Below are 45,990 nucleotides of genomic sequence, written 5' to 3'. Positions count from 1 at the left end.
TGGGTGTGCGAGCCCCACCCCCCCCCACCACACACCACCCCACACCACCACCCCCCCCTCCCCCCACACCCCCCCCCCCCCCCCCCCCGGTTTTCTGTGTGCTATACCCCGATGACGGTGGGCACGATCATCGGGCGGCGACGGTAGACGTCGGCCACCCAGCGCCCGACCACGCGGCGCACGCTCTGCGCGATGCGGTGCGTGTCGGTGACGCCCTCGCCTGCCAGCCGCAACAGTTCGGCCTCGACCAGTTCCGCGGCGTCGGTGAGGGCGGTCGGGTCGTCGGAGAAGCCGCGGCCGCTCACCTCGGGAGTGCTGACCGCCTTGCCGGTGGACGAGTCGACCGCGACGGTGATCGAGATGAACCCGCCCTCGCCGAGCACCAGCCGGTCCGACAGGGTCGATTCGCCGACATCGCCGACCGAAAGGCCGTCGACGTAGACGTGCCCGACCGGGACCCGTCCGACGATCGAGGCGATCCCGTCGACCAGGTCGACCACGACACCGTCCTCGGCGAGCACGACCCGGTCCTCCGGCACGCCGGTGGCGATGGCCAGTGCGGCGTTGGCACGCAGATGCCGCCATTCCCCGTGCACCGGCATGGCGTTGGTCGGCCGGACCGCGTTGTACAGGTACAGCAGTTCGCCCGCGGAGGCGTGCCCGGAGACGTGCACCTTCGCGTTCTGCTGGGTGATCACCGTGGCTCCGAGCCGGGCCAGGCCGTTGACCACGGCGAAGACCGAGTTCTCGTTGCCCGGGATGAGCGAGGAGGCCAGCACGACCAGGTCGTCCTGGCGGATGTTGATCTGGCGGTGTTCGCCGCGCGCCATCCGCGACAGCGCCGAGAGCGGTTCACCCTGCGAGCCGGTCGAGATCAGCACCAGCCGGTCCCCGGGCAGGGTCGCGGCGACGTCGAGATCGACCACGACGGAGTCCGGGACCGTCAGGTACCCGAGATCCTGGGCGATCTCCATATTGCGGACCATCGAGCGCCCGACGAAGCACACCCGCCGCCCGTACTTCTGCGCGACATCGACGACCTGCTGGATGCGGTGCACGTGGCTGGCGAACGACGCGACGATCACGCGGTTGCGCGCCTTGCCGATCACTGTGTCCAGAACGCCGCCGATCTCGCGTTCCGGCGTGACGAAACCGGGCACCTCGGCGTTGGTGGAGTCGACGAGGAACAGGTCGACGCCCTCGTCACCGAGGCGAGAGAACCCGGCCAGGTCGGTGAGCCGACCGTCGAGGGGCAGCTGATCGAGCTTGATATCGCCGGTGTGCAGCACGACGCCGGCCGGGGTGCGAATGGCCACCGCGATGGCATCCGGGATCGAGTGGTTGACCGCGAAGTACTCGCACTCGAACGGACCGTGTGTGGTGCGCTCGCCCTCGGCGACCTCGGTGAGCTTCGGACGCTGACGGTGCTCTTTGCACTTCGCGGCGACCAGCGCGAGGGTGAACTTCGAGCCGATGACCGGGATGTCGGGGCGCAGCCGCAGCAGGAAGGGCACCGCGCCGATGTGGTCCTCGTGGCCGTGAGTGAGCACCACGGCCACGACATCGTCGATCCGGTCCTCGATAGGCCGGAAGTCGGGCAGGATCAGGTCGACGCCGGGCTGCTGGTCCTCGGGGAACAGCACACCGCAGTCGACGATCAGCAGCTTGCCGCCGTACTCGAAAACGGTCATGTTGCGGCCGATTTCACCGATGCCGCCGAGCGCGAAGACGCGCAAACCGTTCTTGGGCAACTTCGGCGGTGCGCCGAGGCGATCGGCGATGGGACGATCGACCGGGCGGGCCGGGGCCTGTTCGGCGCGACCGCGGCCGGACTGCTGGCGGGCGCGTCCCGGCTTCTTCGCGGGCGCTTGCTGCTCGTTGGCGGCGGACTTCTTGGCCGCGGCCTTCTTGGCGGGCGCCTTGTCCGGTGCGGCCTGCTTGGCACGCCGTGCACCGGATTGTGTTGCGCTCGCGGTCTGCACGGTGCTCGCGGCCTGCCCGGCCGACTCGACCTGCGCCGCAGCGGCGGCCTCGACCATGCTGTCGAGCTCCACCGGGCTGTCCTGTCGTGCCGGCTGGGCGGCGCGCTCGGGCGCGGCCGGGGCGGGGGCTGGGGCTGGGGCTGGGGCTGGGGCTGGGGCGCCCGCGGCACGAGAGGCGGTACGGCGGGGACGTCGTGCTAGTGGTTCGCTCATCCGAGCACCCCGGCAATCTGCAGGTCAGCGGACAGCTCGTCGAGCTGTTCGGCGGTGGGCATCAACTGTGGCAACCGTGGCTCCCCTACGTTTACTCCGAGCAATCGCAGCCCGGCTTTGCTCATGGCGACACCGCCGAGCCGGGACATCGCCGCGTTCAACGGCAACAGACTGACGTTGATCTCCCTGGCACGCACCACGTCGCCCGCGGCCCACGCGTCGCTCAGCGCGCGCAGCCGTTCGGGCACGAGATGCCCGATGACACTGATGAATCCGACGGCGCCGACCGACAGCCAGGGCAGGTTCAGCGAGTCGTCGCCGGAGTAGAAGGCCAGATCGGTCGTGGCGATCAGGTCCGCGCCCGCGTTCAGGTCGCCCTTGGCGTCCTTCACCGCGACGATGCGCGGGTGCTCGGCGAGCTTACGGATAGTGTCGGTGGCGATGGGGACCACTGAGCGCGGCGGAATGTCGTACAGCGTGACGGGCAGGTCGGTGGCGTCGGCGACAGCGGTGAAGTGAGCGAGCAGGCCGGCCTGGCTGGGACGCGAGTAGTACGGGGTCACCACCAGGAGGCCATGGGCGCCTGCCCGCTGCGCGTTACGCGCGAGTTCGATGGAATGCGCGGTGTCATAGGTGCCCGCACCGGCGATCACGGTGGCACGGTCGCCGACGGCATCGACGACGGCGCGCAGCAGATCGGCCTTCTCGGATTCGGTGGTGGTCGGCGATTCACCGGTGGTGCCGGAGATCGCGATCAGATCGACGCCGCGCTCGACCAGACGGCCCGCCAGCGCAACGCCGGCATCGACATCGAGCTTGCCCTCGGCACTGAAGGGGGTCACCATCGCGACACCTACTGTGCCGGACGCGCGCAGCTCCGTTGGCGTCGATTCACCGTTCGTCATGGTCAGAAAGGCTACCCGCTCCAGGGAACGCCCTCGACACCCTGACCGCCGATCGGCCTGCCCGTACGAGTGATTCACCTCCTACCGCGCAGCGATGGCGTCAGACTGCGCCTTGTGTGACATCAAGGATGGCGTCACACTGATGTCATGGACCTCAACAAGTACACCACTCAGCTGCGTGACGACCTGATCGCCGCCGCCGCGCTCGGCGACGAAAAGACCCAGGCCACCGCCGCCGCACTGGCAGCGGCGGCGGAAAGCGCGACCCGGCTGGCGCTGCTCGCGGCGCTGTCGGACCTGGCCGCCGAGGTCAGCACCGCGCTCGGCGACCGCACCGTGCACGTCTCCGTGGACGGCACCGACGCCAGCGTGGATGTGCGCAAGAACTCCGCGACCACCGCCGACAACGACCATCCGAGCTTCGAAGAAATGACCGGCGACATCAGCCGCGTGACACTGCGTCTGGTCGAGCAACTGAAATCGCGCGCCGAAGAGGCCGCCGCACAGAGCAATATGTCCCTCAACTCGTGGCTGTCCGGCGTCGTCTCGGGCGCGCTGCGCGACCAGATGCGCGGTTACGGGCCCAAGCGCGACGTCTGATCACAACAGCGGGGCGAGGTCCCCGCGGTCACCGATCACCACTTTGTCCAGCTCCAGCCAGTCCGCCATCTCACGCAGCGCCTCGGTGAGCGCGGCCACCGTCTCCGGGGTGCGATAACCGGGCTCGGCGAACGCACCGGGAACGAGTAGCCGCCCGGTCGCGCGCTCGGCGCGCAGGTCGACCCGGCCGACGAGTTCACCGTCGAGCAGGAACGGGAAGACGTAATAGCCGTGCACCCGCTTGGGTTCCGGTGTGTAGATCTCGATCCGATAGTGGAAGTCGAAGAGCCGTTCGGTGCGCGCCCGGAAGAAGATCAGCGGATCGAACGGGCACAGCAGGGCCGCGCCCTCGATCCTGCGCGGTGTCGCGGCGCCGACGCGCAGGTAGGCGGGTTTGTCCCAGCCCGCGACCTCGACCTGTTCCAGTTCCCCCGCGTCCACCAGCTCGGCGATCGCCGGTGTGGTCTGGGTGCGATGGGTCCGGTAGTAGTCGCGCAGGTCGGCCTCGGTCGCGACGCCGAGCGCGGTCGCCGCGCGCAGTGTCAGCTCGCGGATCGCTTCGTCCTCGGATACGTCGCGCGCCAAGACTTCCGGCGGAATCACCCGCTCCACGAGGTCGTAATGCCGGGCGAAGCCGACCCGCTTGTCCACCGATAGCGAGCCTTTGGCGAAGAGCTGCTCGCAGATCATTTTCGTATCGCTGAGATTCCACCAGGAACCCTTGGGGCGCGGCTTGTCCAGCTCCAGATGACGCTCCACCTCACCCGCGGTGGCCGCACCGACCTCGGTGATCACGTCCAGGATGTCCCTGCCGAGCGTGGGGTTGCGTTCGACGGCCAGGCGCATGCCCTCCCAGCGACCGTGGTCGTATTTCGCCATCCGCCACCGCATCAACGGCCAGTCCTCGACCGGGATCAAGGCCGCCTCGTGCGCCCAGTACTCGACGAGTTTGCGCGGCCGTCGCACCCCGTTACTCCAGGCGGCCTCGTCCAGCAGCGAGCGGTCGTAGCCGCCGATCCGGCTGAACACCGGCGCATAGTGCGCGCGCACCACCGCCGACACCGAATCCAGTTGCAGCAGTTGCGTTCTGCCCAGCACATCGAGCACCGTCCGGCGGGTCGGCGCGGCCGGTTTGCGCCTGCCGAACCCCTGCGCGGCCAACGCTGTCCGTCGCGCCGCCGCCGCACTCATCTTCCGCATGACCGGCACTTTGCCACGACGGTCCGACAAGCGCCGCCGTGCCCGCCTCGGTCAGGTCGACACCGACACCTCTCCCGCGGCGTCGATCTCGGTGCGCCGATCGCACTCGGGCGCGTTCGCGAGCACCGTGGCCAGGATCCGGCGGCCCATCGGCAGCACCCGCACGGTCACCGAGCCCGCGTTGGCCGCGTCCAATTCCTTTGTCGCCGACTCGATGACCTGCTGGCGAACCCATCGCGGCACACCGGCGAAGCCACCGTCGTCGAGCAACACCACCTCGACACCGCGAGAGCGGGCGCCGCGGGCGGCGCTGCTCAACTCGTCGGTCACCAACTGTGGCGCGCGCAGCCCGTCGCGCAGTTCGGCCTCCAACAGCTTGCATTGTTCGCGCTCGGCCGCGCTGAGCTCGGCCCCGTCCGCGATGCGTTCGAGGATCGGCCGCGCGACCTTGTCGAGCCTGGCCAGCTGTCGATCCCGCTCGCCGTTCTCCGCGGCCATGGTCGCCTCCGCCGCCGCACGCATGGTCGCTTCTTCCCGTAACAGCCGCAACGATCGCTGCATCGGGCGCATGATCGCCGCGCAGATCGAGATCCCGGCCACCGTCGCGACCGGCACCACCGATCCGACCAGCACACCCACCCGCACGCCGGTCATCGCACCCACCACGGCGATCACCGTCGCGATCCCGCCGACGCCCAGCCAGGCCGCGCCCAACCGGCCGCGTAGCACCAGCACCGCCAGGACATAGGACGACGCGAAGGGCGCCCACACCGGTTTGGTCAGACCATGGTCGACATCGATGATCGTCAGCACGGTCGCCACCGGCCCGGCGGCCGCCACGAACACGGTGGCCGACCACGGCAGCGGATCGACCGGAATCACCAGCACCAGCACACCGGCCACGACCATGATCAGCAGCGCGCACAGCCCGGGTAGCAGCGCGGTATCGGACAGATTCCGCAACATGTACAGCACAATGGTGAGTTCGAAAACGAGCAGGAACAGCCACGCCCAGCGATCGCGCAGGCCGAGCAGATCGCGCAGCCCGAATTCGGTGTGGGGGTCAGCCATCGCCACCCCAGACCAGCGTCACCGTAGTTCCTTCTCCCGGTTGGGATTCCACGAATCCGGCCCCACCGGCCAGCTGCCGCATCCGGCCGAGGATGCTGACCGAAATACCGAGACGATCGGCGGGCACCCGGTCCAGATCGAATCCGGCGCCGTCGTCACGGAACACCACGCGGATACCGCCCGCGCTCACCGTCACGGTGACCGTCCGATGCACGGACCGGCCCGGCACCGGCGCGTGGCGCAGGCTGTTGCGCACAGCCTCGGCGAGCGCGGCGGCAATGGTGCCCGCGGCGTCCACCGGCAGCCGCAAATCGTCGAGCCCGGCCCAGCGTCGCGCGGTGAATCGGACTCCCGGATTCACCTCGTGCACCGCAGAGCGCAGGAATCCGACCGCCGATTGCGCGTCGAGGTGGTCGGATTCGGTGTCGCCGCCTCGGCATTCGTCGAGTTGGTCGAGGGTGCGTTCCGCCTGACGGCGCAGTACCGGCGACTCGGTGCCGCCCCGGGAGGCATCGAGCAAGGTCGACAGGACCGCATCGTGGATCAGCGCGGCGAACCTCGCCTGCTCACGATCCCGCGCCGCGGCGCCCGCCACCGCCGCGGCGCGCTTGCTCGCCATCAGCGACTCCCGGTCCACGCGCGCCGCCGACGCGAGCGCGTAGGTGGAGCACCACAGGAACATCGCACACAGTCCTGCGGCCCGTGCGAAATCGCCGATCAGCGACAACGTGGTTCCGCCTGCCACAACGGCACGATTCGCCAGCGCCGCCTCCGCCGCCGCGACAACCAGGTAGATGACCGACAGCGGTGGCCGCCACGCCAAGGCGGCCGCGAGCACACCGAGCGCGAGCACCCGATACACCCACACCGAGGACGCGTCCGAGGTCGGCGCGGCGTAAGCGAGCGGGATAGTCGCCATTGCCGCAAGGAAACTCACCGCCGCGAGACCGGCGACTGTGCGGATGACCCGCCTGCTCCGCCCGAGCGAGACCGCGGCGAGCACCGGAAACCAGCCGAGCGCGAGGACCACGGTCAGCGCGGTCCAGCCACCCGAGACGAATCGACTCTGGTCGGCGATGTCGGGCAGTTCCACTACCGCGACGATCAGCCCGGCGAGACCGATGGTGAGGCCGAGTCTGCGCAGAATGCGATCGGCTGTCGGCTCGGCATGGTTTTCCTCGGAGACCGCCGCGACGCGACGGCGCCAGCGACCCGACCGGAAACCGTCGAGAGTCGCGGAGTCCGCGGTGGCAGGGGAGTCCAGCATGGTGGACGCGGTCATACCTGGGCCTCGCCGGCGCTCGGCTCCGGCATGACCGCGATTGCGGCTGTGTTCATTTCCGCTCGCTACGCTCACTCATGCGCGCGGATGCCGCTCGGGAACCGGTAGCCATCCGTCCTCCACCGCCCGCTTGTACAGATCGGTCTTGGTGGGAGCCGGACGGCCGGCATCGGCATACTTCTGCCGGATCCGGCCGAGATAGTCGTTCACCGTCTGCTCGGAGAGGCCGGTCAGCCTGGCCACCCGGGAGGCTTTCTCGCCGGAGGCGTACAAGGTGAGCACCTCTTCTTGACGCGGGCTCAAGCCGACGTCGGACAGCTGCGGGTCGCCGTCGATGGCCGCGGCCCAGTCGGTGGTCACCACCTGCTCGCCCGAGGACGCCCTGCGCACCGCCGCGACCACGGTCGGCACGTCCTCGGACTTGCGCACGACGCCGAGCACGCCGGCCTTCGCGGCCGCGCGCACCAGAAAGGCGTTGTCCGCACCGGTGAACACCAGGACCTCGATCCCGCGGCCACGCAGCGCACGCACGTTGTCCTCGGGCGAGGACCCGTCGGCCAGCCGCAGATCGAGCACCACCAAGTCCAGCGCGGGTTGCGTGGTGGGCACCGGCGGTATCGCGCTGTCGGACACCCCGCTCACAGCGGCGGCCAGTAGCTCCGGCACGGTTCCCGCAGTCAGCACCAGATCGAGATCCGGTTCCGGTGCCAGCATCGCGGCGAGCCCGATCGCGACCGATTCGTGGTCTTCGACGAGACCAATCCGTCGCGGCGCACACTCGCCACCTTCGACCCAGGTCACCTCGAACTCCCATCCCGAGCAACTCGTCCACAGCCTCATCGGTACAACATCACCATGAGTATGCCCGGCAGATACTCCCGGAGGTCAGCCACCAAAACCGGGGGGCCGCCTGGATACCAGCGGTGGCAGATTCGGCTCGGTCGCGGTCGAGTTCGCGAAATCGGGCCGGATGCCGATGTGGCGGGCGACGAACGTCAGGACATGAGCTGCGCGGCGATGGTCGCGCCGAGCTCCCAGCAGCGCTGGATATCGTTTTTCGTCGGCGGTCCCGAAACAACCACCGGGGCAGCGGCCTTGACCCAGCCCATACCCGTGGTGATGCTCTCGACGGCCCGCTCCGCGCCCTCGGTCCCCTGGTTACCGTGCAGATACAGCCCGTACGGGCGGCCACCGGTCGAGTCGAGGCACGGGTAGTAGCACACATCGAAGGCGTGCTTGAGCGCACCGGACATATAGCCGAGATTCGCCGGTGTCCCGAGCAGATAGCCATCGGCTGCCAACATGTCGACCGGTGTCACCGCCAGTGCCGCGCGGCGTATCACCTCGACACCTTCGATCTCCGGGTCCGTCGCACCGGACACCACCGCCTCGAACATCTCCTGCATGTGCGGCGAGGGTGTGTGATGAACGATCAACAACCGGGGCACGCCGCTGAGCGTAGCGCGGCCCGCGCCCAGTGCATGCGAGGCTGCGGCAGGCCGTCAGCCGATCTGCACCGATTGGCCGGTGTAGGTGCCGGACACGCCCGGCGCAAGAATCGCGGTGGCGGCGCCCGTGCAGCCCGGCGTCCGATAGACGGTGATGGTGCTGTTGGTGTCGTTGACGAAACTGGTCGTCTCCTCGATACCGAGGTTGATACACCCTGAGGGGTCGCTGTAGACGACGCCGCCCACGGTCAGATCGCCCGTGGCGGCCGCCGCCACTGGAGCGGTCGCAATCACCGCCAGCACACCCAGTACCGCAAGAATGCTACTTCGCATGTTGTGCTCCTCGCCGGTCGAATGGCCGGTGCACGCCCAACGCCGAAGCCGGACGATTGCCGGATTGTTGCTACTAACTGTAGTCCGACGGCACCCGGCGAGATACCGATATCAGACCGAAAGCCGGCCGGTTGACAGGATCACCGTATGGACACGAGCGCAGGTCGCTACCCCTCGCTGCGTTCGCGTTCCAGCTTCTCCAGCGCCACCGCGCGCCGCATGGTTTCGCGGGCACGGGTGCGGTCGCCCGCGTAGTCGTAGGCGCGAGCCAGCCGGTAGGAGACGCGCCAGTTGTCCGGATCCGCCTCCCATTCCTGCTTGACCCGGTCGAACAGTGCGTCCGCCGCCTCGCGTTCGATGCGGCCCGAGGCGCGGCGCGGCAGTGCGGAGGTGTCGAGTTCCATATCCTCGTCGTGGATGCGGCGAGCCAGGTGCTGATGCGACAGCGCGGCGCGCACGGTGGCCACCACCATCCACACACCGAGCAGCGGCAGGATCAGCACGCCGATGCCGATGACGATCGCGGCGACATCACCGGAACCGATGAGGCTCACCGCGATTCGGCCGAGCAGCAGGAAGTAGAAGCCGAGCACGACGACCAGCGCCGCCAGCAGTGCGACGATCTTGCGTACCTCGGCGCCGCGCCCGGGATCGGGCGACTCGACCGGTTCCGGTGTGCTCACAGATCCAACAACGGGTCGAGTCCGACAGTCAGGCCGGGGCGGTTCGCGATCTGCCTGACCCCGAGCAGCACGCCGGGCGCGAAGGAGTTCCTGTCGATGGAATCGTGCCGGATGGTGAGGGTTTCACCCTGGGTGCCGAACAGCACCTCTTGATGTGCGACGAGCCCGGCCAGGCGCACCGAATGCACTCGCACGCCATCGACATCGGCGCCGCGGGCGCCCTCGAGTTCGGTGCTGGTGGCGTCCGGACTGCGGCCGACGCCCGCGCGTTCACGCGCGGCCGCGATCAGCCCGGCGGTGCGGTAGGCGGTGCCCGAGGGCGCATCGGCCTTGTTCGGGTGATGCAGCTCGATCACCTCGACCGATTCGAAGAATCGGGCGGCCTGCTCGGCAAAACGCATGGACAGCACCGCGCCGATCGCGAAGTTGGGCGCGATCAGCACACCGGTCGCCGGGCGCTCGGCCAGCCAACCGCGCACCTCGTCGAGCCGCGCGGCATCGAAACCGGTGGTGCCGACGACCGCATGGATCCCACGCTCCACCAGGAACTTCAGGTTCCCCATCACCACGTCCGGGTGCGTGAAATCGACAACGACCTGCGTGTTCGACTCGCTGAACGCCTCGAGCGAATCGTCCTTGTCGACGGCCGCGACCAGCTCCAGATCGGTCGCCGCCTCCACCGCCGCACAGATCGCCTGTCCGACTTTCCCGCGTGCACCGAGCACTCCGACCCGAATGGTCACCGCACCTCCTCGTTCCGCTCCAGTTCCGCAAGCCTATAAGGGGACACCCGACCACGGTCCGACCGCCGTCTCGCGCCGGGCCCGGCGGAGCCGAGAACAGCCTCATACCGAGCGCAGCCGGGCGCAGGCCGTGATTAGAGCTCCCGACCGGCGGCCACTCGACAACGCCGATCAGTCGTGGCGAGGACTACACGGCAGCCCGGTCCGGGGTTTCCTTTGGCCTCGGTGCGCGCGAGCATCCGGCCCCACGCCTGCGCTAAGCCGCACTGCCAGCCATATTTCCGGCCATTTTTTCGAGGATGCGCACGGTCTCGAGATACTGCTCGTCGGTGATGCCCTCGACCATCGCCCGCCGCCGACGGCCGATTCGGATGAACGCCTCGTCATGCGTTGCGCGGCCCGCATCGGTCAGCGACAGCGTGCCCGAATCCTCGACGACGAAGCCGCGCTCCACGAGCTGCGCGACCTCCTGCTCCCATTCCCCCGCATGCGTCCAGAACGGCGCGAGGGCATCGCGGATCTCACCTGCCGGACGCGCCCCCTCGGCCAGCGAATGCAGCATCTGCCAGTGCCTGCGACTGAGCTCACCGGCGGCGAGATCCTCCTCGAATCGCTCATTGATCAGTCGATCGAGTTCCTTGAGCCAGTACCCGATCAGGCGCTTCTCGGCCATCTTTCCTCCAAAGCATGTATAGTGACAACTACATGTAGTCTTACATGAAAGTGAAGGCAATGGAAGAGCACGACGCGGTCACCGCAGCGGTCGAAACGGCGATGGTCCGAATCCGGCGCAGGCAGACCCGCGGCGCGCTGGCTGGGAAGTCTCCCGTACCCGTCGCCGTGTTCCGAGTCCTCGACGCCGTGGCCGAATCCGAATCCGCCACGGTCGGAACGTTGGCGCCCGCAGTGGGTGTCGATCAGCCGCGCGCGAGCCGCCTTGTCGCACAGGCAGTTTCGTCCGGACTGCTGAAGCGGGTCGCCGACCAGCACGATGGCCGCCGCGCCGTACTGCGCCTCACCCCCGACGGCGCAAGCCTGATGGCCGCCGCGCGCGACGGCCGCTGCGCCGCCATGGCCACCGCGATGGCGGACTGGACCGCCGATGAACGCACCGAATTCGCCCGCCTGCTCGGCCGCTTCGTCGACGCGCTCGACAACCCCGCCGCAGGACGTCGAGGCCCCTGACGATTCGACGGAGCTACGTCGCGGCAACAGGCTTCGTCAGTACTTCGATCAGCGCGGCAACGATCACGTCCACATCGAAGCTCGCTGCCGGAGGCGGCCGTCACTCGAAGACGATCACCTGGCGCAGTGCATGACCGGCGGCGAGTTCGTCCATCGCATGGTTGATTTCGTCGAGTCCGATGTGCGCGGACACCAGTCGCTCGACCGGCAGCCGCCCCTCGCGCCACATCCGGACGTACTGCGGAATATCGCGGGCAGGCACGGCCGAGCCGAGGTAGCTGCCGACGATCGAACGGCCCTGCGCGACAAGGGCAAGCGGCGAAATGCTCGCCTTGGCATCGGGTGCGGGCAGGCCGACGGTGACCGTCGTGCCGCCGGGCGCCGTTGCGCCGACCGCGGTTTCGAAGGCACGGATGTTGCCCGCCGCCTCGACAACGACCTCGGCCTGCACACTGTGCTCGACGACCTCGGCCGGCGTGTATGCCGCGGTGGCGCCGAGTTCCTTGGCCAGAGCGAGCTTTTCCGGAACCGTATCGACCGCGATGACCTCCGCGCCGCCCAGCGACACGGCCACGAGCAAGGCCGCCATCCCGACACCGCCGAGCCCGACAACCATCACCCGGTCGGCGGGTCCCGGCCGCGCGGAGTTGAGCAACGCGCCGCCACCGGTCAATACCGCACAGCCGAGCACCGCGGCGACCTCGGGGGGCACATCGTCGTCGACCGGAACCACCGACCTGCGATCCACGACGGCGTAGGTGGCGAATGCGGAGACGCCCAGATGATGGTGTACCGCCGCGCCGTCACGGTGCAGCCGTCGCCCGCCGTTGAGCAGCTCGCCGGCGTTGTTGGCCACACTGCCCGGCCCGCACGGTGTCCGGCCCTCGCTCGCACAGCCCGCGCATGCACCACAGCGCGGCAGGAACGTCATCACCACGCGCTGCCCGACCTCGATATCGGCGCCACCTGCGCCGACCGCCTCGACCCGACCGGCCGCTTCGTGCCCGAGCAGCATCGGGACCGGTCGCACGCGGTTTCCATCGACTACAGACAGGTCCGAGTGGCACAACCCGGCCGCCTCGATCCGCACCAGCAGCTCACCCGGACCCGGTTGGTCCAGCTCCAGCTCGCACACGATGATCGGCGCCGATTCGGCGAACGGCGCGGGCGCTGCGATCTGCTCCAGGACCGCACCACGAATCTTCATGCCGCCGACGCTACCGCTCGCGATCCGCCGCGCCCAGCGAACGCTTGGAAAGCGGCACGCGCACACCCCCTCGGGCCTGCCACGACGCCCTGTCTCCGAAGGGCCGAGCACAGCGTCTCGTTCGAGTGCAGGACGGCACATGATCAAGATCACGAAAAGCTGGCACCGCCGGCAATTTCAGTGCTAGCGTGTTCGGCCGTGACGGTGCTCCTGTAGGCCGCCTTGTACCGAGCCCAGGGTCGGGACCGTCACTACTCGAGGAGAAATCCCCTGTCAGTACAGTTCAACCACACAATTGTCGGTTGTCACAACAATCGGGTGTCCGCCGAATTCTGGGCAGACATCCTCGGCTTGGAACTCGGACCGGAATGGGGCCCGTTCATCCCGCTCCCCACGGGTAACGGAGTCACCTTCGACTTCGCGAACGTTCCCCCTCCCTACACCGAAATCCAGCCCCAGCACTACGCATTCCTGATCTCCGAGGCCGAGTTCGACGCGGCCTACGCCAAAATCCAGCGCTACAAACTGGACCATTGGGCAGACCCCCGCCAACAGGGCGTCAACGAGATCAACCACAACGACGGCGGCCGCGGCGTCTACTTCAAAGACCCCAACGGCCATTTCATGGAATTGATCACCGTCCCCTACGGCGGCTGGCCGACGTAACCACGACCGCGGGGCGGCGGTCGCCAGACACCGCCCCGCCGTCACCTGAACCTCGTCACCTGGTCGGCGCAGCGGGTTGAACCGGTGCTGGAGGCCAGGGGTTGGGCTTGACGCAGGCCGGCTTGCGGATGGGGTTGTCGTCCCAGTCGAAGTGTGCGCCGACCCAGGCTCTTGGGTGGTCGAATCGGATTTCGTTCGCGGCGAATCGAGTGGTGCGGAAGGAGATGTCGCCGAAGAAGTCGCCGTCGGAGAAGTCGACGGTGCGGCCGCCCAGGGTGGCGCGGGCGAAGGTGACGCCACCATGGAATTCGGCCTGGGTGAAGTCTGTTTCGCGAGTTCCTCTGGCGCGCAATCGCGATGACGCGCCCAGGTGGGCGTCATCGAAGTCGATGGCTGCGGCGTAGAACTGTGTGCCGGTGAAAGCGATTCGCGCGCTCGCGAACTCGGCGCCCGCGAAGGTGATCCGCTCGCCGTCCAGTGCCGCACGCTCGAACGAGGTGAGCTCGGCACGGAACTTCGCCTCGTGGAAAGATGTTCGCGCGCCGAGGAAACGAGCGCCGAGGAACGTGGTGCGCGGGCCGCGGAAGGCGACGCTCTCGAAGGACGCCGGGCAGTCGAAGATGGCGCCGTCGAAGGTGGTGCCGAAACCGGCGACCTCGTTCTTCTCGACGCGAGTCGACCCGAACTCGGCGTGGTCGAACAGTGCGGAACCACTCCGGAACGTTGCTTCGCGGAAGGTGACATGCGGACCAGCGAAGGTCGTGCGCTCGAATGTCGTGGTGCCGGTGAAAATCGCGCGCGCGAACGAGGTGTGCCGACCCGCGAATACCGCGTATCGGAAATCCGCCTGCTCGAGTACCGCGCGATTGAAGGTGAAATCGCGATCCGACCAGGAGATGTCCGCCGAGCGCCGCAGGTGGTCGGCGATCACCTTGACGATGGTTCGCCGCACCTCGCTGTCGTTCTGCCGGAATTGATAGACCCGTTCGACCTTGACGCCGGCTTCCTCGGTCGACTCTGCCCGCGACACAAGGTGATCGGCTGCCTCATCGAGGTCGAACGGCAACCGCAGATAGCCACACAGCACGTCGATGCACTGCTGCCTCCGGCTCGTCGCCGAGAACTCGTCGGCGACCCCGGCCATCGCGTAGACCCCCGCGATCCGGACCGCGACATCGGCATCGCCCAGCTGTTTGGCCGCGGCCCCGAACAACTCCGCGAACCGCCCGCGCTCGAGATCGCGTTGCCGCCGGTAGGCCACCACCAGCGCGACCGCGCCACCCACTCCCGCCGCCACCGACAGCGCGATCTTGGTGAGGTCCAACTGATTCGGCGTCTCCGCCTTCGCGCCCAGCGCCCACCACAACAACCACCAGGTCAGACCTGCGATCGCCAAGCCACACACCACGACCGTCACCACCGCCAGCAGCAATGCCGCGCGGTGGAGTCGGTCGCCCAACCTCCCCCATCGCATCTCCGCATGGTAACGGGATTGTCGCTCCCCGACTACCGGACGAGATCGGTGACCGCTGCGCCCCAAACCTTTTCGAATGTCCGCCCATTCGTGGCACCGACACGCGCACAGCTCGCCGATAAGCCTGCCAGGCGTGCTGCGGTCCTATGATTCGCGGATGTTTGCTGACGTCTCTTGTGATCCGGTGGCAGCGGTAGAGACGCTGCACGCCGACCTCGCCGCGTGGCTCGGTTCCGACGCGGCCGTGGAGGTCTTCGATCGATTCGCCGCGGCCCAGCACGAGGAATTCTCGATGGTGACCACATCGGGTGAGGTACTCGGCCGGGCCGAACTGCTCGCGGGGTTGCGTGGCGCCCGAAATATCCAGCCGGGGTTGAAGATCGATATTTCCGACGTGCAAGAGCTGTCCCGGGAAGGCAATACCGTGGTGGTCCGCTTTCTGGAGATGCATCGCCTCGCCGGCACGGGAAGCTGCCGACAGGTGACCGCCGTGCTTGTCGCCGAAGGCCCGGAATTCCGCTGGCGCACCGTGCACGAGACCGAAGTCTCTACCTGAGGACCGCTCGCTCGCCATCGGTCGATGATCCGACTACCACCGCGATCGCCAAGACGAAGGCGGCCAGCGCACATCCGGTCCTGGTGAAGTGGAACAGCTCCCAGCGCCGCAGGATCGCGGCGTAGTCGCTGGGTGGGCCGCTGACCATCCACACCTTGATCTGCCCGTTGATCGGCACATTGCCGAGGCGCGTGACCAGGAACGAGGTGAATGCGAGCGCGGCGGCGCAGGCAGCCGCCCATCGCGATCGGGACGTAGATCGCGCGGCGAGGGCCAGCGTGCTCAGTATGGTCAGCCCCATGAGGATCTGCATGACCGGGCCGTTGACCCGCATGAGTGTGGTGTGGAAGGTGAACCGAACGTCCAGGGGCACCGCGCGGAACGCGTACAGCACATTGACCGCGCCGTATCCGAAGGCCCCGGCCAGTAGGCCGGGAAACAATAGTGCCGCCGGCCGAACGAGTTTCGACAGCATGGGGTACTCCCGTCTCATTTATTGCAACTCCATGTTGCGATAGCATCGAGCTTGCCTTGATTTACCCGATATCGCAACAAGGAGTTGCAATGAGTTCCACCGCACCGCTCGGACGTGGCCCGAAGGTGCGTGCCGCCGTGCTGGCCGCGACTGTCGAGGAACTCGGCGAACATGGCTATGCGGCGCTCACGGTGGAGAACGTGGCCCGCCGCGCAGGCGTGCACAAGACCACCGTCTACCGGCGATGGCCCGATCGCGATGCGCTGATCGCCGACGCACTCGGCGACAGCGTCGCCACCGACATCCCCATCCCCGATACGGGCTCCATCGACGAGGACCTGCGCGGACTGGCACGGGGCTTGGTCACCTGGGTGAAAAGCTCAGGCGGACAGGCGGTTTTGTCGGTGCTACTGTCGGAGACGACGGGTGCCGCCCGGCCCCCCGATGCCGTCAGGCACGTCTTCCGCGATCGCATCCGCACGTCGCTTCCCGTGGTCGGCCGCGCCGTCGAACGCGGCGAACTCCCTGCAGGCACCGATGCGGCCGAACTCGTCAAGGCGCTGGTCGCCCCGATCTACTTCCGCGCACTCATCACGCGAGAACCGGTGACCGACGCGACCGCCGATGCCGCTGCCCGACTGGCACTCACCGGAGCGCGAGCGGGACTGTTCGACAAGGGCGGATGACGAGTTCGTTGCCACCACGGTCACAACGGCATCCCCAGTAGCTCGATGCCGCTGCCGGGGGATTTACGAGAGCGGATGACGGGATTTGAACCCGCGACCCTCACCTTGGCAAGGTGATGCGCTACCACTGCGCTACATCCGCATACGCGTCCCGATAGCTTGTTTGCCGTCGTGGCGCGGTGTGAACAATACCGGACACCGCCGAGGAATCGGGAATCGCGGTACTACGTGGAGTACATCGGTCCAGGTCGAAGCAGGTCCCCGCGTCCCGGCTGCCGCGGGGACCCGCTTCGCTCACGCCACTGTTTGCCGGGCTTCCCGGTTTCGCCGCAGGCCCAAGCCCGCGGCCACGAGGCAGGCGAGGGCGACCACGCCGACGAACCATGGGAAGACCGTGGTCAGGCCCCAGGTGGTCGCGGCCCAGCCGGCCAGGATGGTCGGCAGCGCCATGGCGGAGTAGGCGAGCAGGTAGTACGCCGACATCGTTTCGCCGCGCTTATGTCGCGGCACAACCTCGGACAGGTGGCGTATCGAACCACCGAAACCGAGACCGAAGGTCGTGCCGAGCAGCACGCCGGCACCGAGGACCATCACCCAGCTGTGGGTGTCGAGGGCGGGCACAGTGAGCAGCAACGCGATCGCCATGCCTGCGTCACCGATGATCGCCGCCCTGCGCGCGGGAACTCCGGTCGCGAACAGCTGCGAGGCGGCGCCGGACAGCGACGTCGAGGCGACCACCGCTCCACCGAACACCAAGTTGTGGATGCCGGTCTTCTGCGCGGCCAGCGACGGGTACAGCGACAGCAGCACACCGAGCACCGACCATGCCGCCATCACACCGATCGCCGAGAACCAGAAGTCGCCACGAATCTCTTGCGGGACAGCCGGTTTGGCGATCCTGATCCGGCCGGCGACGCGGGCGTTGTGCGGCTCGTTCAGCGCGAGCACACCGACGCCGATGATCAAGCAGACCACGGTGATGACGACATAGGGCGTGCGCAGCGGATTCGGCGCGTACTGAGCCAACAGCGCGGAACCCAGAATCGCCACGGCCATACCGATATTGAACGCCACACCACTGAGCTGCCCGGACCGCGCACCCCGGGTGGGACGCATGTCCAGCAGCGCCGCCGCACCCGCCACAACCGTCGAGCCGACCGCCATGCCGTGCAGTGCGCGAGCCAACAGCAGCATCGGCACCGAGTCCGCCAGCATGAACACCACGAGTCCGACGATCATGGTGGCGAATGCGCCGAGCAGCACCGGCTTGCGCCCGACGACATCGGAGATCCGGCCCGATACCAGCACCGCGCCGAGCGCGGCGACCGCGTACACGGCGAAAACAATGGTCGTGGTGAGCGGCGAGAGGTGCCACTCCTTCTCGTAGATGCCATAGAGGGGTGCGGGGACCCCCGAGACGCCGAGCGCTACGCCGGTGGCTGCCAGGACCAGTGCGTAGGCCCAGCGTTGTGAAGTCTGTTCGTCGGCGGCCACCATTGTCGCTGCCATCGCAGCTCCCATCAGGTGAGTTTGATCCTCATCGAACTTGATTAGCCTACATCCGGTATGATGATCGTCAAACCCACCAGTGAGGTAGATCATGACCGGAGCTAAGGAACTGGCCTCGGAGACCGTAACACCGCCGGTGGCGGCCCTGGCGACCGTGCTCGGCGCGCTGCAGGACCCGGTGCGGCTCGAGATGGTGCGCCGCCTGAGCAACGCAGGCGATGCCGTGCGCTGTGGCGCGCTCTACGAGGTGATCAACAAGTCGACCGCAACGCACCACTTCAAGATTCTGCGCGAAGCGGGCGTCATCGAACGACTGGTTATCGACGGTCAAACCTGTCAGCGGCTGCGCACCGAAGACCTGGAATCCGCGCTTCCCGGCGTACTCCCCTCGATCGTCGACGCCGCCAACCGCGCCCGCGAGGCCTGACGACAGCCCGCCGGCGCTGAGCCTACCTGGCTATGAACCCTCAGCCGTCGACCAAACGACGTACGGAAGAGGGCAATTCGCGGGTACGACGGTAGGGCCCGGCGACGGAAGCGCCGAACGGCCTGGCCAACAACGTGGCCGCGATCGCCGACACCTCGTCGGTGGTCACCGCGTCGATGCGCGCCAACGTTTCCGACACACTCCGATGGTTGCCGTAACTGAGTTCGCTGCGGCCGATCCTGTTCATCCTGGATGCGGAATCCTCCAGACCGAGCACCAGACCGCCGCGCAGCGATCCCTTGGCGCGCGCACACTCGGCATCGGTGATCCCGTCGGCGGCAACATCTTCCAGCACACCACGGGCCAGCGACGCCACCCTGCCGAGATTCTCGGGCTGACAACCGATGTACACCGAGAACGCTCCGGTATCGGCGAAGGTGTCGACACTCGAGTACACCGAGTACGCCAGCCCGCGTTCCTCCCGAATCCGTTGGAACAGACGGGAACTCAACCCGCCGCCGACCACGGTGTTGAGGACCGACAGCGGCCAGCGCTGCTCACCCTCATGCCGCCCGAAGGCACGCACGCCGAACGCCAGGTGGGCCTGTTCGCTGTCGCGGTGACTGCGCTGCAGTCCCGGCGCGCACTGCGGCCGGAACCGTCCCTCCCGCCGCGGGGCTGGTACGGCGGCCGGATCGAGCCGATCGGCGAACGCACGGTGCACCAGTTCCACCGTGTGCTCGTGCTCCACGTTGCCCGCCACCGCGATGACCATCCGATCCGGCCGGTAGCGGCGCAGATGGAACCCGCGCAACTGCGCGGCCTGCATCGATTCGATGGACTCGATGGAACCGATCACCGGCCGTCCGAGCGGGTGATCGCCGAACAGCGCGGTGAGGAACGCGTCACCGACCAGATCCTCCGGATCATCGTCGCGCATGGCGATTTCCTCGAGCACCACCTGCCGTTCCACGTCCACGTCGGACGCTCGGCACAGGCCGTTGAGCACTACGTCGGAGACCATGTCGACGGCCAGTGGCAGATCCTCGTCGATCACATGCGCGTAGTAGCAGGTCTGCTCCTTCGCGGTGAACGCATTGAGCTCCCCGCCGACGGCATCCATCGCCTGGGCGATGTCCAGCGCCGATCGCGTCGGAGTCGCCTTGAACAGCAGGTGTTCCAGGAAGTGCGCGGCACCGGCGACGGTGGGTCCCTCGTCGCGCGAACCGACGCCGACCCACACGCCGATCGAGGCCGAACGCACACCGGGCACGTGCTCGGTGACCACGCGCAGTCCGCCGGGCAGCACGGTGCGTCGCACACCCGAGTCGGTCATCCGCGCATCATCCGCTCGCAGCTCTAGTGACGAACCCCCCTGCTCGCCGCGGAGCAGAGGGGTTGCCGTCTTCTTCTTCGTCACAAAGACAAGTACTACTCGGTCTCCGCCGTGCCCGCATCAACGGTGTCATCGGCAGCAGGCTCGTCAGCATTCTCGTCGACCGGCACCAGCGAGATCTTGCCGCGGTTGTCGATGTCGGCGATCTCCACGCGCAGCTTGTCGCCGACGTTGACTACGTCCTCGACCTTGGCGACGCGCTTGCCGTTGCCCAGCTTGGAGATGTGGACCAGGCCGTCACGGCCCGGCAGCAGCGAGACGAACGCGCCGAAGGCAGTGGTCTTGACGACCGTGCCGAGGAAGCGCTCGCCGACCTTCGGCAGCTGCGGGTTCGCGATGGCGTTGATCAAGTCGATCGCCGCCTGCGCCGCAGGGCCGTTGGTCGCACCGACGTAGACGGTGCCGTCATCTTCGATGGAGATGTTGGCGCCGGTCTCCTCGGTGATCTGGTTGATCACCTTGCCCTTGGGGCCGATGACCTCGCCGATCTTGTCGACCGGGATCTTGATCGCGGTGACGCGCGGCGCGTACTGGCTCATCTCGTCCGGGGTGGCGATGGCCTCCGCCATGACCTCCAGGATGGTGGTGCGTGCGTCGTGCGCCTGGGCCAGCGCACCGGCGAGCACCTGTGAGGGGATGCCGTCGAGCTTGGTGTCCAACTGCAGCGCGGTGACGAACTCACTGGTGCCCGCGACCTTGAAGTCCATGTCGCCGAAGGCATCCTCGGCGCCGAGGATGTCGGTCAGCGCGACATAGCGGACCTCGTCCTCGCCCTTGTCGTTCTTGACGGTGTCGGACACCAGGCCCATGGCGATACCCGCGACCGGCGCCTTCAGCGGCACACCGGCGTTGAGCAGCGACAGGGTCGAGGCGCAGACCGAGCCCATCGAGGTGGAACCGTTGGAGGACAACGCCTCCGACACCTGACGGATGGCGTAGGGGAACTCTTCCTGGCTCGGCAGCACCGGCATCAGGGCCCGCTCCGCGAGCGCGCCGTGGCCGATTTCGCGGCGCTTCGGCGAACCGACGCGACCGGTCTCACCGGTGGAGAACGGCGGGAAGTTGTAGTGGTGCATGTAGCGCTTACTGGTCTCCGGGCCGAGCGAGTCGACCTGCTGCGCCATCTTCACCATGTCCAGGGTGGTGACACCCAGGATCTGGGTCTCGCCACGCTCGAACAGCGCCGAACCGTGTGCACGAGGCACCACGGCGACCTCGGCGGAGAGTGCACGGATATCGGCGAGACCGCGACCGTCGATGCGGAAGCCGTCGGACAGAATGCGCTGGCGCACAAGCTTCTTGGTGACCGAGCGGAATGCGGCGCCCAACTCCTTCTCGCGACCGATGAAGTCGTCGCCGAGGCGGGAAAGCACGTCGAGCTTGATGTCGTCGATCTTCGCCTCGCGCTCCTGCTTGTCCGCGATGCTCATGGCCTCGCTGAGCTCACGCTTGGCGGTGCCCTCGACGGCCTCGAAGACGTCGGCCTCGTACGGCGGGAACAGCGGGAACTCGCCGGTCGGCTTGGCCGCCAACGACGCGAGGTCCTGCTGCGCCTTGCACAGGCGGGCGATGAACGGCTTGGCAGCCTCCAGGCCCTCGGCGACAACGGCCTCGGTCGGCGCGGTCGCGCCGCCCTCGATCAGTGCGATGACCTTGTCGGTGGCCTCGGCCTCGACCATCATGATCGCGACATCGCCGGACTCGACGACGCGGCCCGCGACAACCATGTCGAACACGGCGCCCTCGAGCTGTTCGACGGTCGGGAACGCGACCCACTGGCCCTCGATCAGCGCGACGCGCACGCCGCCGACCGGACCGGAGAACGGCAGACCCGCGATCTGGGTGGACGCCGACGCGGCGTTGATGGCCACCACGTCGTAGAGATCATTGGGATCCAGGCTCATCACGGTGACGACGACCTGGATCTCGTTGCGCAGACCGTCGACGAAGGACGGACGCAGCGGCCGGTCGATCAGGCGGCAGGTCAGGATCGCGTCGGTGGACGGACGGCCCTCGCGACGGAAGAACGAGCCGGGGATACGACCAGCGGCGTACATCCGCTCCTCGACGTCGACCGTCAGCGGGAAGAAGTCGAACTGGTCTTTCGGGTGCTTGCCCGCGGTGGTGGCCGACAGCAGCATGGTCTCGTCGTCCAGGTACGCGACGACCGAGCCTGCGGCCTGACGGGCCAGACGGCCGGTCTCGAAGCGGACGGTGCGGGTGCCGTAGCTGCCGTTGTCGATCAGCGCGACAGACTCGAACACACCGGGTTCGACCTCGACGGCCGAGGACGTGCGTTCAGTTGTTTCGGTCATTTTCTTCTCTCAACCTCTCGTCTTCGCCGAGTCGAGCGCGTCATGGGCGCGACTCGGCTATTCGTCAGCCGTACCGGATACGGGCGCGCGGCAACCCTCCTGGCTGCAACGCGCGCACCCGGCCAGATCCCCTTGGATTCGGCGACGCGGAGGCGGTCATCGATCGAAGCCCGCCGGCGGAGTTTCACCTGCCGGGAGGCCACTACCGAAGACCGACGCCACGCGGCGGGTGCATACGGCTGTGCAATGTTGTCGTGTAGATGGGTGATGCTGTCTGTAGCAACCTACTGAGCGGTCGCGACACCTTTTGCCCCTCATACACAAATAGCCAACGGGGAGATTGTATGCCTCCCCGTTGGCCGGTTCGCCGACTACCTCCGGTAGCCGGTGTGTCGAGCGATCAGCGGCGCAGGCCGAGACGCTCGATGAGGGAACGGTAACGCGCGATATCGCTCTTCTGCAGGTACTTCGAGAGGCGACGACGACGGCCGATCAGCGCGAGCAGGCCGTGGCGCGTGTGGTGGTCGTGCTTGTGCACCTTCAGGTGCTCGGTGAGGTCGGAGATCCGCTTGGACAGCAGCGCGATCTGGGCCTCCGGCGAACCGGTGTCCTTCTCGTGCAGGCCGTACTCGGCGAGAATTGCCGACTTCTGCTCGGTGGTCAGTGCCATGGGGCATCCACTCCTATTTCTCAGTCCCGCGCTCGAAATCCGGTTACCCGGCTGGGCGCCACCGCGGACCGCAGCAAACCCGAGGATCCACCCTACCGGATGAGTTCCGGCGAACCGAATCGCGGTCGCTCAGGCCTCAGGCGCCGTCGATGTGTCGGCAACGGAGAGCACCTTGCGGGCGTTGTCCACGTCGCGGCCCATCGCTTCGAGCAGCTCTTCGATCGAATCGAACTTGCGCATCCCGCGCAGGTGCTCCACGAAGTCCACCGCGACATGCTGGCCGTAGAGATCGGCCTCGCCGTCGAGCACGTACGCCTCGACAGTCCTGGCACGGCCGGAGAAAGTGGGGTTGGTGCCGACCGAGATCGCGGCCATCGCGCGCTCGCCCGGTGTCACCGTGCCAATGGTCGGACCAGGGCCGAGCACGGTGAACCAGCCCGCGTACACGCCGTCGGCGGGGATCGCCGCGTGCATCGGCGGCGCGACATTCGCGGTGGGAAAACCGAGTTGTTTGCCGCGTCCGTCGCCGTGCACCACAACGCCCTCGACGCGGTGCGGCCTGCCGAGCGCCTCGGCCGCCGCGCCCATATCGCCCGCGTCGACGCAGGCGCGAATGTAGGTGGAGGAGAAGGTGACCGCGTGCTCGCCGATCAGCTTCACGCCGTCGACCTCGAAACCGAACCGATCACCGAGCTCGCGCATGGTGTCGATGGTGCCCGCGGCCTTCTTGCCGAAGGTGAAGTTGTCCCCCACCACCACCTCGACCACGTGCAGCCGCTCGACCAGCAGATCGTGCACGTAGCGGGCCGGTGTCAGCTTCATGAACTCCTGGGTGAACGGTATGACGCAGAACACGTCGACCCCGAGTTCCTCGGCCAACTCCGCCCGCCGGGTCAACGTGGTCAGCTGCGCGGGATGCGATCCGGGGCGCACCACTTCCATGGGGTGCGGGTCGAAGGTCATCAGCACCGCGGGAACACCGCGCGCGGCAGCGGCCTTCACGGCCCGGCTGATCAGCTGCGCGTGACCGCGGTGCACACCGTCGAACACACCGATCGTGAGTACACACCGCCCCCAGTCCGCGGGCACCTCGTCGAGACTTCGCCATCTCTGCACAGTCCGCAGCCTATCTTGCACAGCCGAACACGGTCTGACCGAAGTCCGCGCGGGCGGGGGCGAAGCCCTCGGCAGCCATCGATCTCACACAACCCGACGCAGTCCGCTCGAAATCCGCGCCGAGCCGGAGCGGAGCCGACGGTAGCCGCCGATCTGACCACAACCGAACAGAGTTGGACCGAAGTCCGCGCCGCAGCGAAGCCGGAGGCCGCCGCATCCAGCACAGCCCGGCCGCAGCAGGCACCGAGCCGCAGCAAATTCGAAGGCGGGTGCCATCGCGCATCGTCGGGGCACGCGAGGCCGCGATGTCACACAACGCTTCCGGTGTCGTATACGGAGGGTGAATACGGCGTTCGCCCGTGCGGCGCGATGTGTGATTCGGCAGGCATATGCCTAAGCTCGGGTATGTGCCCGGTAAACGAGATATCGCCACCCGACGCGAGCTGGCCGACACCGCGGCGCAGCTCAGAGATGCCGCGCAGCAGGCAGGCGGCTCGACGCACGGCGAACCGCACGGCAGCACCGTGACGATGGCGCCGGTGCTCTCGTCGGTGGCTCAGGACTACCTCAAAGTGATCTGGACCGCGCAGGAGTGGTCGCAGGAGAAGGTGTCGACGAAGCTGCTGGCCGAGCGGATCGGCGTTTCGGCCTCCACCGTCTCCGAGGCGGTCCGCAAACTCGCCGATCAAGGTCTGGTGGAACACGCTCGCTACGGCTCCATCACACTCACCGAGGACGGCCGCCTCGCGGCGATCGCTATGGTGCGCAGGCACCGGCTGATCGAAACGTTCCTGGTCAATGAGCTCGGCTACGGCTGGGACGAGGTGCACGACGAAGCCGAGGTGCTCGAGCACGCGGTCTCCGAACTCCTGATGGCACGCATCGACGCCAAACTCGGCTTCCCGGACCGCGACCCGCACGGCGACCCCATCCCCTCGGTCGACGGCGCCGTCCCCACCCCACCGGCCCGCCAGCTCAGTGACTTCTCGGCCGCCGAATCCGGCCGCGTCGCCCGCATTTCCGACGCCGATCCCGACATGCTGCGCTACTTCGACTCCGTCGGCATCGCCCTCGACACCCCGATCGCCGTCGTGGAACGTCGCGACTTCGCGGGCACCATCGCCATCCGCATCGAGGACCGCACCATCGATCTCGGCAGCCTTGCCGCCCAGGCCATCTGGCTCACCACCACCGACTGACCGCGGACCCACCGGGCCCCTCAGCGCTGCTTCGACGAAAGCACCTCTGGGACAACGCAAGAGCCGATGCGGTGCCCTCGTGACAGCGCCGATGAGTGACCCGTCTGCGCAGCGGGGGCTGCTCGATCTTTTTGTTGATGTCCATGCAGGAGGTCTACTCCGGTACCGACTTCGCGACCTGCGCGTAGGCGTTACCCCTGCGGGCAGCCAGCGGAGGTCAGCACGTCGGGAAGTAGCGCTGCAGACGAGTGGGGACGCCGTCGGCGAGGGCTTCGGTCCAGCAGGTGTCGTGCGGGAAGCCGGTGTAGGTGGTCCAGCCGTCCGGATTGTGGACGACGATGCGCTGGGAGTCGCCGGGGACGTCCCAGACGATGACGGCCCAGCCGCCCTCGCATTCGGAAACCGTCGCGTGGGCGGCGGCGAGGTACGGCGGAACGTCGAGGTCGTCGACGATCGCTGCCGCGGTGCACGGTGGCGGCACCGGATCCTCGAATCGCAGTACGCCGGAGACGATCTGGCCGGGTGCGGTCACGAAGGTGCTGTGCATGCCCTCGGGCACCGGCGACGAGCCCGGCGGCGGTTGCATGGTGAAGAGGTAGCAGCCGACCGGCACGGCGAAGGTGGTGGTGCCGTTCCCGTCCGTGGTCCCGGTCCAGTGCCGCGTCTCGGTCGTCTCGCCGACCGGAATGTCGTGCCGCGCAGGATCGCACGGCTGCACCAGCCGAACCGCCACCGGCACGTTCGCAACTGCGCCGCCGGATACGGTCAGCGTCTTGATGACCAATGCCGAGCTGTCCGGGGGTGGCAGGATCGGCGGCGCCTCGGGTGCGGGCAGGGAGGGAACAGTGGTTGCCTGCGGCGCGACCGTGTGAGTCGTCGACCCCGGCGCTGCGCCCGTATTCGTCACCGCTACCGAACTTCCGCGCGACGGCAGTGACGATTCATCGCCATCACCACAAGCAACAGCAGCTACCACCACCGCGGCGCAAACCATTGCCCGCTGGACGACACGCATCCCCATCGACATCGGCCTTCCGATCGATCGTTGCTCCTGACACCTGAACTATCGCCCCGAAGGCAGCCGGAGTTAACCCAGGTCAACCCGCATAGGCAAGGTCGCAGTCCGGTCCGGTCCGTGATCTACACCCGGTCTGATGGGCTATCTACTCCTGCGCGGATCGCGAATACGCCCGACACGGAGCCCATGGCGAAGCACTCGAACGCACGTCTCCACGCCGCCGCGACCAGCAAGTCCGCCGTCACAAGCGGACTGCCGGGGTCAGCGGGAGAGGAAGTCGAGGAGGGCTCGAAATTCTGGGAGCGAGAGGTAGCCGTCGCCGTCTGTGTCGGCGGCCGCCAGGAGAGATTCGGCTGGTTCGTCGATGCGGCCCGCGCCGACGTGGCGGATCAGGGATTCGAGTTCGTCGACGGAGATTCGGCCGTCGCCGTTGGTGTCGAAGACGCGGAAGGCGGCGTCGGCGTCGGTGACCTCGATGCGGCCTGCGACGAGGGCGGCGTCGAATTCAGCCTTGGAGACCAAGAAATCGCCGTTGGTGTCGACGGCGGCGACCAGGCGTTCGATCGCCTCGGCATCGACGTCCAGTCCGAGGGCGCTGATGCCGACGGTGATGTCGTCCACCGAAACCAGCCCGTCGCCGTCACGATCCCACAGTTCGAATGTGTCGACCGGTCGTTCACTCATTGCCTACGCCTTCCACCGCCGCCGCCGATCCCGAGTGCCGACGTCGGGCCACTGGCCACTCTACGGATTCCGTTGCACCGGAGCCTGTCCGAGCGAGCGGCGCGGGAGTTTCCGGCTCAGGCCGGTGCGGTGATGACGCGGGTGCCGAGCTCGACGCCGGTTGTCATCGACCCTGGACAGCAGTGCCTACGACACCGTGCTGAGGGACGATGTCGCGCGAGTGGCTGGAAAACCGCGCCTTCTCCCGCACCGCGAACTCCGTGAGGTCTGCATCGGCGCACTCGAACCCGTTCTCGGCGCCCTGGACGAGTGATCCGGCATCGGGCTCGGACCGACAGCGCGGGCACGATTCAGTCGACCAGCCCGCGCGGTCGCACGACCATCACGGAGGCGGCGCGCCTACCGCTCTCCTCCAGCAGCGCGATGGCTGTTCCGTCTTCGGTGAGCGCGGCATGCACACCCTTGATTCCGATCGGCTCGAGCCAACGCCCGTCGCGCAGCGAATCGGCCTCCTCCGCACTGATCGTGCGGTGCGGGAAGGCGGTTCGGACGGCGTCGTCCATGCCCAAGCTCAGCAGCGGGGTGCCGGCTTCCGCGGCGAGCGCCAATTCGTCCAGGGTGCGGGCGTGTTCGAGGGTGAAGGGGCCGACTCTGGTGCGGCGCAACACGGTCAGGTGGCCGCCGACGCCGAGAGCGGCACCGAGGTCGCGGGCCAGTGCGCGCACGTAGGTGCCCGAGGAGCATTCGACTTCGACGTCGAGGTCTACGAAGCCGCCGTCCGAAACATCGTGACGGGCAAGAACATCGAAGCGGGACACCCGCACGGGGCGGGCGGCGAGCTGCACGTCCTCACCGGCGCGGTGGCGCGCATAGGCGCGTTCACCGTTCACCTTGATCGCGCTGACGGTGGCAGGCACTTGTTCGATATCGCCGGTCAGTTCCGCTGTGTGCGTGGCGATTTCCCCATCGGACAGGTGGGTGGCCGCTGTCGTCGCGAGCACCTCGCCCTCGGCGTCGTCGGTGGTGGTGGCCTGGCCGAGGCGAATGGTCGCGGTGTAGGCCTTGGTGGTGAGGGTGAGCAGCCCGAGCAGCTTGGTGGCGCGCTCCACGCCGAGCACGAGCACCCCGGTGGCCATCGGGTCCAGCGTGCCCGCGTGACCGACCTTCTTGGTGCGCAACAGCTTCCGGCACTTCGCTACCACGTCGTGACTGGTCCAGCCGCCATCCTTGTCCACGATCAGTAGACCGCCGAGCACATCGGGGCGCACCGTCGAGCCCGCCATCAGCCGTGCACAATCGCGGTGAGGATGAGCCCGTCGCCGATCATCCAGCGACCGTCGAACGAGGTCAACGGCACGCCGCCGTCATTGGTCTGCCCTGGCACCAGCAGCTCGCTGTGGAAGGTTCCGGTGCCTGCGCCGTCGGAGCTCTCGTCGATGGTGAAGGTGATGTGCGCGTCCTCGAACCCGAGCCAACGCGACGTCAGCGGCCACCACGCCTTGTAGGTGGCCTCCTTGGCACAGAACAGCAGTCGGTCGAGATGCACGGCAACGAGGGGGCCTGCACTGGTGAGCCACGCCCGCTCCGGCGGCAGGCTCACCGAGTCCAGCACGCCCTCGGGCAGCGGACCATGCGGTTCGGCATCGATCCCGACGGACCGGAACCGCAGCTTGTGCGCCAGCGCCGCCGCCCGATACCCGTCGGTGTGCGTCAGGCTCCCGACAATGCCGCGCGGCCACACCGGCGCACCCCGCTCGCCTTTACCGATGGCAACCGGCGGCTCGCCGAGCTCCGCCAACGCGAGTCGCGCGCAATGCCGGGCTCCGATGAAGTCCCGACGCCGCTTCTCCACCGACTTCGCGATGAGGTGCTCCTCCGCCGGATGCGCCGTCAGCTCCTCCGGGTACTCCAACAGCTCGGCCGAGGCCACACCAGCAGGCAGAATTTTCTCGATCATCGCCAACGAGCGTAGTCCAGCCCGGATGGCGCGAGCATGCGGAGTCAGACTCCGCGGCGACGTTCTGCTTTGCTCCGCATTTCGGCGGCGGCCGCTTCCATTTCCGGCGTGACCTTGAAATGGCCGCCCCATGTGTTGAGTGAACCCGGCGGGTACTCCGGGGCAGGCAGGATCTGGCGCAGCAGGCGGTCGGGCAGGCCGCGACGCTGCCATTCGCGGGGGTAACCGAGGGAGACCTCTTCGAATCGGACGCCGTCGTAGTAGGAGGTGCGCGGGATGTGCAGGTGGCCGTAGACCGAGCACACCACGTTGTAGCGGGTGTGCCAGTCGGCGGTCAGGTCGGTGCCGCACCATAGGGCGAACTCTGGGTAGAACAGCACGTCGGTGGGTTGGCGAACCAGCGGGAAGTGGTTGATCATCACCAACGGTGTGCCGGGCGCGAGTGCGTCCAGCTTGCGCTGCGTGACCTGGACGCGGGCGTGGCACCAGGCGTCGCGGGTCGCGAACGGGTCCGGCGACAGCAAGAACTCGTCGGTCGCCACGACGTTGCGGTCGCGGGCGACGGCCAGTCCCTCTGCCTTCGTGGTAGTCCCGGCGGGCAGCCACGAGTAGTCGTAGAGCAGGAACATCGGGGCCAAGGTCACCCGTCCGCCGTGCTCCTGTGCGCCCGCGCCTTCCCACACCGGGAACGGATCCTCCGGCGTGAGCACGTCGAGATCGCGGCAGATCGATACCAGATAGTCATATCGCGCCGCACCGTGCATCTGGACCGGGTCCTTTGCCGTGGTCCACAATTCGTGGTTGCCCGGCACCCAGATCACCTTCGCGAACCGGCCGCGCAACAGCTCGAGCGTCCACCGGATGTCGTCGCTCTTCTCCCCCACGTCCCCGGCGACGATCAACCAGTCCTCCGGCGAATCCGCCCTGATCTCCTCGACCACCGGACGATTCCCCTGGTGGCCGACATGAACGTCGCTCACCGCCATCAACTTGGGTATCACCACACCTACATTGGCACAGCCACACCAGTCTCCGCCCGCCGACCCGCTCCCTCGCGCACCACTCACCACAGGCAACCCGCGCTCAGCACAGACCACAGCGCGCTCGCCACACGCGGCGTGCTGGTTCTGATCGTGAATCTCGGCGGCGTCCGGTCGCGAATTTCGGCACCACTGCCGTCCGCGCCCTACCCGGTCGGCCTCCCGCGGCGCTGGCGCCGGGGCCGAGAGCGAAGACGCTGTCCACCAGGTGTACCCCGATCCGCTGGTCCTTCCGGAAGTTGCCTAACTGCGGTTCGCCTGGGATGAGTACCGCCAGCAGCTGAAAGACAATCCCGCGCTCGTCTTGGACGGGTTCGATGTCGACTTCGCGCCGGACGAGCACCACAACGCAAACATCGGCGGATTCACCCACACCATCACGTCGACTCAGCTGGTCGCCGACCCCGTCGTCCGCGGAGTACGTGGACGGCCGGACATTTCGCTGGTCGACCGCTGACGATTATCCGTTTACTGGGGTGGCATGCCGGGCTGGTCGTTGGACCCGATCACGCACCCGCCGCCCTCGCTGAGCGACGGAGAAGCCCCGCCTTCTCAGCCGCGCAGGGAACTCTATCGCCGCGGCGGCGAGCCGCTTGATGGAATCAACAGCTCCGGGCGGATGGTCGGCGGATACGGCATCAGTGAATTGCCACCAGCGTCAGCCGCAGCGACCACGCCCGACGCCGGTTGCGAAAACTCGCTAGCGTTCCCAGTGGATTCGGGCTGTGCCTGCGAAACCTGTTGCGACAGTCAGTTTTCCCGTGGCTTCGCGACGGCATGACGCGATCGCGATGTGGCAGGGGCGGTCGATATCCTCGGGGATGCGAACGCCGCCGTCGATCTCGTAGCGCATATTGGTGACCTTCCACGCGCGGGCGCACGGGTCGTCCGGGGTGCTCGGCGGTTCGTCGGCGCGGATGACAACCATCACTTCGGTAACACCACTCGGCCAGGTGAACACCAGCAGGCCGTTTTGCTCGGCCAAGCCCATGACAGTGGGGATCCCGCCGGGACCGGGATCATCGTGCCGGCGGGCGGGATCGTCCTGTGCCTGCGCACGATCGCCGCCGGAGCGCCCGCTATCGGCCTGCGGATACTCGTGTTCGTCCGGCGAGGACATCCGCTCGCCCTGCGAGTCACCGCCATCGCTCTGCGGATGCCCCGGCTGGAACGGCGAGGTCGCACCATGACTCGGCAAATTTCCGCGACCATCGGGCGAGAACTCACCATCTCGCGCACGATGCGAATGGCGGTCATCGCCCATGTGGGGCACAGCATCGTCGGACGATGACGCAGCAGCTCCCGGCGAATCGCCAGGATCGCCCTGCGAGGGCACGGCATGGACCTCGGGACAGGTCTGCGCCGGTATCGAATCCTCCAGCGAAGGTTGCGACAGTGAGAGTGGTTGCTCACCAAGAGGTTTCGGGGACTCCCCGACGAAATGCGGAGTGGATGCGGTGTCGGATCGAGTGATCTCCGAGTACTTCCCGGCGACTGCGGCGGCTACCGCATAGACGGACAGCCGGCCTGCCGGTGCGCCGCCGTCTTCGAGTTCGGTGGCTCGGGTGCGGCCGACTACGCGCCAGGAGCCGTCCGGCTGCAGGCGGGTCACTCGGTAATCGACTGTGGCAGTCGACGATGGTGACCAGACCACCAGGACCGATCCGGTCGCGGTCCGGGTGGCCTCGACACGGGCCGGCGCCTCGACAGGGGTCTCCGCGAGCGCGGCTGCTGCGCCTTCATGGTCGGCGCAGATGGCTTTGGCGTCGAGCAGACCGCGCAGCATGGCGTCGGCGGGGCCATCCTGTGCTGCGGCGACGAGCCGGTCCGCTTCGGCGATCGCCGCCCGTGCTTCGGCGAGTAGTTCGTCGAGGGTGCGACCCTGCTGTGGGGGCAGGACGTCGGAGGCGGTGCGCTGCAAGGACTCCAGGTGCGGCACGGCCTCGACGTATCGCTTCGCCGTGCACGCCGCGCTCGCGTTGCGCCACTGTGTGGCGGCCGCCGCGAGCACCCGATCCACTTCGTCGGCGACCGACCTGATGGGTGTCAGGCCGTTATCATCGGCGCCGAGGAGCCGACGTGCCTGCGCGACCTGACGCGCCGCTTCGCTCGGGCGTCCGGCTCGCAACGCCGCGCGTGCCGCCTTCAACGGCGTCTCCCATTGCCGAGGCGCAGCCGTTGCCGGTCGATTCGGCGGCGTACCCGACGTCGATGCTGTGCGCGGCGGGGTTGCGGTCGTGCCACGCGGCGCGGTTCTCGGCAGCGTGGCACCGGAGGTCGTAGGCGTTCGCGAGGGCGGCGCGCCGTGCGACGAATCCTCCACAACGGCACCGAGTTCCGCGGCGAGCCCGGTGAGCAGCCGGGCGGCGTCGGCGCGGGCGAGCCCCAACGCGACAGCCTCGTCGACGAGATACTGGAAATCCGCACCGACGAGCTCGTCTTCGACAAGCACCGCGGCCCTGACCTTCGGGCGAAGCTCGGCGGCGACATCCTCGGCCACCGCGCGCCGGTATTCCGCGACGGCAGCGTCACCGGACTCGAGCACGTCGTGAACGTGAATCAGCAGTTCGTCCAGCACCACTCGAACCCGGCCCGGCGGCAGTTCCCGAGACCGGGCGCGCAATGCCTCGGCGCGCGGCCGAATCTCCCGAGTGTGGCCCGCCTTCGTGGAATCCACTCGCAGCAGGGCGAACAAGGTCGGTGTCGGCCGTCCCTCCACCAGCCGCTCCCACTCGGCGAGCAGTTGGCGGATCTGCCGCCTGCGCTGGTCGGTGAGCACGCTGGGAGCGGCGGGTTCGGCGTCGGCGATGACTCGGTGCCTGCGCATCCGCGTCGCAACCTCCGCGGCAGTGAGCCCGCCCATCGCGCCGATCTCGGTCAGTCCCTCGACTTTTCCGGCCGGTACGCCGCCGTGGCGCTGCACCAAGCGGGATATCGCGGTATCGAGCATGCCGTATCGGTCCGCGTCGCGCTGGGCACGCAGCGCACGCACCCGCGCCGCCTCGGCCCGCCGCGCTTGCGAGTCGAGCACCAGCCCCGACAACGTGGAGTGCGCATCGACAAGCAGCCCCACCAGCACCCGGTACTTCGGATGATCGCGCTGACGCTGCCAGAAACCCCACACCTCGGCGACGTGTGCGGCCACCTCGGCATCGCTCAGAGTGTCTGCTTCCGCCAGCGGAATGTCGTAGAGCTCGAACGGATCCGAGTGCTCGATACCGCCGCTACGCTCGACCCCGGCGAGAACACGCTTGCGATAGTCGTTCGGGTCGAAGGCCTCCATCCGCGGACTCAGCTACTGCGACGGCGCGAACGCTGGACCTGATCCAGCTCACGCTCCACGTCGGCTTGTGACAATGTCGCCCCGGTCTGGGTCGACAGGACCAACGGAATGTCGGCGTCGATGTGATGGGCGGTCACGTGCAGCACGCCGTCGAAACCCATTTCGAAGGTCACTCGCACCTCGCTGCCTTCGGGATACCCGGGCGGAATCCCCCGAATGCGACCCTCTATCAGTACTTTCGTGTCCTCGGGCCGCATCGACGCCGCCTGCCCCTGCTGCTCGACCACGGTCAGGGCGATCTCGTCCTGGTCCGGGCGGATCGTGCCGAAGGACCGCCGCACCCGCACCGGCAACGTCTGATTCCGGTCGACCAGCCAGGTCGCGGCCAGCCCGTACCGTTGGTCCAGCGCGAGCACGCCGAATCCGCGGGAGACGACGGTGTCGACCTGAATTTCCAGCATTCGGCGCACCAGGCTCACCGGCTGCCCGAACGACGCGGCGACCCGTCCGATCGCATTGTCCAGATCCTGTTGCGGCGCATCCCGGATGCCCGCTCCGACGCGGAGCCTGCCTCTGGTCACCAGGTCGGCGATGATCAGGCGCTCCATCTCGAGCTTCTCCCCGTACAGCGCGGCGCCGCGTGCCACCGACAGATCGGGATCGCGCAGTTCGCCCGCCAGCCCCAGCTCCCGTTGAAGTTCACGCTCCACCATGGGCATTCGGGACGAGCCGCCGACCAGCAGCAAGCGGTCGACGGCCGAGACGCCGCGCTTGCCCGCCGCGACCAAGCAGTCGCGGGTGAGGTCCATCGTGCGCCGCATCAGTGAAGCGGTCATGGTCTCGACGTCGTCGCGGGCCAGCGAGATGACGGCCCTTGCGCCGTCGTGGGCGACCACCACATCGGTGTGGTCGGCGTCGGTCAACTCACGCTTGGCCCGTTCGGCGGCCAGCACCAGCATCTGCGATCCCGCCGAATCATCCAGCGGGTCTTCGGCATCCGGATTGGCCGCGCAGAATTGCTGCGACAGATACAGGGCGATCCGCTCGTCCCAATCGGCGCCGCCGAGCTGATGATCGCCCTCGACCGCGAGCACCGAGATGCGGCGATCGGCGAGCTCGATGACGGTGGCATCGAATGTGCCGCCGCCGAGGTCGTAGACGAGCACGGTCTCGCGCGCCGGGTGCTTATCGACATCCGCACTGCCGTCGAGCCGTCCGAACCCGTAGGACAGCGCCGCGGCGATCGGCTCCGACAGCACGCCGGCGACATCGAGGCCGCCGTAGGTGCCCGCCTGGATCGTCGCGCGACGCTCCTCGTCACCGAAATAGGCGGGGACGGTGATGACGACACGTTTGACCGGATCGCCACCACCGAATTCGGCATCGGAGGCAAGGCTTTTCAAGATCAGCGCCGATACCGCGGGCGCCGACCAGGTCTTCCCGTGCGCCGCGAATCGCCACTCGGTGTCGCCCATACGGCGTTTAACCAACGCGCACACATGTTCCGGATCCAGCCGGGCCTGCCGCCGTGCGCCTTCACCGACGAGATAATCGTTCGCGGACGCGAACAGCACCACCGAGGGAACCGTCGAGTCGCCGGTCATCCCGACCATGATTTCGGGTCGGCCGTCGACGTCGATCCGCGCGATGGCCGAGTTCGTGGTGCCCAGGTCGATGCCGTAAACCCCCATGAGACGCGATGGTAGCAGTCGGATCCGACCGATTCCCAGCCACGCATACCGCCGAATCCTGCTGGCGCCCAACCTGATCTATCAGGTCCGGTTATGGTGCGAATATGACGGAACCAGCCGCCCGGTCGGTCGAAGATCCGGAGACCACGATCGATCAGCTCGCCGAGCGCATCGAGGACCTGTCCCGCGTGATCGCCCGCCAGGCCGTGACCATCGAGCGCATGGTCGACGCAGCCAAGGCACGCGCCGATCGGGACCGTGCGGGAGCCGATCTTCCCTTGGTCGTCGAACTGTTCGCTCTGCATGCCGACACCGCCGCCTGCGCCGCCACCGCGCAGTCCCCCCGCGAACGTGATGCCTTCGACGCCATTGCCGCTCGCGTCGAGCGCCTCATCGTCGGCCGCGGCGGATCCCTCGTCACACCCCGCCCCGACTCACCCTTCGACGCGCTCACCATGGAGGCGTCCGACGTCGCGGACACCGACGACCCGGCAGCGGATCGCACCGTCGACGGACTGATCCAACCCGGCCTCACCGTCTCCGGCCGCTCCATTCGCCCCGCAACGGTGGTCGTCCGGCGCTACGTCGAGCGCTGACCGACCCAGCCGACGGGGCAGCGCCTTGTCTTCCGTCCGAGGGATTACTCCGGTCGACGCATCCACCGCCAGTAGACCACGCTGGAAACCGGCCGTCCGGTACCCGAGTTGCGGAAGGCCGAGCCGGGTACCCCGCCCCGCTCAGACAGCGCGGAGAGGTGAGCTCGCCCCCAACCGCGGGGCGCGCCGGCGAGTCTTCCAGACTCAGGCGTCCGCGCGGCCCCGGCCGGGAATTTCCGTGCCGACCTGCGCCCATCGGCCCGACTCGGCCCGCCGGACCACGGCGATCAACCGCAGCAGCATGAATCCGACAAGGCCGGACCAGATCCCGGCGAGGCCCCAGTCGAAAACCAGCGATAGCCAAATCGCGGGCAGGAAGCCGAGCAGTGCCGCGCCGAGGGTAGTGGTACGCAGGTAGGCGGCGTCGCCCGCGCCGAGCAGGACGCCGTCGAGCGCGAAGACGATGCCGGCGACCGGGATGATGGCGACGAAGAACCACCACGCGACGTGGGTGCGGTCGAGCACGGCGGGGTCGTCGGTGAAAAGCTTCGGTATCACTACGACGCCCGCGCCGAAGAACGCCGCCAAGATCAATGCGAAGAGCTCCGACCAGCGAGTGATGCGACGTCCCAGGCTGCGTGCCCCCCGTGCGTCGCCTGCGCCGAGCGCGGCTCCGACCAGGGTTTGCGCGGCGATCGCGAGCGAATCCAGCGTCAAGGCGAGGAAATTCCAGAGTTGCAGCACCAATTGGTGGGCGGCGACGGAGGCTGCGCCGAATCGGGCGGCGACGGCGGCCGCCGAGACGAAACAGGCTTGGAAGGCGAGACTGCGGACGATCAGGTCGCGACCGAGCACCAGCTGAGCACGCATAACCGACCAGTGCGGAGCGAGCGAAATACGTTCGTGCACCAGAGCACTGAGGAACAACGCGGCCGTCACGGCCTGCCCGGCGACATTGGCTACAGCGGATCCTGGCAGCTCGAGGCGTGGTGCACCGAGCAGCCCGTGCACCAGTACCGGGCACAGCACACCCGAAACCGACAGCCCGGCAACGACGAACAATAACGGCCGACGGGTCTCCTGCACCCCACGCAGCCACCCGTTGCCCGCCATCGAAATCAGGATCAGTGGCACGCCGAACAACGCGATCCGCACCCAGAGCAGCGCCTCCGCCGCGATATCCCCACCGCCGGCGATCACGTTCGTCAGCGCAATCGCGAACACCTGCACCGCTATGACGATCAGCGCCCCCAATATGACGGCGATCCACGTCGCCTGCACACCCTCGGCCACCGCCCCGCGCTCGTCCCCCGCACCATGCCTGCGGGCAGCACGCGCGGTGGTGCCGTAGGACAAGAAGGTCAGCTGCGAACTCGCCTGAGCCAGAATCAATCCCCCGACCGCAAGCCCGGCCAGCGCCAATGCCCCGAGCCGCCCGACCACCGCAAGGTCGAACAGCAGATAGATCGGTTCGGCGACGAGCACTCCCAGCGTCGGCACCGCAAGTCCGAGAATCCGCCTCGGCCCGGCATTCAGCGCCGGATCAGCGGGCTCCGGCGGTGCGGCGACCACGATGGACTCGTGCCCAGCATCCCCGCCGAGGTCCGCAGTGCTCATCCGCTCACCCGAGAGCGGCCAGCAGTGCCGCGACGATGGATTCGGGGGTGCCGTTGGTGGTGTAACCGGCGGCGAAGCGATGTCCGCCGCCACCAAGAGCCGTTGCTATCGCCGCCACGTCGACGCCGTCGGCGGCGCCGGGTGCGGTGTCGCGGGAACGCAGCGACACGGTCCAGCGCTCCTGGATGGTGCGTGACTCCTTGAAGACCGCGGCAACGCCCGCTTCGGCGGTGGTGCGGACAATGTCGACGACACTCTCCGCTTCTTCCGAGCTGACCTCGGCCACATCGGCGCGACGCACGAACGCGTACACCAGGCCCGTGCCGCCATTCGCCGCGGGCACCAACTGCGCGGAGCCCAGGACGCGCGACAGCATCGGCAGCCAGTTGAACGGGTGGGTGTCCATCAGCGTGCGGGCGATCTCCGCACCGTCGATGCCGGTGGCCAGCAGTCGCTCGGCCAAACGGTGTGTGCCGGGCCGAACCCAGCGGAACGAGCCGGTGTCGGTGACCAGTCCGGCGTAAAGGCAGTGCGCCACTTCGGGATCGATCGGCACCTGCCATGCGTCGAGCAACCGGACCAGCACGCTGGTCGTCGACTCGGCGTTCGGATCGACCACATTGACAGTCCCGAACCTGGTGTTGGATCGGTGATGATCGAGCACCAGTGTCGTTGCGGCACCGGACAATCGGTCGACCAAAGCGCCGAGCCTGCCCGCGCTGCCGCAGTCCACGGCCACGAGCAGGTCCACTGCGCGGGGTACCTGGTCCGGCGCGACCAAATGATGGGCGCCCGGCAACGACCGCATCGAAACGGGCAACTCGGCCGGTTCGGCGAACGACACCCACACAGGAACGCCGCGACGATGCAGTACCAACGCCAATGCCAGCCCGCTGCCGATGGTGTCGGCATCGGGCTGCACGTGGCACAGGATGGTGACCGAGCGTGCGGCCGTCAATGCCGCGACGGCCGCATCGAGATCAGCCGCGCCGAGACCGACCGCTTCGGGCATCGTCGTCATCGTTTACCGCAAGTCACTCGTCGGTGTCGCGTTCGACCTTGTACGGATCGGACTCGCCTGCGTGGGTAGCGGTGGCCGCCACCTTCGCCACCTCTTCGTCGGCGGCTCTGGCCTTGGCCAGCAATGCCTCCATGTCCGCAGCCACCTCGGGCACCTTGTCGAGCACAAAGGCCAGCGTCGGGGTGAACTTCACCCCGGTGCCTGCGCCCACCTTCGAACGCAGCACGCCCTTCGCCTTTTCCAGGCCCATGGCCGCGCCCTCGTAATCGGGTTCGACGTCCAAGCTTTCGCCCAGCACCGTGTAGTACACCTTGGCGTCCCGCAGATCCGGGGAGACCTTGGCGTCGGTGATGGTCACGAAATTCAGGCGCGGGTCCTTCACCTCGTACTCGATCGCGGTCGCCACGATCGCGGAAATCCGCTTGGCGAGTCGGCGTGCCCTGGCTTGATCCACCATGGCTGAACCCTCCTCACATTAAATCGTCAGTCTTCGGGTCCGAAGATCCTGCGGCGCACTGCCAGCAACTCTAACTCCGGACGGGCGGCAACGTGCCGCTCACATTTATCGAGCACCTCGGTCAGGTGATCCATTCCGGAACTGACCATGGCGACTCCCAGCAACGACCGGCGATGCCGGTCGTGTTCTCCGCCTTCGACGGCACTCACCCCGAAGCGTTGCAACTCGGCCAGGACCGGCCGGATCACCGAACGCTTCTCCTTCAGCGAATGCACATCACCGAGCAGGATGTCGAACTCCAGTGCACCGAGGTACACGCACACCTCTTCAGTGTCGAGCTTCTTCAGTATCGAGACGACAGCACCGTCAGGTCGCGCCCACCCTAGCCCCGGCTTTCGCCGGGGTGACGGGCGGGCGCGACGCTGACGCGGCTATCAGTCGCGCGGCTTCTCGCGCAGCTCGTAGGCCTCGATGATGTCGCCTTCCTTGATGTCGGAGTAGGTGACGGTCATACCGCATTCGAAGCCCTCGCGGACCTCGGCGGCGTCATCCTTCTCACGCTTCAGGGAGGAGATCGTCATCGTCTCGGCGACCACCACGTTGTCACGCAGCAGCCTGGCCTTCGCATTGCGCTTGACCGAACCGGAGGTGACCATGCAGCCGGCGATGTTGCCGATCTTGGAGGACCGGAAGATCGCGCGGATCTCGGCGCGACCCAGCTCGACCTCTTCGTAGATCGGCTTGAGCATGCCCTTCAGGGCCTTCTCGATCTCATCGATGGCCTGGTAGATCACCGAGTAGTACCGGATGTCCACGCCTTCGCGATTGGCCAACTCGGTCGCCTTGCCCTCGGCACGGACGTTGAACCCGATGATGATCGCGTTCGACGCCGACGCCAGGTTGACGTTGGTTTCGGTGACACCACCGACACCGCGGTCGATGACCCGCAGACGAACCTCGTCGTCCACCTGGATACCGAGCAGCGCCTCTTCGAGGGCCTCGACGGTACCGGAGTTGTCGCCCTTGAGGATCAGGTTCAGCTCCGAAGTCTCCTTCAGTGCGGCATCCAGATCTTCCAGGCTGATCCGCTTGCGGCTGCGCGCGGCCAGTGCGTTGCGCTTGCGCGCATTGCGGCGGTCGGCGATCTGACGTGCGATGCGGTCCTCGTCGACAACCAGGAGGTTGTCACCGGCGCCCGGCACCGACGTGAAGCCGATGACCTGGACCGGTCGCGACGGCAGCGCCGCGACGACATCCTCACCGTGCTCGTCGACCATGCGACGGACGCGACCGTAGGCGTCGCCCGCCACGATCGAGTCGCCGACACGCAGCGTGCCGCGCTGGATGAGCACGGTCGCCACCGGACCACGGCCGCGGTCGAGGTGCGCCTCGATGGCGACACCCTGGGCGTCCATGTCCGGGTTGGCCCGCAGGTCCAGCGACGCGTCCGCGGTCAGCACGACCGCTTCCAGCAGTGCCTCGATGTTGGTGCCCTGCTTGGCGGAGATGTTGACGAACATGGTGTCGCCGCCGTACTCCTCGGTCACCAGACCGTATTCGGTCAGCTGCTGCCGGATCTTGTCCGGGTTCGCGCCTTCCTTGTCGATCTTGTTGACCGCCACCACGATCGGCACGTCGGCCGCTTGGGCGTGGTTGATCGCTTCCACCGTCTGCGGCATGACGCCGTCGTCGGCCGCGACCACCAGGATCGCGATGTCGGTGGCCTTCGCACCACGGGCACGCATGGCGGTGAACGCCTCGTGACCCGGGGTGTCGATGAAGGTGATCAGTCGGTCTTCGTCGTTGACGTGCGTCAGCACCTGGTAGGCGCCGATGTGCTGGGTGATGCCACCGGCCTCGCCCTCACGGACATTGGCCTTACGGATCGTGTCGAGCAGTCGGGTCTTACCGTGGTCGACGTGACCCATGACGGTCACCACCGGCGGCCTGATCTGCAGGTCGTCCTCGCCACCCTCGTCCTCGCCGTAGGTGAGGTCGAAGCTTTCGAGCAGCTCGCGATCCTCGTCCTCCGGGCTGACGACGTGCACGACGTAGTTCATCTCGCTGCCGAGCAGCTCGAGGGTCTCGTCGTTCACCGACTGGGTAGCGGTGACCATTTCGCCGAGGTTGAACAGCGCCTGGACCAGCGAGGCCGGGTTGGCGTCGATCTTCTCCGCGAAGTCCGACAGCGAGGCGCCGCGGGCGAGACGGATGATCTCGCCGTTGCCGCGCGGCAGCCGCACGCCGCCGACGGCGGGCGCCTGCATGTTCTCGTACTCGGCGCGCTTCGCCCGCTTCGACTTGCGGCCACGACGGACCGCGCCGCCGGGACGACCGAACGCACCGGCTGCGCCACCACGGCCACCGGGTCCACCGGGACGACCACCGCCGCCACCGGGACGACCGCGGAAACCGCCCGCCGCGGGGGCACCCGCACCGGCACCGGGCGCACCCGTGCCGCCACCGCCACCGCCGGGACCGCCGCGGTAGCCACCGCCACCGCCACCGCCACCGCCGGGACGACCGCCGGGTCCACCCGGACGACCGCCGGGACCGCCCGGACGACCGGCGCCCGCGCCGCCGCCCGGACCCGGACGGGCCGAACGAGCAGGCATGGCACCGGGATTCGGGCGCGGCGGCATCGAGCCGGGGCTCGGCCGCGGTCCACCGGGACGGGGACCGCCCTGACCGGCGGCCGGACGGGGACCGCCCTGACCGGGAGCCGGACGGGCGCCGCCCTGCGCGGGCGCGCCGGGACGCGGGCCGTGCCCGGGACCCGGGCGAGGACCGCCCTGGCCGGGGGCAGGACGCGGCGCGGGACGCTCACGCTCGGGAGCCGAGGAATACGGATTATTGCCGACCCGAGGGGTCTTGGGGCCGGGCTTCGGGCCGCCCGCGGGACCACCGGGACGCGGGCCGGAGCCCTGCGCGGGGGCGCCGGGGCGCTGTTGCTGCGGCTGAGCGGGACGCGGACCACCCGGGGTCGGGCGCGGACCGGCGGGAGCCGGAGCGGCCTTCGCCGCGGGCGCCGACTGTGCGGCGTCCTGAACCGGCGCGGATTCGCGCGCGACCGGTGCCGCGGGAGCCGGCTTCACAGCCGGACCGGGGCGCACCGCGTCGGCGACACGCTCGGCGGGCCGGGCCGCAGGCTCAGCGGTTTCCCGCGCGGCCGGAGCCGCGGGGGTGGCTGCCGGAGCCGGAGCCGGAGTACGTGGACCCGGACGCGGGCCACCCGGCGTGGGCTTGGCGGCCGGACGGGCCGTCGACGCCGATCCCGGACGCGCCTCGGACTTGGCTGCTCCATTGGCCGGTGCGGACTTCGCCGCCACCGACTCGCGCAGCCGACGTGCGACAGGTGCTTCCACTGTCGAGGACGCCGACTTCACGAACTCGCCCTGCTCCTTGAGCTTTGCGAGTAGTTCTTTGCTTGTGACACCGAGTTCTTTGGCCAACTCGTGCACGCGGGCCTTGCCTGCCACTGCTCTCCTCACTGAGAGGTCGAGCAGTGCCTCCGCCTAGGGAAGGCGGGCCCGCACGACCTCGGGTTATCTCCGATGGACGTTCATCGTTGGTGCTTCACGGTGTGCTCATGAGTGCTCGTGCCTGTTCTCGAGGTACTTCTCCAGGGCTGAGATATCCAGATGTCCGGACACTCGTAGTGCTCTGCCGAATGCTCGGCGTCGCTCTGCTGCGGTCAAACAAACCGAAACGGGGTGCAACCAGGCACCCCGTCCGGGAAGTCTGCGCTGTGGATCGGGAACGATCGCAAAAGCATGAGAACCATTTGTGCCGGTCTCACATTCCCGCGCCACGATCCGCAACAGGTCGACGGCCAACTCGCGCTTCCGGCATCCGATGCAAGTCCGCACCGGAGCCGCCGGACGCTGGGGCGTCGCTGGCTGCTGACTGGTGCGTTCGGGCAAAGAAACCGAAGGCTCGCGTTGAACCTGAGACCACTCTACCGCTGCACCGGCCGGATCACCGAACCCCGCCCCCGCGGAAGTTACCAACATGTCATCCGGAGCATCCGGTGCCGGGGCCATACGCGGCTCATCGCGAGCGGTTCCGGTCAACTTCGATGCGCTTCCGTTCGCACACTGCCGCCCATGTCAGGGGCCGCATCGCTGCGGATATCGATGCGCCAGCCGGTCAAACGGGCGGCCAGGCGAGCGTTCTGCCCTTCCTTGCCGATCGCCAGCGAGAGCTGGAAGTCCGGCACCACGACCCGCGCAGCGCGCGCCTCAGCATCGACGATGGTGACCGATACCACCTTGGACGGTGAGAGCGCATTGCCGACGAAAGTCGCCGGGTCGTCCGCGTAATCGATGATGTCGATCTTCTCGCCTGCCAGCTCGCTCATCACGTTGCGCACGCGCTGCCCCATCGGGCCGATACAGGCGCCCTTGGCGTTGACTCCCGGCACGGTGGTGCGCACCGCGATCTTGGAGCGGTGCCCGGCCTCACGAGCCACCGCGACAATCTCCACCGAGCCGTCGGCGATCTCGGGAACCTCGAGCGCGAACAGTCGGCGCACCAGATTCGGGTGCGTCCGCGACAGCGTGATCTGCGGGCCGCGCGGGCCGCGCGAGACGCCGACGACATAGCACTTGATCCGGTCGCCGTGCTCGTAGGTTTCGCCTGGCACCTGCTCGGCGGGCGGGATCAAGCCCTCGGTCCCGTGCATCTCGCTGCCGATGCGCACCACGATGGTGCCGCGGGCGTTGGCGCGCGCGTCGCGCTGCACGACGCCGCCGACGATGTCGCCCTCATGGGTGGCGAACTCGCCGAAGGACTTCTCGTTCTCCGCATCGCGCAACCGCTGCAACACCACCTGGCGTGCGGTGGTCGCGGCGATCCGGCCGAATCCCTCTGGGGTGTCGTCCCATTCGGAAATCATGTTGCCGTCGGCGTCGACCTCCATGGCCATCACCCGCACGACGCCGGTCTTCTGGTTGATGTCGATGCGCGCGTTGGGCTGGTGGCCCTCGGTGTGCCGGTAGGCGGTGAGCAATGCCGACTCGATCGCGGAGATCACGGTCTCGATCGAGATCCCCTTGTCGGCGACAATCGCGCGCAGGGCTTCGATTTCGATGTTCATTCCACGATCCCTTCGGTCGGCGAATCGGACGCTGTTACTGATTCGGACAATGCATCGGTCGTTCCTAGAACTTCTTCTTCCTGTCCCGGCCGCGGACGGCCGGGGACGACTCCGCCCGCAAGCTCGAGCTCACGCGCACCGGGCGGCGAGAACTCGACCTGGACGACGGCTTCGGCGATGTCGGCGAGCGCGACGCCGACCCGATGCGGGTTGCGTTTGCCGCCGAGCACCAGCGCCACCGTGCCGTCGGTGAGCGCACCGACCCTGGCTTCGAACTTGTCCGATCCACCCGAATCAGGGGCGGGCACCCCGGGTCGTAGCGAGATCCGCACTTTACGCCCACGGGCGCGACGCCAGTGCCGGTCGACGGTGAGCGGGCGATCGATGCCGGGTGTGGTGACCTCCAGCAAGTACTCCGTCTCGCCGAAATCGCCTGCCTCGTCGAGGTGCTCGGAGAGTTCCCTGCTGAGTTCCGCGATGGTGTCCAGATCCGCGGCGTCGTCGCTGTCGACGATCACCTTCACCCGAGCCTGCGCTTCCGCGTGCTTGCCGGCCGTCGAAATCTCGACGCCCTCGAGGTCGAATCCTCGGCGTTCGACGAGTCCAGCAACCAGCTGGCTCAGCCTTTCCTCGGTCGGCATCGGCATGTGGGGCGGCTCCTGGTTCAGTTGTGACGTGGCGGGAAAATTCTCTACCGAAGGTCTAGCGTAACGCGCCACGAGAGTGTAAAGGACCAGCGGCCTGAGGCAAGTTTCCTGCGCCTGCGGCGGCCGGCCTCCGGCGAACAGACCCGTCGACGGTGGTCGGGGGCACCGCGCGAATCTGGCACGATAGTGCCGTGCCCATCCGCCATCCCGCCCCGCCGCGCGCCGGGTGTACCTCCGGCATCGCCATCGACCGGCACGGTTGCGTGGACCGCTCATCGGCCGGTCACCGCGTGACGGTGGACCGGCGCACCGCGTTGCGCATCGCTGGTGGCGGCACGGTCGGCGCGTTCATGCTCGGCGCGGCGATCGGATGCACCGACGACACGGTCTACGAGCCTGATCCGCTTGCCGCACAAGAGGTCCTGGCCCGCGCCGACGCCGCAGCGGCGACCGCGGCGATCGTGCTCACGCCGCAGCGGCACGCCGCGCTGACCACGATCGCGAGCGAACGCACCGAGCACGCCGACGCCTTGCGGGCCGAGATCAACCGGGTGATCGGGGTCTTCGGCGACGGCACCACCCCCACGCATCGCACCCGTTCGATGGACACCCCGACCGACACGGGCTCGGCACCGGCGGCGTCGGGTGCGGCCGTCCCACCCGTCGCACCTCCGACGATCGATCAGTTGCGTGATCGTCTCGCCGCGTCCCAGCAGTCCGCCGCCGATCTTGCGCGCACCCTCTCGGGTTACCGGGCAGGGTTGCTGGCCTCCATCAGCGCGGCCTGCGCGACCGAGGCGGGAGTGCTGCTGGCATGACCGACGCCGAGCGCATTGCCCTGATCGACGCGCTGAACGCCGAATACGCGGCGGTATACGCCTACGGCGTGATCGACGCCTACGCCGCCACCGAACGCGACCGGCTCGTCACCCAATACACCGCCGCGCACCGAGCCCGCCGCGACAGCACCGTCGAGGCCCTGACCGCGGCGGGCACCACCGCACCGCCACCGGATGCCGCCTACACGGCCCCGTTCCCGGTCGACGACCCGATCCCAGCGGCCAACCTCGCGGTGACCGTGGAGACCGACTGCGCGGTCGCGTGGCGGTGCGTGGTCGAACGCGCCGACACCGAACTCGTCCGCCGGATGGGCATCGAAGCGCTCACCGAATCGGCTCTGCGCCAAGCCACTTGGCAGACGATCCTCGGCGCCAGCCCCCCGACAGTCGCCTTTCCCGGCATGGTGTGACGTCGGTCGGCCGGTCCCGCCCACAGCGCGTTCCGACGCGTGGGACCGGCGCAGACCGCAGACGCCCGCGGGCAGAACAGACAGCCGCGGGCTTTTCTGATCCGGCTTGTTTGCGGGTCCCCGCACGTGGTGCAGCGTCCCGATCGAGACCGCGGCCGGTTCGCCGGCACAGGGGTAAAACGGGATCGGGCGACCTCCTCCCACGTCCGCCCAATCCCTCGAGTAGCCGTGTAAACCGGCGCCATTTGTACGCGCCCGGGGATGACCCCACCCCGATCCCTAACCGGGCGA

The 45,990-nt window shown here is 67.9% G+C and carries 45 protein-coding genes and 1 tRNA gene; 11 read left to right on the top strand and 35 right to left on the bottom strand.

Annotated features, from left to right (window positions below; all coding sequences use genetic code 11):
* Positions 1–101: 101 nt before the first annotated feature.
* Together ACFU4Z_RS30615 and dapA are read right to left on the bottom strand one after the other, a co-directional pair.
* Positions 102–2,195, bottom strand: a complete 2,094-nt coding sequence (locus tag ACFU4Z_RS30615) for a ribonuclease J (protein WP_379069892.1) — start codon at positions 2,193–2,195, stop codon at positions 102–104.
* Complete coding sequence (gene dapA, locus ACFU4Z_RS30610) at positions 2,192–3,100, bottom strand: 4-hydroxy-tetrahydrodipicolinate synthase (RefSeq protein ID WP_379069889.1); 909 nt, start codon at positions 3,098–3,100, stop codon at positions 2,192–2,194. Before dapA ends, ACFU4Z_RS30615 begins: the two co-directional genes overlap by 4 nt.
* A 147-nt stretch (positions 3,101–3,247) precedes the next feature.
* Here dapA and ACFU4Z_RS30605 point away from each other — a divergent pair, with 147 nt between their 5' ends.
* The gene (locus ACFU4Z_RS30605; protein WP_379069887.1) at positions 3,248–3,700 is read left to right on the top strand and encodes a hypothetical protein; all 453 of its coding nucleotides are present in this window, start codon (positions 3,248–3,250) and stop codon (positions 3,698–3,700) included.
* Here ACFU4Z_RS30605 and ACFU4Z_RS30600 read toward each other — a convergent pair whose 3' ends face one another.
* The 9 genes from ACFU4Z_RS30600 to ACFU4Z_RS30560 all read right to left on the bottom strand — a co-directional run bounded on the left by ACFU4Z_RS30600 (position 3,701) and on the right by ACFU4Z_RS30560 (position 11,133).
* Positions 3,701–4,900, bottom strand: coding sequence for a winged helix-turn-helix domain-containing protein (locus ACFU4Z_RS30600; RefSeq protein ID WP_379069884.1), 1,200 nt, complete (start codon positions 4,898–4,900; stop codon positions 3,701–3,703). It lies immediately after the preceding gene.
* Positions 4,901–4,951: 51 nt separating this feature from the next.
* Complete coding sequence (locus ACFU4Z_RS30595) at positions 4,952–5,971, bottom strand: hypothetical protein (RefSeq protein ID WP_379069881.1); 1,020 nt, start codon at positions 5,969–5,971, stop codon at positions 4,952–4,954.
* Positions 5,964–7,253 (bottom strand): sensor histidine kinase, encoded by a 1,290-nt coding sequence (locus ACFU4Z_RS30590; RefSeq protein ID WP_379069878.1) that lies wholly within the window; start codon positions 7,251–7,253, stop codon positions 5,964–5,966. Before ACFU4Z_RS30590 ends, ACFU4Z_RS30595 begins: the two co-directional genes overlap by 8 nt.
* A 75-nt stretch (positions 7,254–7,328) precedes the next feature.
* A complete protein-coding gene (locus ACFU4Z_RS30585; RefSeq protein WP_379069875.1) occupies positions 7,329–8,054 on the bottom strand; it encodes a DNA-binding response regulator in 726 nt (241 codons plus the stop codon).
* 194 nt (positions 8,055–8,248) lie between these two features.
* Entirely contained in the window at positions 8,249–8,701 is a 453-nt protein-coding gene (locus tag ACFU4Z_RS30580) for a flavodoxin family protein (protein ID WP_379069872.1), read from the bottom strand.
* 54 nt (positions 8,702–8,755) lie between these two features.
* Positions 8,756–9,034 (bottom strand): hypothetical protein, encoded by a 279-nt coding sequence (locus ACFU4Z_RS30575; protein ID WP_379069869.1) that lies wholly within the window; start codon positions 9,032–9,034, stop codon positions 8,756–8,758.
* A gap of 167 nt (positions 9,035–9,201) precedes the next feature.
* Complete coding sequence (locus tag ACFU4Z_RS30570) at positions 9,202–9,717, bottom strand: hypothetical protein (protein WP_379069867.1); 516 nt, start codon at positions 9,715–9,717, stop codon at positions 9,202–9,204.
* Positions 9,714–10,460: a 4-hydroxy-tetrahydrodipicolinate reductase gene (gene dapB, locus ACFU4Z_RS30565; RefSeq protein WP_379069864.1), complete on the bottom strand. Its 747-nt coding sequence runs from the start codon at positions 10,458–10,460 to the stop codon at positions 9,714–9,716. The genes ACFU4Z_RS30570 and dapB overlap by 4 nt, the downstream gene beginning before the upstream one ends.
* A gap of 256 nt (positions 10,461–10,716) precedes the next feature.
* Entirely contained in the window at positions 10,717–11,133 is a 417-nt protein-coding gene (locus ACFU4Z_RS30560; protein WP_379069861.1) for a MarR family winged helix-turn-helix transcriptional regulator, read from the bottom strand.
* A 44-nt stretch (positions 11,134–11,177) separates the two neighbouring features.
* On the opposite strand from ACFU4Z_RS30560, the gene ACFU4Z_RS30555 reads away from it, so the two are divergent.
* Complete coding sequence (locus ACFU4Z_RS30555) at positions 11,178–11,645, top strand: MarR family winged helix-turn-helix transcriptional regulator (protein WP_379069858.1); 468 nt, start codon at positions 11,178–11,180, stop codon at positions 11,643–11,645.
* A gap of 100 nt (positions 11,646–11,745) precedes the next feature.
* Here ACFU4Z_RS30555 and ACFU4Z_RS30550 read toward each other — a convergent pair whose 3' ends face one another.
* Positions 11,746–12,852: an alcohol dehydrogenase catalytic domain-containing protein gene (locus ACFU4Z_RS30550; protein WP_379069855.1), complete on the bottom strand. Its 1,107-nt coding sequence runs from the start codon at positions 12,850–12,852 to the stop codon at positions 11,746–11,748.
* Positions 12,853–13,122: 270 nt separating this feature from the next.
* Here ACFU4Z_RS30550 and ACFU4Z_RS30545 point away from each other — a divergent pair, with 270 nt between their 5' ends.
* The gene (locus ACFU4Z_RS30545; protein WP_379070073.1) at positions 13,123–13,518 is read left to right on the top strand and encodes a VOC family protein; all 396 of its coding nucleotides are present in this window, start codon (positions 13,123–13,125) and stop codon (positions 13,516–13,518) included.
* 55 nt (positions 13,519–13,573) lie between these two features.
* On the opposite strand, the gene ACFU4Z_RS30540 is transcribed toward ACFU4Z_RS30545, so the two are convergent.
* The gene (locus tag ACFU4Z_RS30540) at positions 13,574–14,992 is read right to left on the bottom strand and encodes a pentapeptide repeat-containing protein (protein WP_379069852.1); all 1,419 of its coding nucleotides are present in this window, start codon (positions 14,990–14,992) and stop codon (positions 13,574–13,576) included.
* A 157-nt stretch (positions 14,993–15,149) separates the two neighbouring features.
* Here ACFU4Z_RS30540 and ACFU4Z_RS30535 point away from each other — a divergent pair, with 157 nt between their 5' ends.
* Entirely contained in the window at positions 15,150–15,548 is a 399-nt protein-coding gene (locus ACFU4Z_RS30535; protein ID WP_379069849.1) for a hypothetical protein, read from the top strand.
* On the opposite strand, the gene ACFU4Z_RS30530 is transcribed toward ACFU4Z_RS30535, so the two are convergent.
* The gene (locus tag ACFU4Z_RS30530) at positions 15,541–16,023 is read right to left on the bottom strand and encodes an anthrone oxygenase family protein (RefSeq protein WP_379069846.1); all 483 of its coding nucleotides are present in this window, start codon (positions 16,021–16,023) and stop codon (positions 15,541–15,543) included. The two genes, ACFU4Z_RS30535 and ACFU4Z_RS30530, sit on opposite strands and share 8 nt — an antisense overlap.
* Before the next feature lie 89 nt (positions 16,024–16,112).
* On the opposite strand from ACFU4Z_RS30530, the gene ACFU4Z_RS30525 reads away from it, so the two are divergent.
* Positions 16,113–16,709: a TetR/AcrR family transcriptional regulator gene (locus ACFU4Z_RS30525; RefSeq protein ID WP_379069844.1), complete on the top strand. Its 597-nt coding sequence runs from the start codon at positions 16,113–16,115 to the stop codon at positions 16,707–16,709.
* A 70-nt stretch (positions 16,710–16,779) separates the two neighbouring features.
* Here the strand turns inward: ACFU4Z_RS30525 and ACFU4Z_RS30520 are convergent.
* Together ACFU4Z_RS30520 and ACFU4Z_RS30515 are read right to left on the bottom strand one after the other, a co-directional pair.
* Positions 16,780–16,851 (bottom strand) — tRNA-Gly (locus tag ACFU4Z_RS30520).
* Between the two features lie 152 nt (positions 16,852–17,003).
* Positions 17,004–18,206, bottom strand: a complete 1,203-nt coding sequence (locus tag ACFU4Z_RS30515) for an MFS transporter (RefSeq protein WP_379070070.1) — start codon at positions 18,204–18,206, stop codon at positions 17,004–17,006.
* A 103-nt stretch (positions 18,207–18,309) separates the two neighbouring features.
* On the opposite strand from ACFU4Z_RS30515, the gene ACFU4Z_RS30510 reads away from it, so the two are divergent.
* Positions 18,310–18,645: an ArsR/SmtB family transcription factor gene (locus ACFU4Z_RS30510; RefSeq protein ID WP_379069841.1), complete on the top strand. Its 336-nt coding sequence runs from the start codon at positions 18,310–18,312 to the stop codon at positions 18,643–18,645.
* Between the two features lie 40 nt (positions 18,646–18,685).
* On the opposite strand, the gene ACFU4Z_RS30505 is transcribed toward ACFU4Z_RS30510, so the two are convergent.
* From ACFU4Z_RS30505 to ACFU4Z_RS30490, 4 genes are all read right to left on the bottom strand, one after another.
* Positions 18,686–19,981: a M16 family metallopeptidase gene (locus ACFU4Z_RS30505; RefSeq protein WP_379069838.1), complete on the bottom strand. Its 1,296-nt coding sequence runs from the start codon at positions 19,979–19,981 to the stop codon at positions 18,686–18,688.
* Between the two features lie 95 nt (positions 19,982–20,076).
* Positions 20,077–22,356, bottom strand: a complete 2,280-nt coding sequence (locus ACFU4Z_RS30500) for a polyribonucleotide nucleotidyltransferase (RefSeq protein WP_379069835.1) — start codon at positions 22,354–22,356, stop codon at positions 20,077–20,079.
* 400 nt (positions 22,357–22,756) lie between these two features.
* Positions 22,757–23,026: a 30S ribosomal protein S15 gene (rpsO, locus tag ACFU4Z_RS30495; protein WP_328403782.1), complete on the bottom strand. Its 270-nt coding sequence runs from the start codon at positions 23,024–23,026 to the stop codon at positions 22,757–22,759.
* A 129-nt stretch (positions 23,027–23,155) separates the two neighbouring features.
* Positions 23,156–24,142 (bottom strand): bifunctional riboflavin kinase/FAD synthetase, encoded by a 987-nt coding sequence (locus ACFU4Z_RS30490; protein ID WP_379069833.1) that lies wholly within the window; start codon positions 24,140–24,142, stop codon positions 23,156–23,158.
* A gap of 530 nt (positions 24,143–24,672) precedes the next feature.
* Between ACFU4Z_RS30490 and ACFU4Z_RS30485 the strand changes: the two genes are divergently transcribed.
* Positions 24,673–25,341 carry a metal-dependent transcriptional regulator gene (locus ACFU4Z_RS30485; protein WP_379070067.1) on the top strand — a complete coding sequence of 223 codons (669 nt, stop codon included), beginning with the start codon at positions 24,673–24,675 and terminating at the stop codon, positions 25,339–25,341.
* Between the two features lie 217 nt (positions 25,342–25,558).
* Here the strand turns inward: ACFU4Z_RS30485 and ACFU4Z_RS30480 are convergent, their stop codons facing one another.
* The 5 genes from ACFU4Z_RS30480 to ACFU4Z_RS30460 form a co-directional block, all read right to left on the bottom strand.
* A complete protein-coding gene (locus tag ACFU4Z_RS30480) occupies positions 25,559–26,248 on the bottom strand; it encodes a hypothetical protein (protein WP_379069831.1) in 690 nt (229 codons plus the stop codon).
* A gap of 372 nt (positions 26,249–26,620) precedes the next feature.
* A complete protein-coding gene (locus tag ACFU4Z_RS30475; protein ID WP_379069828.1) occupies positions 26,621–27,043 on the bottom strand; it encodes an EF-hand domain-containing protein in 423 nt (140 codons plus the stop codon).
* A 350-nt stretch (positions 27,044–27,393) separates the two neighbouring features.
* Positions 27,394–28,326 (bottom strand): tRNA pseudouridine(55) synthase TruB, encoded by a 933-nt coding sequence (gene truB, locus ACFU4Z_RS30470; RefSeq protein WP_379069825.1) that lies wholly within the window; start codon positions 28,324–28,326, stop codon positions 27,394–27,396.
* Positions 28,326–29,000 carry a 4'-phosphopantetheinyl transferase Npt gene (npt, locus tag ACFU4Z_RS30465; RefSeq protein WP_379069823.1) on the bottom strand — a complete coding sequence of 225 codons (675 nt, stop codon included), beginning with the start codon at positions 28,998–29,000 and terminating at the stop codon, positions 28,326–28,328. The genes truB and npt overlap by 1 nt, the downstream gene beginning before the upstream one ends.
* A 44-nt stretch (positions 29,001–29,044) precedes the next feature.
* A complete protein-coding gene (locus tag ACFU4Z_RS30460; protein ID WP_379069820.1) occupies positions 29,045–30,001 on the bottom strand; it encodes a metallophosphoesterase family protein in 957 nt (318 codons plus the stop codon).
* A 343-nt stretch (positions 30,002–30,344) separates the two neighbouring features.
* Here ACFU4Z_RS30460 and ACFU4Z_RS30455 point away from each other — a divergent pair, with 343 nt between their 5' ends.
* Complete coding sequence (locus tag ACFU4Z_RS30455; RefSeq protein WP_379069817.1) at positions 30,345–30,497, top strand: hypothetical protein; 153 nt, start codon at positions 30,345–30,347, stop codon at positions 30,495–30,497.
* 243 nt (positions 30,498–30,740) lie between these two features.
* Here the strand turns inward: ACFU4Z_RS30455 and ACFU4Z_RS30450 are convergent, their stop codons facing one another.
* Both ACFU4Z_RS30450 and ACFU4Z_RS30445 read right to left on the bottom strand, forming a co-directional pair.
* Positions 30,741–33,323: an Ig-like domain repeat protein gene (locus ACFU4Z_RS30450; RefSeq protein WP_379069814.1), complete on the bottom strand. Its 2,583-nt coding sequence runs from the start codon at positions 33,321–33,323 to the stop codon at positions 30,741–30,743.
* Between the two features lie 8 nt (positions 33,324–33,331).
* Positions 33,332–35,014 carry an Hsp70 family protein gene (locus tag ACFU4Z_RS30445; RefSeq protein WP_379069811.1) on the bottom strand — a complete coding sequence of 561 codons (1,683 nt, stop codon included), beginning with the start codon at positions 35,012–35,014 and terminating at the stop codon, positions 33,332–33,334.
* 104 nt (positions 35,015–35,118) lie between these two features.
* On the opposite strand from ACFU4Z_RS30445, the gene ACFU4Z_RS30440 reads away from it, so the two are divergent.
* Positions 35,119–35,610: a nucleotide exchange factor GrpE gene (locus tag ACFU4Z_RS30440; protein ID WP_379069808.1), complete on the top strand. Its 492-nt coding sequence runs from the start codon at positions 35,119–35,121 to the stop codon at positions 35,608–35,610.
* A gap of 204 nt (positions 35,611–35,814) precedes the next feature.
* Here ACFU4Z_RS30440 and ACFU4Z_RS30435 read toward each other — a convergent pair whose 3' ends face one another.
* From ACFU4Z_RS30435 to rimP, 8 genes are all read right to left on the bottom strand, one after another.
* Positions 35,815–37,227 carry an MATE family efflux transporter gene (locus ACFU4Z_RS30435; RefSeq protein WP_379069805.1) on the bottom strand — a complete coding sequence of 471 codons (1,413 nt, stop codon included), beginning with the start codon at positions 37,225–37,227 and terminating at the stop codon, positions 35,815–35,817.
* Positions 37,228–37,231: 4 nt separating this feature from the next.
* Positions 37,232–38,248 carry a bifunctional oligoribonuclease/PAP phosphatase NrnA gene (locus ACFU4Z_RS30430; RefSeq protein WP_379069802.1) on the bottom strand — a complete coding sequence of 339 codons (1,017 nt, stop codon included), beginning with the start codon at positions 38,246–38,248 and terminating at the stop codon, positions 37,232–37,234.
* Between the two features lie 13 nt (positions 38,249–38,261).
* On the bottom strand, positions 38,262–38,705 hold the full coding sequence (gene rbfA, locus ACFU4Z_RS30425) for a 30S ribosome-binding factor RbfA (protein WP_379069800.1): 444 nt from the start codon (positions 38,703–38,705) through the stop codon (positions 38,262–38,264).
* Between the two features lie 26 nt (positions 38,706–38,731).
* The gene (locus ACFU4Z_RS30420; RefSeq protein WP_379069798.1) at positions 38,732–39,022 is read right to left on the bottom strand and encodes a DUF503 domain-containing protein; all 291 of its coding nucleotides are present in this window, start codon (positions 39,020–39,022) and stop codon (positions 38,732–38,734) included.
* 117 nt (positions 39,023–39,139) lie between these two features.
* The gene (gene infB / locus ACFU4Z_RS30415) at positions 39,140–42,184 is read right to left on the bottom strand and encodes a translation initiation factor IF-2 (protein WP_379069796.1); all 3,045 of its coding nucleotides are present in this window, start codon (positions 42,182–42,184) and stop codon (positions 39,140–39,142) included.
* A gap of 108 nt (positions 42,185–42,292) precedes the next feature.
* Positions 42,293–42,628: a YlxR family protein gene (locus ACFU4Z_RS30410; protein WP_379070064.1), complete on the bottom strand. Its 336-nt coding sequence runs from the start codon at positions 42,626–42,628 to the stop codon at positions 42,293–42,295.
* Between the two features lie 146 nt (positions 42,629–42,774).
* Positions 42,775–43,803, bottom strand: coding sequence for a transcription termination factor NusA (nusA, locus tag ACFU4Z_RS30405; protein ID WP_366527416.1), 1,029 nt, complete (start codon positions 43,801–43,803; stop codon positions 42,775–42,777).
* Positions 43,800–44,450, bottom strand: a complete 651-nt coding sequence (gene rimP, locus ACFU4Z_RS30400; RefSeq protein WP_379069794.1) for a ribosome maturation factor RimP — start codon at positions 44,448–44,450, stop codon at positions 43,800–43,802. Before rimP ends, nusA begins: the two co-directional genes overlap by 4 nt.
* A gap of 191 nt (positions 44,451–44,641) precedes the next feature.
* On the opposite strand from rimP, the gene ACFU4Z_RS30395 reads away from it, so the two are divergent.
* Positions 44,642–45,268: a hypothetical protein gene (locus ACFU4Z_RS30395; protein ID WP_379069791.1), complete on the top strand. Its 627-nt coding sequence runs from the start codon at positions 44,642–44,644 to the stop codon at positions 45,266–45,268.
* Positions 45,265–45,699, top strand: coding sequence for a ferritin-like domain-containing protein (locus tag ACFU4Z_RS30390; protein ID WP_379069788.1), 435 nt, complete (start codon positions 45,265–45,267; stop codon positions 45,697–45,699). Before ACFU4Z_RS30395 ends, ACFU4Z_RS30390 begins: the two co-directional genes overlap by 4 nt.
* Positions 45,700–45,990: the final 291 nt, after the last annotated feature.

Origin of the sequence: Nocardia sp. NPDC057440, from assembly GCF_042802915.1 — a bacterium.
Classification (GTDB): domain Bacteria; phylum Actinomycetota; class Actinomycetes; order Mycobacteriales; family Mycobacteriaceae; genus Nocardia.
Note: the sequence above shows the minus strand (reverse complement) of the source record. Positions and strands in the feature narration are given on the sequence as shown.

Bases quoted from the DNA above. Each gene is read 5' to 3' on its own strand.
- ACFU4Z_RS30440 (WP_379069808.1), top strand. From the start codon at position 35,119: ATGACGGAACCAGCCGCCCGGTCGGTCGAAGATCCGGAGACCACGATC.
- ACFU4Z_RS30530 (WP_379069846.1), bottom strand. From the start codon at position 16,023: ATGCTGTCGAAACTCGTTCGGCCGGCGGCACTATTGTTTCCCGGCCTA.
- rbfA (WP_379069800.1), bottom strand. From the start codon at position 38,705: ATGGTGGATCAAGCCAGGGCACGCCGACTCGCCAAGCGGATTTCCGCG.
- truB (WP_379069825.1), bottom strand. From the start codon at position 28,326: ATGGCGGGCTCGACGGTGCGCCCCGATGTGCTCGGCGGTCTACTGATC.
- ACFU4Z_RS30600 (WP_379069884.1), bottom strand. From the start codon at position 4,900: ATGCGGAAGATGAGTGCGGCGGCGGCGCGACGGACAGCGTTGGCCGCG.
- ACFU4Z_RS30485 (WP_379070067.1), top strand. From the start codon at position 24,673: ATGGCGCCGGTGCTCTCGTCGGTGGCTCAGGACTACCTCAAAGTGATC.
- ACFU4Z_RS30555 (WP_379069858.1), top strand. From the start codon at position 11,178: ATGAAAGTGAAGGCAATGGAAGAGCACGACGCGGTCACCGCAGCGGTC.
- ACFU4Z_RS30390 (WP_379069788.1), top strand. From the start codon at position 45,265: ATGACCGACGCCGAGCGCATTGCCCTGATCGACGCGCTGAACGCCGAA.
- rpsO (WP_328403782.1), bottom strand. From the start codon at position 23,026: ATGGCACTGACCACCGAGCAGAAGTCGGCAATTCTCGCCGAGTACGGC.
- dapA (WP_379069889.1), bottom strand. From the start codon at position 3,100: ATGACGAACGGTGAATCGACGCCAACGGAGCTGCGCGCGTCCGGCACA.
- ACFU4Z_RS30505 (WP_379069838.1), bottom strand. From the start codon at position 19,981: ATGACCGACTCGGGTGTGCGACGCACCGTGCTGCCCGGCGGACTGCGC.
- ACFU4Z_RS30595 (WP_379069881.1), bottom strand. From the start codon at position 5,971: ATGGCTGACCCCCACACCGAATTCGGGCTGCGCGATCTGCTCGGCCTG.
- ACFU4Z_RS30615 (WP_379069892.1), bottom strand. From the start codon at position 2,195: ATGAGCGAACCACTAGCACGACGTCCCCGCCGTACCGCCTCTCGTGCC.
- rimP (WP_379069794.1), bottom strand. From the start codon at position 44,450: ATGCCGATGCCGACCGAGGAAAGGCTGAGCCAGCTGGTTGCTGGACTC.
- ACFU4Z_RS30510 (WP_379069841.1), top strand. From the start codon at position 18,310: ATGACCGGAGCTAAGGAACTGGCCTCGGAGACCGTAACACCGCCGGTG.
- ACFU4Z_RS30575 (WP_379069869.1), bottom strand. From the start codon at position 9,034: ATGCGAAGTAGCATTCTTGCGGTACTGGGTGTGCTGGCGGTGATTGCG.
- npt (WP_379069823.1), bottom strand. From the start codon at position 29,000: ATGATCGAGAAAATTCTGCCTGCTGGTGTGGCCTCGGCCGAGCTGTTG.
- ACFU4Z_RS30430 (WP_379069802.1), bottom strand. From the start codon at position 38,248: ATGACGACGATGCCCGAAGCGGTCGGTCTCGGCGCGGCTGATCTCGAT.
- ACFU4Z_RS30475 (WP_379069828.1), bottom strand. From the start codon at position 27,043: ATGAGTGAACGACCGGTCGACACATTCGAACTGTGGGATCGTGACGGC.
- ACFU4Z_RS30450 (WP_379069814.1), bottom strand. From the start codon at position 33,323: ATGGAGGCCTTCGACCCGAACGACTATCGCAAGCGTGTTCTCGCCGGG.
- ACFU4Z_RS30435 (WP_379069805.1), bottom strand. From the start codon at position 37,227: ATGAGCACTGCGGACCTCGGCGGGGATGCTGGGCACGAGTCCATCGTG.
- ACFU4Z_RS30540 (WP_379069852.1), bottom strand. From the start codon at position 14,992: ATGCGATGGGGGAGGTTGGGCGACCGACTCCACCGCGCGGCATTGCTG.
- ACFU4Z_RS30560 (WP_379069861.1), bottom strand. From the start codon at position 11,133: ATGGCCGAGAAGCGCCTGATCGGGTACTGGCTCAAGGAACTCGATCGA.
- ACFU4Z_RS30590 (WP_379069878.1), bottom strand. From the start codon at position 7,253: ATGACCGCGTCCACCATGCTGGACTCCCCTGCCACCGCGGACTCCGCG.
- nusA (WP_366527416.1), bottom strand. From the start codon at position 43,803: ATGAACATCGAAATCGAAGCCCTGCGCGCGATTGTCGCCGACAAGGGG.
- ACFU4Z_RS30535 (WP_379069849.1), top strand. From the start codon at position 15,150: ATGTTTGCTGACGTCTCTTGTGATCCGGTGGCAGCGGTAGAGACGCTG.
- ACFU4Z_RS30515 (WP_379070070.1), bottom strand. From the start codon at position 18,206: ATGGTGGCCGCCGACGAACAGACTTCACAACGCTGGGCCTACGCACTG.
- ACFU4Z_RS30605 (WP_379069887.1), top strand. From the start codon at position 3,248: ATGGACCTCAACAAGTACACCACTCAGCTGCGTGACGACCTGATCGCC.
- ACFU4Z_RS30445 (WP_379069811.1), bottom strand. From the start codon at position 35,014: ATGGGGGTTTACGGCATCGACCTGGGCACCACGAACTCGGCCATCGCG.
- ACFU4Z_RS30525 (WP_379069844.1), top strand. From the start codon at position 16,113: ATGAGTTCCACCGCACCGCTCGGACGTGGCCCGAAGGTGCGTGCCGCC.
- ACFU4Z_RS30500 (WP_379069835.1), bottom strand. From the start codon at position 22,356: ATGACCGAAACAACTGAACGCACGTCCTCGGCCGTCGAGGTCGAACCC.
- ACFU4Z_RS30550 (WP_379069855.1), bottom strand. From the start codon at position 12,852: ATGAAGATTCGTGGTGCGGTCCTGGAGCAGATCGCAGCGCCCGCGCCG.